We start from the raw sequence: 57671 nt of genomic DNA, 5'->3' as shown, positions 1-57671 counted from the left end.
TCGCCGGTCTTTTTCCCGAGGTTGTCTGCCCGAACTTTTTGCCGCAATAATTGGGGCGGCCGGAATCGCTCGCCAAGTTCCTCACGAAGGTACTTTAGGATGTCTAGGCGGACGTCAAGACCGACTACGTCAGTCAGCTCAAGTGGCCCCATTGGATGATTGTATCCAAGGCTCATCGCGTTATCAATGTCGCGGGGATCAGCGATTCCTTCCTCGACCATCCGGATAGCCTCTACGCCAAGTGCAACACCCAGGCGGGATGAGGCGAACCCGGCCGAATCACGCACGACAATTGGATTCTTATCGATATTGTCGACGAAATCCGTGGCAGACTTGACGGTTGATTGGTGAGTTTGCTCGGCGACGACAACCTCAACCAGTGGCATGATGTGTACTGGGTTGAAGAAATGGAGACCGATCGCTCGCTCTGGGTTATCGAGAACGCTTGCAATCTCCGTCACAGAAATTGAAGAGGTATTTGTCGCGATGATCGCGTCTGCCGGAGCACGTTTCGCTACATCATCAAACGTTTCTTGTTTAATTTCTACGTCCTCTGGCACCGCCTCAACGACTAAATCAGCGTCTGCTACGGCGTCTGCAAGCGATGTCGTTGTCTCTATTCTGTTTAACACAGCTACCTTCTCCCCTTCGGTGAGTTTGTCCCGTTCAATGGCGCCGTTGAGATTCGACTTAATCGACTCAACGCCATCGTTGAGTATCGACTCTTCGATATCCCTGAGCACAATATCGTTGCCCGCCGTGGCGAACACTTGAGCAATTCCGTGACCCATCGTTCCAGCACCAAGTATGGTAACACGCATCGTTTTTCAGTGTATAACCATTCCACATTAAGATTGCTTTCTCGAAGGACTAGGGATCGAACGAAAGAAAAACCGAGTGCCGTCTCGTGGGGTTACCTCCCTTGGATAGGCGTAATTACACACGTAAGAATTGAATTCTAGTAAGATCATTCCAGTGCGCGATAACTAATCTGAGTCAACGGAATTCTGTGATGGATGGCGAGGGTAAAGAGCCAGTCAGTCCGTTCTGCTGGCAACACTGGCCGATGACCTATTATTGAATACCAGTGAGAATCAGAAATAAGTATGTCCGCTCTACTTGGTCGCAGAATCGAATCGTACGAAGAGACAATTTATTCCATGTTTCGCGTACTTGTTGGGCTTTTATTCGCACAACATGGCGTCCAGAAGCTATTCGGCTTCTTCGGGGGTGTCGATGGTAGCGGTAACACTGCATCCCTTTTTAGTATATACGGAGCTGCTGGTGTCATCGAGTTTTTTGGTGGTCTTCTCATTGCCATTGGAATACTAACTCGGCTTGTTGCATTCCTTACGACTGGAGAGATGGTTGCTGCCCAGTTCATTGCTCACATTCCAGAAGGACTAATTCCGATTCTGAATGGTGGGGAGCTCGGCCTACTTTATGTTGCAGCATTTCTCGTTCTTATTGTATACGGGAACGGAAGGTACAGCCTCGAACACCAGGTTCTCAATCGAGAAATTATATAATTAGTATATAATTTCTGTATAAGGTGATTAGACACGGTCAATGCAATCATTTTACCTGTCTTGATTACCACTGGGAATAATTCACAACGAAAGTATTAAAGGAGAGCATGCAAAACACCATGGTATAATGCAGCACTCCGAGTCCGCACAGTCACGTGAACACGATTTAGAAGAGAGTGAGGCGATCGAGGTACTCTCGGAACTGCCGCCAAGCGCCAAATTGGTCGCTAAAGCACTCGAATACGACAACCCGCTCACTCAAACGCAACTTGAGGTAGAAACTATGCTGCCGCCTCGAACTATCCGGTATGCGCTTACCCGACTAGAGGAGAACGACCTTGTTGAGTCGCGTTTTTCCTTTGCCGATGCACGCAAGCGCTATTACTCACTTACCTTCGAATAGTTGGTGAACTATCTCACAAAACTGAGTCTGACTGCTTCGCTGAGGATCTAGCTTCCTGTTTCGATGACGCGTTTCGAGAAGGTAATATACAAATTACCTGTCTCACTTTCCCTTATGTGCTGGACGCCACGATCGGGCGAAGGAGTCCACCATAGACGCACTGCGGTATAATTACGCACATTGATGCCAGCGCGGTGCTGCAACAAGCTTTGGGAATATCGAATCTAAATTTGATTGCGTAACTTTGTAGAATTGTTTTCTACGGACAGGTGTGGAGATGAAAATGACGACAATTGGCCTTGTGAGTTGGAAAATCGACAGCGTCCACGATGTACTCTTTTGCTCCCACTTACTGTGAAGGGTTGAGTTAGCATCCTTGATAAGACGTTCCCCTACTTCCCAGTGGATTCGGGATACACTCGGTAAATCGAACGGTACAACACTTGGGAACCCCGAAGTATGTTTGCCTTCATCTTGATCGCTATGGGCAGTCATACCACACATCTTCTAATCCATGGCTAAAAATTTAGCTATTCTGCGTAGCCATATTATCGATAGAATTTGTATTTCGCTGATTCGGAAGTACACAGGCTGGATATAGGCCGTTCCAATTGAGTCAAACGTAGATGAATTCTGAAGCAATGCGTACGTTCATGTATTGAGTGTCCAGTTATTCCTTGAGAAAGGCTACTGCCCAGAGGAATTCACTGTATATCACTGAATTTCATTCGATTTTATTATCAAAATGATGGTGTGTGATTGAGGCAATGCGTACCGCTACCATGGTTGGTTTAACTTTTTCCTCCATAGTCAATGCCACAGTGAGATTGCAAGTGAGACCCGTCGAACCAACCGAAATGCCAGCAGATGCCACTGTCCGTCACTATGACGAACTTGACGAAAGCATCCAATTTGACCTTGCATCGTTAGAAGGAAATAAGTCTGAGTGCGTCAATTATGTCGACGATTTTCCAGAGTTTGTGAAATTCACTCGGTACTACCGTTTCGTTGAGTGCACTCCCGCATAACCTATCAGTCTCTAAATATTCGATGGACGTAAACCATCTTCCACGTTCATCCAATCAATTGAAGACTTCGTCAATATAGGGTTTTATATCCGATTTCATGGTGTGCACTCCGTCTTTCTCGGTCAAGACACCACTGTTAACGAATATCGGTTGTGGACACGGGTTTTAAATAGTCAGAGCATTCATTTCCCCAGAGAACTAAGCATTCGGTAATGACTCTGATTGGACGGATTGAGGTCGGACCCCCACCCGGACAAGAGGCACTGAAAACTGTTCCTGACATGGTGCTCCATTTAGAGGATATCCGTTCGAAAGAGGATGAACCATGGAAATTCATCTTTTGGGCTTCAGGCGACGATTTTGAGACCTATGAGACTGCTCTTGAAGCTGATCCGGCAGTCGCGTCCTACAAATGTCTCACTCAACTAACCGACCGACACTTGTATCGTATAGTTCTCTCAGAGGGGGCACAACAAAAAACGCCACATCCGATCATCGTAGAGCAGGACATAACGATTATCAATCTTTTGATGACTTCTAACCGAGAGGAACTTCTGGCTCGGTTTCCGTCACGAGAAGCGTTGACCAGCCTTCGAGATGCCTGTCGTGAACGAGACCGGAAATTCAAATTATTAAATCTGTATGAGGAAAACATGGTTGAGAATGACGGTGGGGGGAGCGGTCGATATGGCGTGACAAACGCTCAGCGCGAGGCTCTTCTTACTGCATTAGAAAAAGGATATTTCAGTATTCCGCGTGAAATAAAGATGGAAATAATTGCGGACGATCTAGGTATCTCGACCGCTGCCTTATCCAATAGGCTCCGGCGCGGACAAGAAACACTACTTCGTCATACCCTCGCTCAAGACTCTCCTATTTAAATAGCTAACCGCGTAAACCCGAAGTGATACGGATAGCAGAAGATTAGTACTGGATGATGACGACTGCCAGTGACTGCAAAGATAATTGGCTACCTGAAGATGCGTATACCTACCACGCAGCAGAGAACGAATCCTTGTCCGCAGCAATTATTCAAGCTGTTGCAGCGTTCGCTGACGTAAGCCCAGTTGTGACAGACAGAAATGAAGGACACGCTGTACTTGAGCCGCTCTACAAGACGATTGATCCTGACGCTTTAGACGCTCTCTTTCACACTATGAAGGATGAAGCAACAACACCAGGGGTTGTTGAATTCATGTATTGTGGTTATGAAGTAACCGTTACGAGCAGTGGTGTCGTAACAGTTGCCGACCAATAATATAGAAGAATTCGATCGTTCTGGCTGTTATCATCGTCAGCTGGATTCCTGAACGATAATTTAGCACTAATGGAAACGCGTACACTAATTCCAGGATTTTAGAAATTCTCTCGCTGATAGGAATGACACGCTTGAGTTCCTCTTCGCTCGAAACTGGAACAGCATCTGGACGGGAACTTTCTACTCCCATGTCGATCACTTCTGCTCCTGCCTTATCGGTTTCACGAGCACATGCAATGGCGTTTTCAATCATCGTATACAGTCCTATCAGCGAAGGAGTCTGGTGTGACATTCGGAATACCCATTGTTTTTGTATAGTCTGCTTTCCCTAGCGTCTGCGTAGTGATCATGTCTCTCCGCCTGTGAGGTCCGGACGACCCTTGAACTCGATGCAAATGTGGTTCGCGACCTGCTCCGTGATCTTAATCTGCTGGACTTGATAGTGTCGCAGATGGCCACCTAGAACGAAAGAACCGTCACGCCCGATGAAGTCCGCGAACGAATTCGATCCGCGACGACCCCCCTAAGCGTTTGTTCAATACCGACACTCTCCTCGAAGTATCTGGTCAAAGATGTCGCCGAACAACTATGTATTTCACACTCACCTCTGGACATAACCCTATATGTGCGTGGTCGATGGGGCCAGAACTCTCTGTGCTTGACTACTGGTCTCACGTTTTATTCTCGACGGTCTCTCGTAAGTGTATCCACTCGTAGCCGTTGTCGGGGGTGGGTTCATTAAGATCTGAAGGATCGATGACGGCCTTATCGACGATAGATATAGAAGTGGAAATATTCCGTGAGTTTCTGTAACAATATATGCCGTGGTCGCTTACTACATATGGTCATACGCAATTGTAGATAACAATGAGTGGGTCACTGCAACGAGAGAAATCGGCAGAAGAACAACAACTTGTACACGTTTCGACCCGTATTTTGATAACATCGAGAACAACACCCTGTGATAATTGTGGCTCAGAGATCAAGCTTGCTCAACGTCATAAATACGTCTCAATAACTCATATGGAAGCGAATACTGATAAGTCACTTGAAGAAGCAGTATTGTGCGATGCTGACTGTTTGTCTGATTTCCTTTAGCTGTCTCTCTGATAGAGATATAAGTATTTACCTCGGTTTTTATACGGAGGTCAAGTGACATATGGTCTTATTTTCCACTGGAATCGTTTTGCTATAACCCTCTAGAGCCCACAGTACTACGTCAGCGGTGAGAGCCGTCTCGAGCTAGACACAGGTGGCCGATTACACAGCGTTGTCCGCATATCACTAAGAAAAGCCGGTGACAGGCTTTATTGTTCGAGCCACAACCTTACGAGGGAAAAATCGAAAATTCACCGGGTCTGTCACCGGTTCCTTACAAGTACGGATTGAATCCATAAAAGGTGCGACAGCTGAAATCCAGGTTCCACCCCATTCACGACGCGGAGGAAGTTGAAAGTCCAGAAACGGCTTTGGTGCGCTTTCGACCCATAACATCATCCGAACTTGAGGAAACGGAAAAAGCCGCGGAATCAAACCCCATGGTTGTTCACAAACCCCTACGTTGTATCTTACTCAAGCTCAACAGTGCCATCGATAGACACAGTGACCCAGTATCCCAGATAACGAAATGAGACCACACCATGGGGCCGAGACTTCTTATCAGCCCGTGGCGCAAACAGTTTATCAAACGCCTCTGGATCAATTGCATCGTATAAGGGCTTCAGATCATCTACCGACCGCCCCTCTGCGTCTGGGATGGCGATCAGAACACTCGTACTTAGTGAATGGTTTGTAAGTGATTCTGGGCGATTGTTCTTGGATAGATCAGTGGAGTACGGCATAGGTGAAGGTTGAGGTAATGTTGCTCAAAGGGGTTCAGAAACACCTGTGCATGGGTTCTCAGGTGCTTTTGGATTGCGTAGTATCATCTGCCTAACGTGAGGACTTCGTCTGTATCATCATTGGCGTGCGGTTCCATTAATTCTCCAAACCAAGAGATGACGACTGGATATCGGTTATCTACGAGGGTGTGAGCGAGACTAAACTGGACAACGTCTACGAAAACTTCGACGGAGAGTGTCAGTGCGACTGAACTCGTCCCGTTCGGCGTGATCGAATCAAATCAGTCCCGACTAGCGCGAATCGTGAGAGGGCATCTTCCCTGATTCGCTGGATAGCAAATTGGTAATAGCTGACAGTGCAGTTCGACAAAATCGAAGTTGGGTCGGATCTACGACCGTTCTCTTACCTTTCTCTCGGTTCGCGGGGCAGTCACCGCAGTCGGCTCGCAGCCCCTCCTATACGTTGGATGATGACAAATCACGTGTCGCCAGCCGGCATACTGAACCAGTCACCGAACAGTTCGGTATTCTCGAAACGTCTCCTCGTCGGCACAGAATTTCAGGAACAGCATGTTTTATTACTGCGCTAGATGGAGAAGTATACATGCGATTCGTTTGTTTCGACCAGGACCGCCTGGGACTGCTTACGGCCGACGGTATCGTAGACGTGACTGACCGCCTCGGTATCGACGCTAAGGATCCCCTCGTAGAGTATATTCAAGGTGACTACGACGCCAGCGAGTACGCCGACGCCGATCCGGATTACCAGCGTGAAGACGTTACCGTTGAATCGCCAGTGCAGCGCCCTGGCAAGGTCGTCGCCGCGCCCCTGAACTACGAGAAGCACATCGAGGAGGCTATCGCCGACAGGGACATCACCACCGACGAGTGGTTCTCCATCAAGGACAAGGGATACTTCCTGAAGGCACCGTCAAGCGTCGTCGGCCCGGATCACGGTATCGAACTTCCCTTTGACGACCGTCGGGTTGACCACGAAGTCGAACTCGCATTCGTGATGGGAGAGGACGTGAAAGACGTCAGCGCCGACGAAGCGTGGGACAGCATCTTTGGGTACACCATCCTGCTGGACATCTCCGTCCGCGGTGACCAGGATCGCTCGAACCGCAAGTCGTACGATACTTTCACTGTCATCGGCCCCTCGGTCGTCACGCCCGACGAGATAGACGACCCACAGAACCTCGATATGCGACTCGACCTCAACGGCGAGACGCGGCAGGAGGCGAATACCAGCGACATGGTGTACACGTGTGCCGACGTCGTCCAGTACGCCTCCATCGGCGCGACTCTTGAAGCCGGTGACGTCGTCACCACGGGGACGCCTGAAGGGGTCAGCGAACTGAACGACGGCGACGTCGTGGATGCCGAAATCGAGGCTGTGGGTTCGATGACTGTTGACGTCACCCAGCGTGACGTCTCCTTCGCAGACGTGAACGTCGAGAAAGGCGGCCAGTAGCAAGTGCGTCGGGACATCTTCTAGAGTTAATCACGACTGTGGTTCCCTGTTCTCGGGAATCCCATTGAAGCGGTACATTTTTCGTCACGTCGCTATAAGAAAGACTATGTCCGAATTCGAGAACCCATACTCCGAGGAGAGTCCGTTTGTTCGCGCACACTTCGACTGTCCAGAGTGCGGCGGGAAATTGTGGGAGTACGCTATCCAGCGACGGATGGTCTGCGAGGATTGTCGCGAGTTCGTCTCGTCCGACGAACTCTTCGAGGCTCACACCTAACGCCTCCGCATTGGGTCTCGAACTGCAATTCCGTACGCGAGGTACCGTTTTAACACTCTTCACACCCCTACACTTATGAGAATTCTGTGCCTACGAGAGGACATGGTACAGCAAGAGCCAGAGGAACTCCTTGAGATGAGTTCCGAAACGCGAAGTATCCTAGAGGAGCACCATCTTCGACCGCTCTGGGAAGTCGAGGACGACATGGGACGCGTCTACGGCGACCTAGAACCCAATGTCTGGAAGTGGGAGGATCTGCAGACAGCCATCGACGCGATCGAGGAAGACGTCCCGATTGCCGACCTTCCACCTGGGTTCCAACGTCGGGTCGCGGTTCCCATCAATACCAGCCTCGGCAATGCCATCTCGAACACGATATACGTGGGAGTGCAGACCGTTTCGCCAGGCGAGACAGCACCGGCGCATCGTCACGGAGCGAACGCGCTCCGATTCACCATCGACGGCAACGAGGAGATGAAGACGGTTGTGGCCGGCGAGGAGTTCCCGATGGAGAACAACGACCTCATCACCACGCCGCAGTGGGAGTGGCACGACCACGTCAACGACTCTGATGAGACGGCCGCGTGGTTGGACGTGCTCGACTTGCCACTCGTGCTCGACTCCCTGAACGCGAAGAATACCTTCGAGTATCACGAACTCGAACGCCAACCAGTCACGAAAACGCAAGGCTACTGGGACTCCCAGTACGGTCGCGGGCGACCCGCCGAGGAGGCGAAGCGTGACGACATCCCCGGCCCATTCGAGGGCATCCAGGATCCGACGCCGCCATACCGGTTCGGCTGGGACGAGATGGTCGAGTCACTCGAACAACGAGCCGAGAACGACGAACCCGATCCGAACGACGGCTACAGTCTCTCGTACGTTAACCCTGCGTCGGGGAAGCCACCTCTTTTCCCGACGATGTCGTTCCGGGCGCAACTTCTCAGAGAGGAGACCGATCCACACTTCCACAACGCGACGGAGGTGTACTTCGTCATCGAGGGCGAAGGCGCGACTCACGTCGGTGACGAAGCCCTTGAGTGGAGCCAGTGGGACCTCTTCGTCGTTCCGCCGGACCAGATTCACCACCACGAACCGGATGGCGAGGCAATGCTCCTCGGGATAACCGACCGCCCCGTCTTCGAGGCGTTCAACCTCTACGCCGAAGCTGAACCGTCGTCGTAATCGCCAAGCGAAGGCGAGTCACAGCGGGAGCGCGTGTGCGAGCAGTTCGATCGGTGTCGGTGGCTCGTCACGGTCGAGTGACGTTCCCGACAACGGACTGCCCGCGGGAACCGACCGGACTGCTCCGTCGCCGAGCTGCGTCCGGCAAGACGTTCCCGGCGCGGTGACAACGTCCGCATCGCTGTCTTCGACCTGGTCGAGCAGAATGTCGCCGATAGTCTTCGACATCGAGTAGTGTTCGGCCTCGTAGCCGAAGCTTCCAGCCATGCCGCAACAGCCCGAATCGAGCGGGTCGACGTTGTAGCCCGCGCGCCGGAGGACGCCGACGGCGTGGTGGTCCTTCTTAACGGCCTTCTGGTGGCAGTGGCCGTGGTACGCCAGCGACTCCGTCGGCGTGTCCCACGCGACGTGCTCGTCGAGGCGGAACGCGTCGAGATACTCACAGACACCGTATGTATTCGCGGCGACCGATTCGACCGCTTCGCCTGAGAGGAGGTCGAGTGCATCCGACTGGAACATCACTGCATCAGAAGGTTCTGCAAGGACAACGTCCCACCCATCCTTGACGCGTGAATAGAGTTCCCCGACGTTATTCTGGACAGTCTCACGGGCCTGATCTACGAACCCCTTCGAGAACGCCGGTCGTCCGCTGTCGGTCTGGTCGGCCAGTTCAACGTGGACACCGGCAGCTTCGAGAACCCGCACCGTCGCCTTCCCAACTTCAGGGTGACTGTAGTTGGTGTACGTGTCCACGAAGAAGACGGCTCGTCGTTCGGCATCCTCCTCTGCAACGCGCGGCCCGCCTCGGGCCCCGAACCACTCGTGGAGCGTCTCGCTGCGGAACGTCGGGAGCGAACGTTCCCGTGCGAGGCCGACTGTCTTCTCAGTGAGGTATCCGACACCGGGCACCGACTGGATGGCGTTCGAGAGAGGTGCGAGCGCGCTCCCGAGAGGGGCGAGTTTGTCGAAGTTGGCGAACAGTGTGTCGCGCAGGCTCGATCCGTGTTCCTGGTGGCGGGCATGCATGACTTCGGTCTTGAGCTTCGCCATATCGACTTCACTCGGACAGTCACGCGCACAGCCCTTACATCCGATACAGAGGTCGAGTACTTCTGTCGCGAACTCGTCGTCAGTCGGGTCATCCGGCAGGTCACCGCTCATGGCCTGCCTGAGGAGATTCGCACGACCACGGGTACTCGTCACCTCCTCGTTGGCAGCGCGGTACGTCGGACACATTACGCCGCCGGTGATTTCTTGTTCACCACGACAGCCGCCGCAGCCGTGACAGAGTTCGACCATTCCCTGCATGCCGTTTTCGTTGTCCCAGTTCAGGGCGGGGTCGAAGCCAGCGTCGTGACTATAGTCGCTGTCGTACCGCAGGTGCTCTGTCATATCGTGGTCGCCACAGACGTTCCCGGGATTGAGTAACCAGTCTGGGTCGAATGCCGACTTCAGATCGCGGAATATCTGCCAGAGTTCGTCACCGTAGAGCTTGCGGTTCCACTGCGTCCGGGCGCGGCCGTCGCCATGTTCCCCGGAAACGCTGCCGCCAAATTCGACGACCATGTCGGTCACCCTGTCGGCGATTTCGACCATGTCCTCGCGATCCCCGGCGTCCTTCGTGTTGATTAGCGGACGGACGTGTAATACTCCCGGTCCGGCGTGCGCGTAGAAAGCCGCGTCGACGTCACGATCAAGATCGACGAGTAACGACTGGAACTGGTCGACGAACTCCGGTAAGTTCTCAGGTGGGATCGCACAGTCCTCCATGAACGAGATGTGCTTCTCGTCAGATGTCCGCGAGAGCAGGATCGGGAGGCCCGCCTTGCGCAGCTTCCAAAATTGCTCGCGGTCGGCCTTGGCGTGAGCCTCAAGGCCTTCAACCGCGAGCGTCTCCTCGACATCGGGGTAGTCGTCTGGCGCCGCAACCGTACTATCGCTTTCCGGGACGCGGTCGGCGAGGAGGCCGGCAGTCTGTTCGCGACCGTGCTCATCGCTGTCTGCGTAGAATTCGACCAGCAAGGCTGCCTGGGCGCCGTCAGGGACGAGTGCGGCGATATCCTCGAATTCGGCGGTTTGGCGGGCCAATCCGAGGAGCACGTCGTCGACGAGTTCAACTGCCGCGGGGTCGTGTTCAAGGACGTATTGGACGTCTGTCACGGCCTCGAGGACACTTTCGTAGAACAGCAGAGAAACAGCCTTTGTTTCTGGAACTGGTTCGAGAGAGACCTCGGCCTCGGTGACGATGGCCAGTGTCCCTTCGCTACCCGCGAGCAGTCGGCCGAGGTTAACGGTGCCGGACTCGGCTTCTTCGACGAGCACGTCAAGATTGTAGCCGGAGACGTTACGCTTGAGGTCGGGGAACTGGTCACGGATCTCGTCATCCTCCTCGTCGAGGATGCGGACGACCTCAGCTGAGATGCGGTCGAGAATATCGCCGTCGGGATCGGCCCGATCGCGTACCTCCTCGACATCGACCTCACCGAACGTGGCGACAGTCCCGTCGGCCAGGACGACCTCGCACTCCTCGACGTAGGCATCGGTCTTCCCGTAGACCAGTGAGTGCGCGCCTGTCGAATTGTTGCCGATGGCGCCGCCGATGGTGCTACGGTCGCCTGCCGCCGGATCTGGCGCGAATTTTAGTCCGTTGGACGCGAGTGCAGAGTTGAGTTCCTCGAGGACGACTCCCGACTGAACGAGCGCACGTCGCTCGTTAGCATCGATTGAGATGATATCCTTCATGTGCTGCGTGAAGTCGAGAACAACCGCCTCGTTGACCGCCTGTCCCGCGAGACTTGTCCCACCACCGCGTGGGAGAACCGGAATATCGCGTTCGGCGCAGTAGGAGACGACCGTGGCGGCGTCCTCCGTTGACGTCGGGAAGACGACCCCGACCGGCGTTTGTTCGTACGCCGATGCATCGGTTGCGTACATCTGTCGGGTGTAGGTGTCAAACCGCACGTCGCCGTCGATACGACTGCGGAGGTCTGCGACGAGCGCCGGACGTTCGACGTCACTGGAAGCGTGGTCATAGTTAGCCCGTTCGTCGGCGACGGAGTCGTCGCCGTCGTCACGGGCGGTGGGCGTGCGTGTCGTCATCGCTCGCTCCGACGGGCAGTGGCAGGCGTCTCTCGATTCATTCCGCGAGGCCGCATTCGATTTCGTCCTGAAGTGACCCCCTGGCGGTTCGGCCGAGATGGTGCGACGCGACACACGATGGCTGTGACTCGCTCACAGTCGATACGTATCATACATACCTGTGGGAAAGGGAGTCACAAAAAGGACCCTGAATCGGTATCGTTCGCCGGTCTATTCTACGGCAACGTATCGTCGGCCGTCTCCGTGAACGGTGGTAGCGGGAAGACGTGACAAGGCATATGGTGGTCGCCGTCGTCATATCCAGTGGAACCGAACGGGGTAGCGACGGGTTCTCGTTCGGACTGCGTGACAAACCATGGCGACGATACTACTCGCGATCGACACAGACGTCGAACGGGCGGAGGTACAGGCAGAATCGATACTCGAACTCCCACTCGTGAGAGACGACACGCAACTTGTCCTCTTTCACGTTTTCCGGGGCGACGACGAGGGAGCCGACGCGCGGAAGCTCAACTCGGTTGCAACGGCCCTCGAACGCCTCGAAGCGGCAGGGTTCGATGTCGAAGTCGAACAGTCGAGCGGTGACGCGGTGCGGGAAATACTCGCCGAGGCAGCGCGAGTCAACGCCGACGTCGTCAGCCTCGCCGGGCAGAAGCGGTCGCCGACGGGCAAAGCACTGTTCGGGAGTGTCTCGCAGGACGTTGTTCTGGAGTCGGATCGGACGGTTCTGCTCGAAACGACCGACGACTGAGAGCTGCCGACGGTTCTTTCGGGTGCGAGTCTGAACCACTGAATTCTACTAGCGGAGGGTCGCGCTGGATCAGAGCAATCCGGCCGCCGCCGCCGCATGCGTTAGAACCGCGGCGATAGGAACGAGGAGGACGGTTCGTATGATCAAAAGGAGGAACAGGTCGCGGAACCGCATCGGGACGTCGTCGAACATGTCGACCATCATCGGCGCCGGCGCGGAGAAGAATATCGCCTGTGCACTCGTAACGACGAGGACGAACACCTGCGTGACCAGGTCAGCTTTCACGACGAACGTGCCGCCGATGAAGAACTCGGCACCACCGAGGATGATACCGATGGTTGCTAGTTTCGGATCCGGAATCCCGAGCAACGACATGACGGGGACGAACGGATCGGCGATGTACTGGAAGACAGGGGTATACGCCTCGAGAAGGAGGACAACCATCGACATCGTCAGCACGGAGCCAACGACTGTCCCGGCCAGCTTCAATCCGTCGACAAAGCCGTTGAGCGAGGCACGTCCGATCGTGTCGCCCTCCTCCGCCGCCGCCACGCCCTGGTTGAACGCGAACCGGAGGTAGTCGCCGACCGTCCCCGTGAACCGCGGTTCTGGGTCGGGTTCTGCGATATATTCCTCGGGTACTGTCGAGAGCGGCGGAATCCGAACAAGGATGGCCGCGACGATGAGCGTCGAGATGACGTATAGGAGGACAATGACCGGGAAGATATGGAGGAGGCCGAGAATCGCCGCGACCGCCCCGACTGTTCCGAGATTCGCGGTCGCGAAGCAAGTGCAGATGACGAATACCTCGCGTTTGTTGTACCCTCCCCGGTCGAAGACGTTCCGGGTGAGATAGTAGCCGATGCTGAACGACCCGAGCCACGACGCCGCACTATCGAGGGCAGACCGGCCGGGCAGTTTGAACGCGGGGCGCATGAGTGGTTGCGCCAGCGTCCCGATGAACTGGAGCCCGCCGAGTTCCGCGAGCAGATTGACGAAGATGGCACCGATGGGGATCACGAGTGCGACCGTGATGACGAGCGCACCCCACGCGATGTTGACAATGGGGTCGGCCAGCATCCACGTTGGACCGACGTCGAACAGAATCGCGAACGCGAAGAAGACGGCGGCGAGTCGGAACATCACGAACACTGTCGCCGTGTGCCAGTACTCCAGTTCGAGTAGGTCTTCTGTCTGCTCACTGAGCGTCGGTGATCCGCGGTAGTGAAGTTCGGCGACAGTCGTGAGGACACCGCCCGCGATGATGATACCCAGTGCGAATAGTTCGACGGCAGTCATCGACGCATTCTGAATAAGCGTCATGATGACGTCGAGGGGAATTGTCGTCTGCCCTTCCCATTGGACGGGGAACAGGAAGACGAACCCACCAATCAAGAACGCGATGACAAACCGAACCGTCGGTCGCCACCCGTTCTGCCCGAACTCCACGTCGGAGATGGTCTTCTTCTCCGCCGTTACCGAAGAATCGGATATGTGCTCTTCGCTCTCCCAAGCCTGGCTGCCGAACATAGTCGGCAATCATCGGCGTCCGAGATAAAACTTTCTAAAATAATAATTACAACCTATGCAATGGTTATCGGGCCAGAAACCAGATCCTGAACCCTCAGCTCACGCCATCGAGAAGACTCCCTGCTCCAGGAACCTGCGTACTGAGTTGGAGTTGGTGGAGTATTTCGTAGGTCGTCGCGGTCGCTGCCGAAAAGACGGGGAGCCCGAACCGATCCTCCGCCGCCTGAATCGATGCGAGCGACGGCATCTGGACGCACGAGGAGAGGACAAGTGCGTCAGACTCGTCGGTCTCCAGGTCGTCCGCGATGTTGAGGAGGTTCCTCTGGTCGAGTCGAGCGACTTCGAGGTTGTCTGGGCATTCGAGCGTCTCGTAGTCAACGACGTCAACGCCGCTGCTCTCAAAGTAGTTGATGACCGTCTGCGTGAGTTCCTCCATGTAGGGAGCAATGAGTGTCACTCGCTCCGCATCCAACCGGTCCATTGCCCGAACGAGTGCCCCGGCGCTCGTCACGACCGGCGCCTCGGCGTCGTTCTCTACTGTCCGTTCGTATAGTTTCGCCTCGCTCTCCTCATGGTATCCGGCCCCTTGCGCCATGATGCCGATAAGACACGCGTAAGCCAGCACATCGCAATGGGCATCAGACAGCAGGGTCGCGCTTCGTTCGGACTGGTCGTCCATTCGTTCGAGTTCCTCCTGCGTGACGTTCCGCATACGCATGCGGCTGGCATGGAACGTGAACTCCTCGCCGAAATGGTCGGGGCGAGCGTTCAGCATCGCCGGAATCTCTGTCTCCATGGTGACGTTCGAACTGGGTACTATCAACCCGACGCGGAAGGTGTCAGTCATTGCCTGAGTGAATCAAGAGCCTATCACACACTTAGGCATTTCTCAGCCTCGTTGACAGTAGAGGATCGGCGAATCTCCTATGTCAGCCAGTGTCCCGTTCATTCTCGTTTTGGAGATAGAATTACCTCAAAGTAAATTATTTATGTGGGTCTATCACAGTTAGTCAGTATGGGTTCGCCAGTTAGCCAAATAGACGCTCAAGCTGAGGTACCCGAACAGGCGTACGAGGACAGAATCATCGACCTTGACTTCCACGTCAATCCGCTGGAAGAGGATCTGCTGCCGTACGTGGAAGATGACGTCGTGAGAGACAAACTCACGACCGAGTTCGGCCCAACTCCTATTGCGGGCAAATGGGACGCTGCATACGCCATTAAGGAAGGGAACGAAGGGCTGTTCACGCAGGGTCGCGCGGAGTATGCCGACGACGTCCGCGAAGCCTGCGAGAAGTTCGCCATCGACGATCCCGTAGTCAATGCGGGAATCAACAATCTGCCGCTTCAACACCACCCGATCCTGAAGAACGGTGTCGTACAGGCGGCGAACGACTACATGCTCGATAACTTCGCCGACGAAGGGATCTACACGTCGATGCTCATCCCGAAGTGGGATCCTGAGTACGCAATTGAGGAGATAGAACGAGTCGCGGCGGAAGATAACATCGTCGCAGCCTACTCGTGGTTCGGACCGAAAACGCCCTGGGGCAGCGAACAGTTCGACCCAGTGTTCGAAGCGTTGGTCGAGAACGACCTTCCACTATTCCTGCACGGTTCGCTAGCGTACTGGCCGCAGCATTCCTACATTGGCGACGAGATGCTGACGTGGACCGAAGTGCTCGGCTTCGACTGGCCGATCCACACGATGGTGAACGTTGTCAACATGATTATGCGTGGGGTGTTCGACCGGTTCCCAGATCTGAACGTGGTGTTCCAGGAAGGCGGACACTGGTGGGTTCCGTTCGTCCGCTACCGGATGGACGAGTTCTACGAGATGCACCCCGACGACGTGAAGATCACTCCCCGGAAACACACGAGCGGCGAAGAGTATCTCGAACAGCGGCCCAGTGAGTACCTCCGCGACAACATCTACCTGACAACGCAACCGCTCGCGCTCCCGCGTGGCTCCGGTCAGGCGAGGAACCTCCTCGATCTGAGCATGGCAGACGACATGTTCACCTATTCGAGCGACTGGCCGCACCAGACTTTGGATCCACCGACGTGGTTCTACACGTCGCGAGCGTTCGACGACGACCTGCGTCGATCCATCCTGCATGAGAACGCCGAGGAGATACTCGGGCTCTGATTACCAATGAGCGTAGAACCAGAAATCGAAGACGCGTATACCAGGGTCGCATCGGTCGAAGACGTTCCCCGAGGACGGGGAATTGCTGTCGACGTCAACGGCATCGAGATCGCGGTGTTCAACGTAAAGGGCGAGTTCCACGCGCTGTCGAACCGCTGTCCGCACCAGGGCGCGCCATTGTACAAGGCCGGCGAAGAGAAGATTAATGCGGAGGACACATGGACGGAGTCACGCGGCGGCGTCAACGAGGATGACCTCACCGTGAGTTGCCCTTGGCATCTCTGGGAACTCGACATCGAGTCAGGTGAACACGAAGTATCCGGGAAGTGCATCGGTACGTTCGATGTTGAGCTGGTAGACGGCGACGTGTTCGTCCGAATCTAATCGCACAGCGAACGAGTGGCGCAGTCGAAGCGACTATTCACCCTTCTCTTCGCGCTTGCCACCCCTATCGGTCGTGTCTCAACTCACTTTGCTTCGATGATCTCGAAGTCAACTTCGGTTTTCTGGAACGACAGAGGGGACGCTGTACGTTGGTTCAAAACTGTATCGTGAGTTCTTCGATATTATCGAACTAAGTTTTAGCTCCCGACCGTGGGACGCTACTATAAGTACCGTTGCCATCTACTCGGTTCGTATTTGACCAGCGTACTAGGCCAATACTAAACGTAATAACCATATTGTCCTAATGGTTAGGAGACGAACGTTCAGTTCGGATCTCAGAGTGTGAACGTGGTACTCTATAACACAACTCTTATACAGGGAATTCCCATCATTTATCATATGACCGACGCAGACTCGCCGAATCGGCCAATCAAAACGGCGGTTAGAGTGTTCAAGTTAATCAACGTGATTCAGGGGCTAGAGGAGGCGACGTTCACGGAAATATCGAAGGAGGTCGATATGGCCGAGAGTACATTACACGACTACCTGACGACGCTCGTCCACATTGGCTACCTTTCGCGGAGAGACGGAAGGTACAACCTCTCACTCCAGTTTCTCGACCATGGAATCGCCGCCCGGGATTCGATTTCGGTATACTCGAAATCACAGCCGACGCTCGAGGGATTGGCCGAGGAGAGTGGCGCAGCGGTGTGGTTGATGGTCGAAGAAAATGGAAAGGCGGTGTATCTAGCACAGCAGCTAGGTGAGGACTCCATCGAGACGCACGAGCGGATAGGAAAACACGAGTACATGCACTGTCTCGCGTCAGGAAAGGTGATGTTGGCCTTCTCACCCGAGGAGCATGTCAAGGAAGTTGCCGACACGCACGGTCTCCCGCAGAAGACACCCGAGTCTATCTCGACCGTCGAAGAACTCCGGACAGAACTCTCGGAGATTCGAGAACAGGGGTACGCTGTGAACCACAACGAGGCAGCAGAGGGCACATCGGCAGTGGCAGCACCCATCATCGTCGAAGACCGCGTCGTCGGCGCAATCGCGATTTCTGCACCTGTCAGGCGTGTCGAGAACGAGACGTTCCGAGAGCAGTTGATCGAACTGGTCTTGACCGGGTCGAACGAGATCGAACTCAAAATGACGTACAATTGAGGCGACTCCACGCGACCTATTGTTCTACCAGGAATATAGATGCATTCTACGTTAATTTAGTATGAAAATCACATACCGAGCCTTTTCCAGTAAGTACATAGATGTCTTTGCTCGCCGTTCCGTTACAAACCTATAGCCGTAATGCACATCACCGTTCCAGTATAACCGATGATTACATACTGATGGTGTTACTTGAATCGACGCGGATCAAGCAGGCGGCGGGACTGCCATACCTTCGTTCCTAAAGGCCTGTATCGATGGAGAACTGCGGGGTGAGATGATAGAACTCGGAACGAACTGCATTATTGGTCCCACGGAAAACGTCAGGATCACACTCTAATGGCTTTTCGAGGTAATAGATGGTGACGGTCAGCACCATTTCACGGAATTCGTGGTACCAAGTGCTCGGCTCGACAGCGGAGCCATATCGGTGTTTAATGGCTGAGAATGCGCTCTCAGCCATCCAGCGCTGCCTATACAGATTGCTGCCCAACCGTGTGTTGTGGGCGTGATCGTAATGTGCGAACAGGCGGTGTTTGTACAGTAGACGGACACCCTCGGAACGTAGTACGTCCCATAGTGATCACTTGTCGTATCCTTTGTCAACGGCGAGACTTTTGATCTCGTCGGCGTTGCGAGTGCTCCCCGACGGATCATCTGTGTATCGTGGGGCCAGTGTGCCGAACAGTGGAGGGCGAGGACAGCACACGAGTCTATGTCGGCGAGAGCCGTCGTTTTGAGTATCTCTATGTGGCGATCCGAGTGACCCATGTAGTGACTGGATGCCGCTTCGTTGTCGGAGAACGTTACATTCAGCGCTCCATGGTTGCCGGGATCGTACCTGGCTGTCGACCGGTGAAGCAATTGGCGCCAGACATAGATGGGTACCTGCTAGAACGACCGCCACAGCGTCGAAGGTGCCGAGAACTCGGTTCGTGCTAGCTGCACGAGTGCGCGAATCCGATCCATCTCGCTTGACCAATCGACGATTTCGCGGTAGGTCGCGTCCATCTAAATCCGCAGAAAATATAACGCCAGATTCTTCCTGCCGGCAGCTCCGTTGCCAGCCGGGGCGTTCACCACCGTCATGGGGCTGACAGAACAACGCTTTTGAGCCAGCGATGCTGCTTGTTTAACGAAGCAGAAGAGGGTTTTCTACGCTCTCTCTTCGCTTTCTCCTTCAGAGTGATGCTATCCCGCCGTCTCCGGATTCAACAGAGCACTGTTGAGGAAATTTGCGAAGAGAAGCAGAGACACGTGGAGAAGATCGACGAGTTATGTCAAAAGCACCAAGACCTCGAATACATCACGACGAGTCATTACGATACTATATCTGTAATGGCATGAATGCTGTCAACACAACCGCCTATGAATACAGTTGATTGAGTCTTATCTCGTTCACTGCGCTCATAACCTGATTCGGCAATTCATCTTCGAATCGTTCACCACGGAGTCGGTGTGCAGGCCCTCCAACGCTAATTGCTCCGAGTACTTCGTCATCGATGACGATTGCCGCACTCACTGCTCTCGTCTCTTCTAACTGTTCGCTTTGGTTTTGAGCATAGTTCTGTTCGCGAATCTGCTCCAGTTCTTGGAAGAGGGCTTCCCGAGAGGTGATCGTATTTTCCGTTATTTCCGGAAGGCCGTGTTTATCGATGATTTCGTTAACACGATCTTCAGGGAACTGTGCGAGAATTGCCTTCCCACCTGCATGACAATGCAGGTACGAACGACCACCGATAAAATGTTCCGTCTTGATTCCTTGTTCCCCTTCTGCGTGCCTGAGGTACACCGCGAGGCCGCATTCTTCAACGAGGAACCACACTGTTTCCCCAGTCTCATTGGCTAACCGCTCTAGATACGGTGTGATGACATTCGATAGCGGAACAGTCTCTCTGGCGTTCGTTCCAAGTCTTGTGAACTTTAATCCGAGCTGATACGCTCCATCGTTCTTGACAAGGTATTCGAGATCAAGCAAGGTCGTGAGATAATCGTGCACAGTACTTCTTGCGACACCCATTCTGTCGGCCACTTCGGTGAGAGTCGCAGATTCCTCCTTTTCGACGATTTCGATTATCTGAAAACCCTTTTCTAACGTCCCAATCCTGCTTGAACCTCCATTTTCGCTCGCCATATTCGTTGGTCAGTCTCTAATTATTTATAAGGGTGTGTTCCGGCAATTCCGGAATCATATGGATATCTCCGGTATAGACGGAATAATCTATAATCGCAGTTGATCCGTCAATTTGAAAGCTTTAAATAGCCCTACGAGGATTTTGGGATATGAAACTCGGCCTGATAAGCGACGTACATGGAAATCAACCAGCACTTGAGGCGGTCCTCGCCGATATGCCGGACGTGGATCAGATCTATCATTGCGGGGACGCAATAGGTTACAATCCATTTCCGCACCGAGTCTTGGAAACCTTCGCCAACGAAGGGATCATCAGTATCCAAGGAAACCACGACCGCAAAATCAGTACGAATATCGACTCGATGGGCACGGCTACGGAACCCGAAGCCAGAAACGACGCAGGGGTTCGGCCGAGCGACCTCGCGCGTGCAGCGGGCGTCTGGACCCACGAGCTACTCAATGCCGAGGAGATAGAGTATTTAGCTAACCTCCCAGCGGAACTAACTATTGAGGACGGAATCGTCAAACTGGTTCACGGAAAGCCCGGAGACCAGGACGCTCGACTCTACCCTGAGGACTATGGACCCCACTTGTTCGGTGATGAATCGATTCTTGTTCACGGACACACGCACGTTCAACACGCGGAATACTTCGACGGGCGACTGCTCGTAAATCCTGGTAGCGTCGGACAGCCACGCGACGGAGACCCACGTGCAGCCTATGCTATCATTGATCTCGAAACAAACACAGCCACCCTCCGCCGTGTAACATATCCAATCGAAGAGGTCGTCCGAAAAATCCAGCAGACGTCGCTTCCAGATCCGCTCTGTCTGTGGCTGGAGAAAGGCGAGATCGTCGCTGAAGGGTGAGGGAGTTCGCAGACACAGTATGAGCAACCTCGGGTGGGCCGGGGCTGAACGCGGTCCAAGATACCCCACACTTTAGTCACCACCGGTAAAAGGAACAGACAGGTAGATCCACTACGTATGACACGCATCACTGCAGCAGTTTTGGAAGAGCCACGAAACTTATCAATCGAATCGCTCGAACTTGCCGAACCAAAGGCAAACGAAATTCGGGTTGACATCCGGGCGACCGGCGTCTGTCACACTGACCACCATCGTTACGTCGGTGCTTCAGAGGTGCCGTATCCTGTTGTATTGGGACACGAGGGAGCTGGCGTCGTTGACGCCGTCGGAAACAGCGTCTCTTCACTCGCAGAGGGGGATCGTGTCGTACTCTGGGTCCTTCCGTTCTGTCGAGAGTGCGAGTTCTGCGAGCGCGGTGATCCCCACCTCTGTTCGCGGCGATCAGTAGTCAAGCAGGGAACGCTATTAGATGGTACCCGACGACTCTCCCGCGACGGTGAGGACGTGAACCACTTCTATGGACAGTCGTCGTTTGCCACCCACTGTGTCGTCGCCGCACAGACTGCCGTCAAAATCCCCGATGGACTGCCGTTTTCCGAGGCTTCGCTACTCGGATGTGGCGCGACGACTGGACTAGGAGCAGTGACGAACACTGCCGAGGTTTCAGCAGGTGAACCTATCGCTGTATTCGGCTGTGGCGGAGTTGGATCGAGCGCAATTCTCGGTGCTACACTGGTCGGGGCCGATCCCATCGTTGCAGTCGACGTCGTCGACGAGAAACTATCGTTCATAGAGGAACTTGGGGCCACGCACACTGTCAACTCTCGCGATACCGATCCTGTAGAGGCGATTCAGAACGTCACCGGTGGCGGGGTCAAGTACGCTTTCGAGTGCACCAGCCATCCAGACGTGGTCAAGCAGGCAATCGATGCTGTACGTCCCGGAGGAACGGTCGTCTCGACAGCGACGAGTTCTGCCGATCCCTTTGAGATCCCTCCAGCAGCCCTAACCCACGGAAAACGAATCGTCGGCAACGTTGGCGGCTCGCTTCGCCCCTCGATCGACATTCCCCGTTTCGCGAGGCTCGCGGAATCTGGACGACTTCCCCTGAGGGAACTCGTTAGCAACATATACTCGCTTGACCGACTGGACAGGGCGTTCGAGGCGATAGACGAAGGAACCGGTGTCCGAAGCGTCATCACCCAAGAGTGAGCCATCAAACTCACGCTGTTGGCCGCGTACCCCAGCTATCGTACTATAGCTGAACTTTTATATCGGAAGCCCTCAAACACCTACTAACCGATGAGAGAATACGATTTACTCATCGATGGGAAAACTCTGTCACGTGCAGAGACGGTAACCGTGAACGACCCATCGTCGAATCAGCCGGTGTCCAGTATCGCACTCGCAAACGAGTCAGACGTTGCCTCCGCGGTCGACGCGGCCGAGTCGGCCTTCGAGAACTGGCGTACGGTCGATGCAGTCACTCGGGGACACTACCTTCGAGATATCGCCGCCGAACTCCGTGTCTGTAAGACGGAAATCGCGCAGCGACACACCCAAGAGACTGGTCGGTCGTTGTCGGATTCGAAGCGAAGCGTCGAATCCGCGGCGGAGTACTTCGAGTACTATGCGGGATTGACTAACCATATCAACGGCGAAACTATTCCGCTTTCACACGAGGAATTCGACTATACGCGACGAGAACCGCTAGGCGTGACTGGGCACATCATCCCGTGGAACTCGCCGCTGCTATTGGGTTCGCGAAGCATCGCTCCCGCACTGGCCTGCGGGAATACCGTCGTGGCGAAACCCGCTCAGCTGGCGCCGATGTCAATTCACGAATTAGGACGAGCAGCCAGCGAGGCAGGACTGCCTGACGGAGTTCTGAACGTCGTTTCTGGGTCAGGGTCGACGGCCGGCGAAGCGCTGGTCACGAACGAAAACGTACGAGAATTGACGTTCACGGGATCGAAAAAAGTTGGCCTCCACATTCGGGAATTGGTATCAGATCGGTTGATCCCACTGAATCTCGAACTTGGAGGGAAGAGTCCAAACATCGTCTTCGCCGACGCGGACCAAGAAGCAGCCGCGGACGGGGCAATTAAACTGTTCAATAACGCCGGCCAGAGCTGTTATGCCGGCACTCGACTGTTCGTCGAAGACGATATCTACGACGAGTTTATCGACCGCGTTGTGTCACGAATTGAAGCGATGGACGTGAAGAAAGACCCGAACGAGACCGACGTGTCGGCGCTCATCTCGCCTTCGGCGCAGTCAGAGGTTACGTCTTACATTGAGTCGGCCGTTGAAGCAGGGGGGTCTGTCACCACGGGCGGCCGTATTCCCTTTGAAGAGGGGAACTTCTACGAACCGACACTCGTCGAGAACGTACCCGACGACGCGGCAGTCTCATGCGAAGAGATATTCGGTCCCGTCCTGACTGCCTATCGATTCGATTCCGAGCAGGAAGTCGTCGAACGCGCAAACGACACGGAGTACGGCCTGTATGCGGGCGTCTGGACGACTGATCTCGACAGAGCGAACCGCATCACGGAGCAAATCGAAGCTGGAACAGTTACGGTAAATAACTATGCCTCGCCGACTCCACAGGTACCGTTTCCCGCGTACAAACAAAGTGGAATCGGATCAGAGTATGCGACAGCTGCCCTAAACCACTACACCAAAATTAAGAACGTCCGGATGACAGTCGACAGGACGCTCCGCTGAGGAATCGGTAGGAGAGGTGTTGAGTGAAGGGATTCACTCTCCCGGTTTGATAGACCACAATGAATAAATAGGCAAAGGCTGACATGGGAATGTATGCCATCAACCGATAGCAAAGTGTCATCTAATGACTATAAATCGGGGGATCACGAGGATCTCCTAGCAGAGATTGAAGCGTCACTTGGGGAGGGCAAGCTTCCTCTGAAGACGTTCAACAGTGAGACAATTCATAAACTGGAGCTTGATCGACTGTTCGGCCGTGAATGGATATTCGTCGGTCACGAATCCGAGGTACCTGAGGAGGGTGACTATGCACGCCGTTACATTGCAGGTGATCCATTCATCTTTGTGCGGGATATGAGCGGCGAAATTCAGGTGCTCTTCGACAGCTGCCGTCATCGCGGTACGAAGCTGTGCCGCGCTGAGCAAGGCAACACTTCCCATTTCCGGTGCCCGTACCACGGGTGGACGTACAAGAATACTGGTGAACTCGTGGGAGTGCCACAAAAGGAAGTAGCGTTCAAGAACTTGGATCAGTCAGAATACGGTCTACACAGTGCGCCTCGAGTGGACAGCTACGCTGGTCTGGTGTTCGCTTCGCTTTCGGAGTCTGGCGAGAGTCTAGAAGAACACTTGGGAGAGTTCACCTGGTACCTCGATATCCAGTTCAAACTCCCAGATGGCGGAATGGAAGTTATCGGCGAACCGCACCGCTGGGTAGTAGAGACAAACTGGAAGACTGGTGCGGACAACTTTGCTGGTGACAGCTATCACACTGGCTTTGCGCACCACTCGATCAAGCAACTCGGACTCGGCGGCGATGACACTGTTGGCGTCGCCGGTGCAGGGGAGACGAAAGACCGGCACATCCACTGCAACGGCCACACAACCAGTACTCGGATGGTCGAGGGTGAAGATGTGTTCATGACGTATCCCGACGAGATCGTGGAGCTGTTCAATCCGGATAATGTGACGCCCGATCAGTACGAGGCTGCCAAGGAGGCACTCTCGTTCACCGGGAGTATTTTTCCAAATTTAGCATTTCTCAACTTTGGAGACATCACTGACGATCCGAACAAGGACGTCATTGGCTTCCTCGGCCTCCGAAAGTGGCGGCCACTCGGGCCGAATAAAACCGAAATATGGAGTTGGGCTTTTGCACCGAAGCGAGCATCAGAAGAGGTCAAAGACCGCATCTACAAGGTGTATATGTCCAACTTCGGCCCATCAGGGAACTTCGAACAGGACGACGTCTCCATCTGGAATGGCATCACTGACGTCGCCAACTCGACGTTCGCTAAACAGCACGAGTTGGAATTGAACTACCAGATGGGAACGGAAGAGATGAGCGAAGTAGCCTTTGACGAGCAGTGGCCCGGACCAGGCACCGTCTACGCTATCAACCTGGAAGAGGTTGGTATGCAGAAGTTCCATGATCAATGGTTCGATCACCTCTCGACACCACGCGATGTGAATGAACAGTCGAGGGACTGTGAGCAGGCAAGCGAATGCGAATTAGCAAATGAGTGTGAACGGGCGGAGGATGGTGAATAGCATGGCTACGAACATTGATCGAGAGTCAGAACTGGATCAGTTCCTATTGGACCGGCGTGTCGAACAGTTCCTCTACGAGGAGGCGGCCCTGCTGGATCAGCGCGAACAGAAAGAATGGCTCTCGCTGCTCGATAAAGATATCGAGTATAAGGCACCGCTACGGATTACACGCGAGCACGTGAACGACAGTTTTAGTCGCTCATCGTATTACTTTGATGAGGACTATGGATCCCTGGAAGCACGGGTTCAACGGTTCGAGTCGGAGTACGCGTGGTCTGAACGACCGCCGTCCCGGACACGTCGTTTTGTAACCAACGTACGCACCAGCGAGAGAGACGATGGCACTGTCGAAGCGAAGAGTTACTTACTCCTGTACTATGGGCAGGGAGACTCGGAGTCGTACACGTTCCTCGCAGGCCGCCGAGAGGACGTTCTCCACCCCGACAGCAATACGTTCACCATAGCGAAGCGCCACGTGTTCCTCGATCATGCAGTTCCGAAAATTGACAAAATCTCAGTCTTTCTATGAGCTCACAAACTACTGTCACGGAAGAGTACGATGTAGTCGTCGGGTCTGACTCAGCTACCGTCCGGAAGCTACTGACACCCCGAGGTCAACTCGTCGAGATCGAATCAGATAGTGGCGTACAGGAGTCATCGTCTCAAATCCGAGTCGATGCACTCGGTCTCGAAAGCCTCTCATGGCAAACGAAGGCGGACTTGGTGGATCGGCTCGGCTGTAGTCCGCCTCCTGAGTGGGATGATGGAAGCGAATCGAAATCTACTGTTGGATCGTTCAAGATCAGCAACGAGTACGCCGACGTCGTGGTCTCGAAGATAACGACATCGAACGGCGATGCACTCGTCGTACGTGCACCCGTGAAAAGAACCGAGCTTCGGTTACAACCAGCAATGCTCTGCGAACTCACAGCGTGTGAAACCGACCTCTTTTCGGAGTTCTTGGAGACACCTCATGGGCCGCACGACCATTGAATAGAATGCCTCCTACTCTATAACGGACTGGATGACATCCTTCGAGAACGTCCTTTCGTTGGCATCATAGATTGCATGTGATACGTATGGTGAGCGCAACTCTAATTCGTTAAGACGTTGCTGGTCAACCCACTCCACAGCTTCAACGGTGTCGGTTGCAACCGCTCGTGGATCCCCAGATAACTGTCCTAAGTACGTTATCGATAGAAACGGGCCATCGACGAACGCGTCCTGTCCAAGATATACGCCAACAAGTCCGACCAATTCTACCCCAACGCCCACTTCCTCTTTGATCTCCCGTACTGCTGTTTCGGTTGGGTCTTCACCCTCTTCCACTCGTCCGCCCGGTAGATTCCAAGTACCCTGTACGTCTTCTTTCCCCTCCTTGACGAGGAGGACACCGTCGGTGGTTCGTGCCACGGTCGAGGCAACCAGAGTGTACATACTGGCTATTCGGAAATCTCCTACTAAGTAGTGGCGCTAACTGGCAGCTCTTGCTCTACGCAAACCCCAAGATATAATACGATATAGAGAGGGTACATATGTAGGGTGTTAGAGTCCACCATGATAGAGGAGAGCAATTCAAATTCAGTAGACAGATTTCCATGGCCAGACGAGATCGAGGTACCTGAAGAATGTGAAGGTTGGCAGGAGATGTACCCCCGATACTTTCGATTCGGAGAATCATCAGAACGAACAGGATTAGAAAAGGATCGATTCTGGTTTTGGGATCAGAAGGATAGTCCAGCGCCACTCCGTCCATGGGATATCACACTTTGTGTTGAATCGATTGTGATGCAACTCTCCCAAGCACAGAGTCGTGTATTTGCGGTTCCACCCGCGATGGGTATTGATTTGCGAATCATCGCTGGTTACTCGTATGCTTCACCCGTCCCATGTACAGATCCAGAGTTACTCGAAGAACGCAAATCTATATTTAGCGACCGAAGCGAATACATCTATGAGAACTTTGAGAAACTCTACGAAAACGAGTGGCTCCCCGCAGTCAAAGAAATCGGTCAAGAGATTCGCGATCTCGATGTCCCGGAGCAACTTCCTGAATACGCTCCCGACGAAGTAGTCTTCGAAGCGAAGGGGCTCTATCCCAAGTCGGTCGATGTTCAGAGCGCTTACAATCGGTTACAGGAACTGACGCTCCGGGGATGGCAACGCCACTTCGAGTACCTCAATCTGGTTTATCTGGCGTATCTCTCCTTCAAGGGGACTTGCGATGAGCTTTTCCCCAATATTAGCGACAATGCCATCGGCGAGATGGTTACGGGCCTTGAAACGGATCTGTTCCTTGCTGACAAGGTTCTAAACGATCTCGCTCACCAGACAATGGAGTTGGGTGACGAGGTTCCGGAAATCCTGACTTCAGAGGAAACCCCCGACCAAAAAATGGCTCGCCTTGAGAAATCTGAAGCAGGCCGCGAGTTCCTCGAAGCCTTCGAGGAGATGAAAGACCCGTGGTTCCACATCACCGTCAGCCGAGGCTACCACAGTGCGGACGGATCGTGGCTCGATACACTCGAACAGCCCTTTGAACACCTCCACGAAAAAGTGATCGCACTACAGGAGGGTAAAGAGATCCGGCGTGATATCGAGACGCTTCAGGAAAAACGTAAGGAAGTCGTCGACGAATATCGAAGCTATCTTACCGATAACGAACGAGCTCAGTTCGATCAGGCCCATCAACTTGTATTAAAGGTCTACAGCCACGCCGAGGATCACCAGTTCTGGATCGAGAACTGGCTTCATACGATCATCTTCCAAAAACTCGACGAGTTCGGCGAACTCTTAGTCAATCACGGCCTCCTCGATACGCCTCGAGATATTACGCTGTTTGGTCGAAATGAAGTGCCGGAACTCCTTGCAGACCTTGCGCGCGTCTGGTCCCAGGGGAAAGGCGCACACGTTCCAAACTACTGGAAAGAGGACGCCGATAAACGAAAACGTATCCTCGATGCGGCCGAAGAGTGGTCGCCACCTCCGGCGATCGGTGAGCCGCCTGAGGAGGTTACAGATCCGATGGTGATTATGCTTTGGGGCATTACGACTGAAACGGTTCAGAACTGGCTCGGCTCTACACAGGAGGAAGACAGCAATGAGATGAGTGGTTTTGCATCCTCGTCTGGCACAGTCGAAGGGCAGGCACGAGTGGTCACATCGGGGAGTGACCTGAATGAGGTGGAGCGCGATGAGATACTCGTCTCTCCCCTCACGAATCCGGATTGGACGCCAGTGTTTTCTAAAGTGGCCGGGGCCGTTACGGACAATGGCGGTGCGACGAGTCACACAGCTATCGTTTGTCGCGAGTACGGTTTGCCGGCTGTCACAGGGGTCGGGACGGCGACATCTCGCATTCAGACCGGTGATCGAATCCGCCTCAATGGGAACAAGGGGAAAGTTGAGATCCTTGAGAAGACAGAGTAATCATTATAACGAGTCAGGATTAACAAATCATAATGACTGATCAAACATGCACCTTGGATTTCGTATCCGAAAAGTGCACGAAAGCGAACATCGGACTCGTCGGTGGAAAGAATGCCTCACTTGGCGAACTGATGGAAGCCGGTGATGATGTCCAAGTTCCGCCAGGATTTGCTGTCACCACGGACTTCTACGAAGCCTTCCTCGAAACGCAGTCACTCGACGAATACATTATTGACCGGATATCCGAAGTTGATATCGACGACGACAACGCTGTTGTAGCCGCAAGCCGCGATATCCGCGAGCGCATCGAAAACGCATCATTCCCTCCGTTTCTCGCTGAAGAGCTCAAATCATCGTGGGAACAACTACAGGCAAAGACAGAAGGAGATGACTTGAAAGTCGCTGTCCGATCATCAGCAACGGCTGAAGACTTACCTGACGCGAGTTTTGCCGGGCAACAGGACACCTACCTCAATGTGACTGATTTCGAGGCGGTTGTACAGCGAACAAAAGAATGTATGGCGAGTCTGTTCACTGCGCGAGCGATCGCCTACCGTGAGAAGCACGGGTTCGACCATGATGAAGTGCTCATTAGCGTCGGGATTCAGAAAATGGTCGAAGCCCGATCATCAGGGGTGATGTTCACCGTCAATCCCTCGAACGGTGATCAATCGAAAGTTCGGATCGAATCAAATTGGGGCCTGGGCGAAGCCGTCGTGAGCGGAATCGTTACTCCGGACAGTTTCCTCGTCGATAAACCTGTTTACAAGATCGTTGATCGGAACGTTCCGGATAAAGACGTAATGACGATCCCCACGGATGCCGGCACTGAAGAAGTCGAAATTGCTGATGACAAGCGCGATGTCCCATCTGTGACCGCTGATGAACTGATTAAACTGACCGACTTAGCGAAGGCAATCGAGCAGCATTACGACGAACCGCAGGATATCGAGTGGGCCATCGAAGAGCAGGGCGATACCAAGCAGTTCTTCATATTGCAGAGTCGTCCGGAGACCACATGGAACAAAGAAGACGAACAACAGAGTGCTGATAACAAGGGCGACTCGGGCAATCCAACCGACCAGATTCTTGACCACCTGTAGTCTGTTAATTCATCACGTTCTTTGGAAGCGGGTGGCGGTTGGGTAATTTAATTGTCATATTTTCACAAACCAAAACTAAAAGCGCTCAAAAAGCTCCGTCAGACCGTCTTCTCATTCACCACCAATATGCGTGTCGAGCGCTTTTTATGTGGAATTGGAGGAGTTCCCTATAGCAAGGCAGGCGACTATAATTTCGATGTGTGGTTCCATGATATTTAGCGAACGAAGGAGACCGAACGTTTGAGTGGTCTGTTCAATGCCCTGCTTTGACAGGGCGCAGAACTTCTGCAGCCAAGGCTTCCGAGCGAAAAGAGATACTCAACTTAGTCGATGTGGACTCCGTCTGGGGAATTCCCTCTTTTGGTTCTATTCCCAGACAAATGCTTGAAATGGGAGTTGGAGGATCCTTCACTGTTCAAAATTATTTACACGACACATACACACATCGTATTTCATGATAGTCCACTTGGAAAGCATCTCAACTTTTGATCTCTGGAATGCACTCGACATGTGAACAACGTCCAATTGATGAAGGGCTCATGGTCGTGACTGCCTACAAGGATGACGTCTCATAAACAGACATAGCCAAGTGGTACGAGCTCTTCTGGAAGACCGTTCACAACTGGCTCACCCGATTTGAAGGTGACTCCTCCTATACTGCAGCTCGTGAAAATCATCCCGTGTCGACCGACAAAATTCAATCGTGAGGGATAATCCGATGCCGCACAATTACTATATAAGCCACTTGTAAACGCTGGCTACGGCACTGAAGGATAGAATACTCCATTTGTACAACGCCTTTTGGACGACCAGTTCGATGTTACCGATTCACGTACGAGTGCATACCAATCACTTTCAATGATCGCGTAACTAATTTTGATATGGAGTCGCAATCTCACTCATAAAACCTCACCAATACACTTTACATTAAATACTCAACTAGGAATAAAATACTGCCGATTATTCACTCATCATTTACACCCAGCGACTGATTTTCTGCCGAGATTGGCACCTCGAGGTAGACATCATTGGTCAAACGTTGAGCAAAAGTTCCAGAAGTGGTGTCAGAGGCTTGGAAACAAGCTGATTGGTTTCACAATAAAACTTAGTTGCGCGTTGTCTTCAGCCAGTATCCACTTATAATCTCCAGACCGCTAATCACGATATGGGAATTTCACAGCAGGATCAGCACCACATTGAGTTGAGCGCAAGTAATATCGGCGGAATCGACAACACTGACGTGGAGTTTTCCCCCGAAGTGACGGTCCTCACGGGCCGGAACGCAACGAATCGAACGTCATTTCTTCAAGCGATTATGGCGGCGCTTGGGAGTAACCAGGCAACACTCAAGGGTGACGCGGATGAAGGATCGGTCGAACTTACGATCGACGACGAGACGTATACACGCACACTCACCCGCACAGATGGCGTAATCAAGATGAGTGGCGATCCGTATCTCGACGATACAGAACTCGCCGACCTGTTTGCCTTTTTGCTCGAATCGAACGAGGCCCGTCGCGCCGTCGCTCGCGATGATGATCTGCGTGACTTAATCATGCGTCCCGTCGACACCGATGCGATCCAAGCTGAAATCGATCGGTGCGAAACCGAAAAACAGCAGATCGATACCGAACTTGAGACACTGGATTCGCTCAAACAGCAGCGCCCTGATCTCGAGCAGAAGCGGACGCGTCTCGAAACGGAAATCGAAGAAAAACAGGCAGAGCTCGAAGCAAAAGAAACCGAGCTCGACGAGGCTGATACGGATGTCAGCGAGACACGAGATGAAAAAGCGGAGCTCGATGAGAAGCTCGAAGAGCTCCGCGAAACCCGCTCTTCGCTCGAAGACGTTCGCTTCAAAATCAGTACTGAAGAGGATAGTATTGAGGCACTCAAGGACGAGCTTGCTGAATTAGAGACAGAACAGGAACAACTCCCAGACGATGCAGGTGAAACGGCTGAAATCGAGCAGGAAATCCAAACGCTTCGCGAGCGCAAACAACAGCTTAGTTCAACGCTCAGCGAACTACAAACGATCATCCAATTCAACGAAGAAATGCTCGAAGGGACGAGCCCCGATGTCCGAAGTGCCCTCGAGCCGACGACCACCACTGATGAGGGCTCTGACGGGTCGATTACTGATCAGCTTGTCGCTGATTCTGAAACGGTTGTGTGCTGGACGTGTGGAACGGAAGTCGACAAACAAGAAATCGAAGCAACCGTCGAGCGACTTCGTACGCTTCGGCAAGATAAGCTTGGCGAGCGTTCCGAATTAGATTCCGAAATCAGCGAACTCGAACGTGAGAAATCTGCCCTCGAGACGAAACAGCGTGAACGCGAGCAAACCGAGCGCCGACTCTCCCAAATTACCAATGAACTTGAGGATCGTGAAGACCGTCTTGAGGGTCTCAGATCCGAACGAGCGGACCTAACCGACGATATCGAGAAGTTTGAGGATGAAGTCGAAGCACTCAAACAGGAAGATTACAGTGAAGTCCTCGATCTTCACAAGGAAGCAAATCAACTTGAATTCGAACTTGAACGGCTCGAATCCGATCTGGACGATGTTGAAGCGAAAATTGAGGAGATTGATGCGAAGCTCGCGGACCGAGAGCAACTCGAAGCACAACGCGAGGAAATTCAGGTTGAGTTGGCTGATCTCCGCACTCGCATCGACCAAATTGAGCAGAATGCAGTCGACGAGTTCAACACCCATATGGAGACAGTGCTTGAGTTACTTGACTATGCGAATCTCGAGCGTATTTGGATCGAACGGACACAGCAAGATGTTCGTGAGGGGCGCCGAAAAGTAACGAAAAGTGTCTTCTCCCTTCACGTGATTCGGAGTACAGAGTCGGGAACTGCCTATGAGGACACAATTGAGCATCTAAGTGAGAGTGAAAGAGAAGTGACCGGACTGGTGTTCGCGCTTGCCGGATACCTGGCGCACGAGGTCTATCAGGACGTGCCGTTCATTCTGCTTGACTCGTTGGAGGCGATCGACTCAGATCGGATTGCAACGCTCGTCGAGTACTTTAGCGAGTATGCCGGGTATCTTGTCGCTGCCCTGTTGCCTGAAGACGCAGCCGCACTCAACGATGCATATGAGCGAGTGACCGAGATCTAACTAACGCCACCATTCCGATCGAGAACCACTCATCAACTCCAAACTGGCGTTATCTCCAATCAGTTCCACGAATTACGACTATTCCGATAGAGTATCATCCGACTTGCTGAAACGCTCGTGTTGTGGCAGAACGAGGGTTCAGTTGATGGCATAGGGGTTGCCGAACGAAATAGGTCCGAAACAGGGTTCTCAGGCTGTTGCAACGTCTTGCCCGAGATACTCTTCTTCCCAGTCTCGTCTCGCTTGGATTTCTCGCTGGCCACGCTGAGTCAGTGTGTAGCTGTTCGTCCGACGATCTTTTTCGCTCTTCTCGATCAGCCCTTTGTCGACGAGGGTATCTAGATTTGGATAGAGTCGCCCGTGATGGACTTCCGTGTCGTAGTAGTCTTCGAGGTCATCCTTGATGGCGAGCCCATGTGGTTCGTCTAATCCAGTGACGACGTACAGGAGGTCGCGTTGAAAGCCAGTCAGATCGTGCATTATTCTCCTACTAGCCATTGTCACGCATTTATGAAATCCTTTACGGTATATGAGAGTTCGCAGGGTTGACTAGTTATATACAGATGATTTGAAATGATGATATTTTATTATGAACTATAATATAAAAGCTATCGAAATCGCTATTACTTCTGGTTAAATTAAGTGGGAGTGGACACCGTCCGGTACCCTCGAATGGATCTCTGCGCAAAGGGTTGGAAACGTTCCCAATGCTTTCATAGGTTAGTATATTGTAGTAACTAAGATATCCCCAGGATTCATGGCACTCCAGCCCACACTGCCCACCGTGGGGAGGCTACAGCTCGGTCATCGAACTCGTACTGCAACTCAATTTCACCCCCCTCCCCCACGACCCGGCTGCCAACGCTGTTGCTCACGAGAAGAATCGTCACAAAGCGCCCTCGGGTAGGTTAGTACAGCATACTAACTTCGTCGAACGCTCGCCCAAACCCATGTGCAGACGGTATTTTCCTGGGTCGGGTGTCTGATAGTTCTAGCTGATTTTCAGTACACTCAAGGTATGTGTATTCGTGTGTATTCGCGTTTATTTTTACAGCCGTTGGAAACAGGGGTATTAATTCAACGTCTCTTCTCGGTGGCTTAGTATAATGTGCTAAGCATGGATGTCCTCGTGGACATTTAATGTCTCTTTGACTTTCTTATAGAGGAGACGAAAACCATCGATTCTATTTGCCGCTTCCCAAATAACCATGTCAAACCATATCATTCTCTTTACTGTCGGGTATCAGTGAGAACAATGGACTGTGCCACTGACGTCCGATGAACGTGGGCTACGATGGAGCAGCACCTACCTCTATCACCCACGTTTCAAAGACTGCCATTTAGTCAAAACTATATTATTTGTACGCTTCTGCAACCAGAGTCATTAAGTCATTATCGTCCATGTTAGTAGTTATTGTGCGGTAGACGAAGACAATGGGTGGGAGAAACGAACGCCATCATCGCATGACAAACGCTACCTGTTTGTCGCTCCATCGTCACGGCGGCTATGGTGGTCACCAGAGAAACGTGTCCTCCATCGTTTCCTGACACACATTTCTCGATCAACCACCGTTCTGACGCTGTCGTCACAAGGGTATCGTGTACCACTGTCCCCTAGAAAGGAGACAGATAATGAGGACTATCGACGGGTATCTACGTACGACTTGTGCCGCTGTTGGGCGAATCACCTGCTGGTCGAGGAGAACGTCTCACCGCGAATTGTAATGGCACTGGGTGGCGGTCGAGTTATGATGCGATTGACCCGTATCTCGTTGCGCCCACTAAAGCGAATATCATTGAGTCGATGAGCGCCGTTGAGCTATGAGTGGCCAATTCAGGGCCGGGAATCACTACTCCAGAATGCTCTAAGCGGAAGTGGGAACTCCACGGTACTCCCGAATTGATCTGTGCACAATTCGTGACTGAACAATAGAAGCACTCTATTTAACCCGAGGCCACTCTACGCCGAAGCAAGCGATCTATTTTGGGAGGTAGTGAAGTAACCCGCCGTCACTTCTCTCTTTTTTCACTCTCATTATCGAGTTCGCTCTGTACTTACGTCATCGACTCGGAGCGTGAATCCCCACGTAAACTGCTCATCATACCCCTTTTCGTCGCTGATATTGTACGGGGTTTCAAATCTGTACTCCCCAGTCGGAATACAACCGCGAACGGTGGGATCGTCAACAACAATCAGTTCTTCGCTTGATGAATCGCCCGGTTCGAGGGTTTCTGTCCCAGGATACTCATTTGACCAATGTAGCTTTCCCTGTGATTTGCCGTCCGACCCAATGCAGTCAGGAGCATAATCAGCTGGTGGGCTATCTGGGGCACGGAGAGAATACAGGAGAATGCCTGAATTACTTGCCCGTGAGCTTGCACCTTTATAGTAGGCTGGCTCGAATTCTCTCGTCACTTCGTCTGTGTTCTTCGCTGTCGCTTTCAGATGAGCAGTTTGTGTTTTGGTGATCTCCGCCTGCACAACTTCAATAGTTAAGTCAACAGGGTAGTATTCTGGAATCGCGTCGGTTTGTTTCACTGAAACCCGTTTTCGGAACGGTAGGTCACCTGACGATGCGTTCCCAAGACAGCCAGCAAAGACTGAGAACAGAGAGAGGAGGCTGAGTAGTGTGGTTCGGCGTTTCATGTACAGAGATGTCTCTATTAGACAATAAGCTTCGTGTACAGTGAAATATCTCTTTTACACTTCTCCACAAAATCGTAAGCGGAAGTGAAATTACCCCGGCACCCCCGAATTAATCTGTGCGCAGTCCGTGTGTGTAGCTCTCAATCCACCGTTGCAGAGTGTTCCTTGCCCGAACAGCTACCTTTCTGAACAGTGAGTTGTGGTTATGAGTATCATTGTAGAGTTCACCATCGACAAGGAGGATCTGGCATTGGGACGGGCCTTGGCCGGAGTTGGCGATGTCCACATTGAACTTGAGAAGATTATCCCCGCCGGAGACACCATCTTCCCATTTCTCTGGGTTAGTGATCCGGATGAAAAGGGGTTGGATGCGAGTGCCACTGAGAGCAGGTACGTCAAAAATCTCGTGCAGCTCGACACCCTGGGCAGCCACGCTCTCTACAAAGTCGAGTGGACGGGTGAGTACGAAGATCTCATGGCTGGTATCGTTGAAACAGAAGGGACGATTCTTGAAGCAGCAGGGACCAAAACGTGGCACTTCGTCCTTCGGTTTCTTGATCACGATCACGTCGGACAGTTCTACAACTACTGTACCGACCATGGGATCCCGATCCATATCGATCGCGTATACACATTGACCGAGGAAGCACTGCGCGGGCGGATGTTCAAGTTGACGAACGAACAGCGCGAGGCGATTGTCCTGGCACTCGATCGCGGGTATTTCAGTATTCCACGGGAGGTACAGATGCAGGCATTGGCCGATGAGCTTGGTATCAGCCAACAAGCGTTTTCAGAACGTCTCTGGCGCGGTCTCGAGAAGGTGCTCGTAAATCTCTTTCAGTGATGCCAGCTTCGTTTCCTAGATGGAGTAATAAATCGCCTGTGCACACAGCCAGTATTTCTTTACTCCTTGTTTCCACAACCTAACTCATGATGAGGGAGACGATGTTAGAGACGCAACTCAGGAGACTAGCGAATAAGGGTCTTCGCTACGAATGAAGTATACGATCAGTTTACAGGATGGCGCGGAGCTGGAACTCACCGAGATCGGAGTGGCGACCGAAGGTGATACAATCGCGTTTTCAGTCGAGGGCCGCATCGAAGAGATTAATGACGACCTCATAGAGGTCTTCGAGGGCCAGACACTCCAGCCGGTCGCGATCACGTTCGAAGCCGAAGAACCTGAGGAAGAATGAGCAACCCTGAGCGTTATTCGTTGTCGTCGAGGGAAGTCTGGTGCTTTCGAGACGACTCCACAGTAAGCAGTCGACTTTGCTGCAACTGTCCGTTTGTCGTTAGGGTAAGTACTTCTCTAATCATCTGATACAACAGGCGTCAAGATCACGATCAAGTGTCTGATAAACAGCCGTTTCTTTTTAAAGAAGTGGCCGTAAGACGGTGACTCACTACCCTTTTCAATTCTATGCAGTAGTGAATATCACCTGGGATTTCCGATTAACCCGATTAGCATGTGCTCCGGTAGCCGAGAATGTTGAATTTCCGATTCAGAAGTCAGATGTAAATCTCTTGTTACCCATATTCTCACAGAATGTTTTTGATAATCGCTCCCAAAGTGCTCACGCATGAGTGATGAGGATTCGCCGAGCTCTGATGCTGGAGTGCCACGCGAAGCAATTCAAAACCAGTATGAGTGGTTAGCAATCGAGCCGAGCACCGCTGTCGTCGAAACCGTTGCCCAGGCAGCAAACTGCGACCATCTGGAGCTCAGTCCACTCTACGAGTGGATTGATCCCGACGCCTTAGATGCGATTATTGCACCACCACTGGCACGGACCACCGATACGACTGCATCGATCTCCTTCACCTACACTGGCTACTCCGTTACTGTCCACAGCACTGGCGCTGTTCACGTTGCTCCCGCCTAAGAACTCTCGATGCTGTCGCACCGAGGACTAATCGTCCGCAGTCGGATCAGGATCGTGTCGCGGTGGTAATCCCGTCGCCATCAGTCGTCGGGCAATCACGACAATCCCATTGTCGAACCCTCTCCCAAATATGGCCTTTTCCGTCTCAATCCCACCAGTGGCTGTCTCGTGGACCGAGCTCACGAGAATTGTGTTCTTATCGATTAACAGTAACCGACTGATCGTCGTATCGTCGTTGGCCTCGAGTGGCGAGCTATGCAACCACTCTAACCCGGAGACGAATACTTCTGCATCGGGCAGTGCATTTGCAATTTGCTCGCGGAGTTCCTCGGTTTGTGTGCCAATCAGCACATCGAGACCGGTGTCCAGCGCCTCGTGGAACTGTTCGAGCAACTCGTCAGTAATCACCTCTTCACGTCCGACGATGAGTACGATCTCTCGTCCGGCGGCCTCAATGAGTTGTTGAGTACGATTCGTAATCGGGGTTGTTCCCGACAGCGCCCAGACTTCGTGTGTGAGTTCCTCATCACCGCCGTTCGATTCTGCAGGCTCGATCGCAGTAAGAGCCTCGACGAGTGTGTCCGTCCGTGATTCATACTCTTGACGCAACGTCTCTGCAGCCTCCTCGATTGGCACGGCGCGGAATTGCTGGGGGTTCGAATGCTCGATTTCGACAAGCCCTTTGGATTCTAACACTCGGATTGCATCATAGACGCGTGTTCGCGGTACGTCGGAGGTTTCGCTGATCTCTTTGGCCGTCCCTTTTGGAAGGCGTGCCAACGCCACGAAACACCCTGCTTCGTATTCTTTTAACCCGAGTTGTTGGAGCAGTTCGATCGCTTGTTGTTGATTAGATAAGTCCTTCATGGGTCCCAACCATTGGTCTGGTAGTACCGGAGTCGTCCATACCGTTCTGTCGTCGCCCGTACGTCAGTTGTTGTCTCACCCACCGAGCGTGGTCGACAGACCGATTCACCATCGGTTCATCTTGTTTCTCAAGACGTATCAAAGACACTCATCCCTCCGCCGTCATTTTGCTGATTCGCCAGCTAACGCGATATTCACCCAGATAATCACAGAAGATTGATTCTGAAACCGCAATTTATTGCGATATTCTTGCTGATTTCACAGCAAGTGGATAGCTTCTCGATTGGTATGCTTTCGATGGAATCAGACGGTGGCTATGTAAATTCCCTCCAGTTATAAATCAGATATGTACTCAGTCACCCAAATAATCACAGTAGGATTATACAGGACTAGCGCAAAGGACGAAGTGGTACGGAGTTCGAATGGGTCCCAACCAATCGTCACTCCGTACCTGAGCTACCACCTTTGTGGTAGTTTTTGAAGATAAGCATTAGTCGGGTGGCTCACCATTGGTGGGGGTGTATCGCCATTTCAAAGAGGACTTGCGACTCCCATGTCTATTCATCCTCACATGTTCTGAAAAGTATTACCAGGGCTTTGAAACCCAAGGAATGTGGCCAGTCGATTTTTCTAACTGGCACCGTCAATACTTAGCAGATGCGTTTGGTGTATCGACTCACATTTCCCGCCGAGCAAATCAATCTCGTTAGTCCATACCTTCGTGAGTTGAATTCCTTTCTCGAATTCGCCACCCTTGGCGATCCCACCACGGAACTCTTTCCTCACTTCTGGGCATATGGCCCCGAGCGCGAGCTGCTCGCAAGTCGCCTCGCTAACGACCGAGCAGTGACTGACCTCTCCCAACGCGCTCGATGTTCTGACCGAGTGTCCTACCGTGTTCAATGGAATGTGAGCGCCGATGCAGTCACGCCGCTTGCCACGCTTGCGACTACACTCCACGAGCAGGAGGCAACTGTGCTGTTCGGGCGTGTTACACTCTCTGAGTGGCTGTGTCTCCTTCAATTTCCATCCCGAGACGCAGTGATTCACTTCTATATCGAGTCTGGGCTTTCACAGCCCAAACTTGATCACCACACTACTCTCGAATTGAAGAACCACTATCCCTAATTACTGAAAGAGGAGTGACGTCAGACTCTTATACGCCTATTATTCCGGTGGGCACAGTGAACAGGAAGGCCTGCGATTGTCTGGTCTCGGGTTCCACCGTCCGTCGCTAACCCTCGGGATGGAGCGAGACGATCGGGGTGGGGGAGTCCGTTGTGCTACGGCAATAAGGAGTTGTCGTCGGTGGTGATTCGAGAGGACTGAGAGCTGCTCATCGAGCATCAGTGGTTCTTGCATCTAAACACAGTACACATGGTTAAGCAACCCATATTTTTCAGATTAGGAGTCGTTTGAGGAAGTGTGTAAATCACTTAAACGAGGGCTGGTGAAGTTCACTCAGTTTCTCACAGACTATTTACGCCCATCTCCCTATTCTTGCGTATGGGTCGAGGACTTGACAACGTTGATCAAGGCATCCTGTATCATCTCCAGCGAGACGCACGGAATACAACCACGGAAGAGATTGCTGAAACAGTCGGTGTCTCCGCGAGCACAGTCCGGAACCGGATTGCGCAACTTGAAGAAGACGGCATTATCAAGGGCTATCATCCCGAGATCGACTATGAAGCCGCCAACCTTCCGCTCCGCGTACTGTTCGTGTGTACCGCGCCAGCAACCGAACAAGCCGAATTTGTCCAGAAGATGCTTGCTGTGCAGGGCGTGGTCGATGTGCGCGAGATGCTTGTCGGCAAACGGAATATCTACGTGGAAGCGATTGGGACGAGTAGCCAAGATATCACCCGCATCACGGACACGCTGCACGACTCAGGCGTTACGATTGAGAGTTCCGAGATCATGCGCGAGCGGCATATCCAGCCCTTCGATCATTTCCACTTCAGTGAGGAAACGGCAGAGGAGCGACGTGAGAGCTGATTTTTTCACCCCTTTTAATTGCGCATTTCGCACTTTTAAAGGCGTACAGTGCTGGAATCACACAGTGAATCTGTTGTAAAACGATATTCCACGCCTCTCCATGCGCATTCCACAATCTAACAATATAATTACTAAAAATGATTATATGTATGGCCACTCGAAGTGCGAGTATGCACGAGGAGAGACACGCGATTGGCGATCGTAGCACCACAAAGGGGCAGCTTACCCTATTATTCAAGCTACTTGCTGATCACCGGCGGCGGGTTCTCCTCCAGTATCTTCGCGACAACGAGGCACCCATGCCGATCTCTGCGTTAGTGACGGCGCTGACACAGCGTGTCGAGCAAATCTCGCCAGATGAGAACACGGACATAGAGATTACGGTGCATCATATCCACCTCCCGAAACTCGCTGATGCAGGGGTGATCGAGTATGACCAATCCGCTCAGCAAGCCGCCTATACAGCCCCACCGCAGGTGGACGCACTGCTCGAGGAAATGCTGGTGACGGTTTCGGCTGTGGAATAGGAATCCGCACGACAGGAGTAGTGCGGTTCGGCTACTCGTTTATCGGTTCTCTCCACTCCGTCCCAACTGCATCCGCCTCCAGGCGGATACACGACCGTCTGGAAAATTAGTTGCGTGAGGAAGTGAGTGATACCTCCTGTAAACCATGTGCTGAAGAGACCCGTCGACCGTCTCGACCAAAGCGTTACAGACGACTAATCGTCGTTCCACACGGCGAGAACAGCTGGCAGAGTCTTCCGTGGGGATCTAGTCAACTAGCCAGACTCATAGTCACCCGTATGAGCCGTCCGCTTGACAACGTGGATCGCGGTATCCTCTATCTTCTTCAGCAAGATGCGCGCAACACGACAGCCCAAGACATTGTGAGACCGTCGGTGTCTCACCGAGTACCGTTCGCAACCGCATCGAACAGCTCGAAACTGACGAAATCAACTATGAAGCAGTGAACCTCCCACTCCGCGTGTTGTTTGTGTGCGCCGCCCCGGCAGTTGAACGGACTGAATTCGTCGAAAAAGCACTTGGCGTCCAGGGAGTCGTCGATGTGCACGAGATGCTCACCGGCCACCGGAATATCCATGTGGAAGTTGTTGGGACGAGCACGGCAGATATCACGCGCATCACGGACGCGCTGCACGAACTCGGGTTGACGATCGACAGTTCGGAGATCATGCGTCAGCGGCGCGTCCAACCATTCAATCACTTTTTGTTCACGGATGCGCTCGACGACGACGCCGAGAACGACGACTAATCACGACTCGCTTTCGATGGGGACATACAACTCCCTGTTATTGTCATGAACTGCAGTGACTGTGTTGGGGAATCATCTGGACGATGTGTTCGTTGCAGATGACCGAGGCGGGAGTTAGGATGGGGGACTACAGCTCCGAACGCTGTTCACTCATATCCTCACACTAGATTTATGCTCATTGCAAACATACGGCAGAGCAACTATGAGCGGCGAGGATTCTCCAATCGCCCGGGACAATCACCGAGACGACTCGCACCAGCCACCGACCTATCACTCCACGTCACTCACTGAGCGAGTTGTGACCGCAGTCACCGACGCCGCCGATACTTCGCCTGATGAACTTGGTCCGCTCTATGCGGTCGTCGATCCAGAGGCGTTGGATCGGCTCTTTGCACCGACCACTCAGGGAGACACACGAACGGACGGCCACGTCACGTTCGCCTATGCGGGGTACCAGGTGACGGTTACCAGTGATTGCATGATCGAACTGGATCCACTCGACGAAGAACGTGAGTAGCTCTGTCGACGCAGCTACTCCGCGTCGGTATCGTCGGCCTCAAACGTGATTGCCACCGGTCGCAGCGTTGTGTCACGAAATACAGCCATGAGTTCGTCATCGATATTGCCGATCCGGCCATCGATTGAGAACGCGATTCGATTATCATCGGTTGATACTCCCACGTCTGTCAATTCAAGATCAGCACCATCCTGTAGTCGTACCGTATACTCAATGATCTATGATGAACATCTCAGATCCTTTCCTCTGTCGGCGGCTGTCTCTGAAGCACTGGCGCTGGCCGATTTGGTTAAGTTGTCAGGTCACTCCGAACGAGTGCTGGTCACTGTATTTTTCCCAGCTCTCAGTAAACGTGGAAAACACCCCCCCCGATACACGACATCCGAGACTCCCACCGTTGAGGTTGCCCATCTGAAGACCACTTCCTGTTACTCACCGCTACTCAAACGCGACTGCAGAGACGGAAATCCAGCCATCACTGGCGATCTCGATGCGATCGGTGTCGTAGCGAAACGCGACGCTCCCAACGCCATCACGAATCTGACCACTGACCCTGGGCCCGAAGAAGGAATCTTCGAGCGCGTCGACGTCCACGCACTCGTACAAAACAGGGTCTTTCACCTCGGCTGGATCGACACCTTTGGCCGCGGCAATCGCGCAGATGATCGCTGTGCCAAGGCTGTTTTTACCAGTGACTTTTTGTAGTATTATACCGTCTGGACGCCTGTATGACTGATTTGATTGTCAAAGCCGCAGTAAAAAACCAACTCGACGACAAGAACGTGGCGAGTGACTTCTATGATGCACTCGACGACGAAGTCGCGACTGTCCTCGACAATGCCGCCCGGCGAGCCGAGGAAAACGACCGCAAAACAGTCCAACCTCGCGATCTTTAGGCACTCATAGCCCGCTGGGTTTAGCATACTGATCACCCACACCAAAAACGAGGAAAGAGTAAGGATAGGCAGTGAGTGCCATCGTAAAAGTGGGTCAAGAAAAAGACTGATAAAGACGGATGTAATCTCAATTGAGTGATATCCACTGCCGCTTAGACCATAAGCGGAAGTAGAACACCCCCGGTACTTCCAATTCAATCTATGCGCGTCGAGTCACGGTCGCTTGTCTTCAGGCGGCTCGAGGGCTACGCGATCGATATCCAGATCGTCGTAGATGTGATCGGACGCGAGTATCCCGAGTCGCTTTGTCTCGACTGTCGCTGCATGGACGGCATCGAACGCGGTCGCACCCCCCTCGTCTTGATACTTCGCGGCTTTCAACGCGATTTGCTTTTCCTCCTCGGTGACCGTGACGATATCGAGCAAGTCAGCCATTGCTCGCGTGCGATCGAACTCGTAGCGGTCGCTCACAGCGAGAAACTCCGCCAACGCAACGAGTGATGTTTCGAGCGTCTCGTACTCCTCGACGGCAGCGACGGCGCGCTCTTGTAACCAATCGTCGTCTTTCGCGAGCGCGAGCAGAAAATCAGTCTCGACGAACATCATTCTCCGCGTCTTCGACGGCTTGATCACGCGCCTCCTGTCGGAGTTCGTCAACGGATTTGTCCTCAAAAGCATCACCGACCGCTTCACGAAGCCCCTCGAGTGGATCCTCGTCAACGGGGATGAGTTCGATTCGGTCCTGATACTCGACGACATGGAATCGTTCGCCGTATCGTGCTCGGAGATCCTTCGAGAGATATAATCGTCCCCGCTCGTCGGTCTTCGTGGTCATAGATCATCGTAGGCCGTGGGACGATAAGAGTTTTTCCCACTATCTTCCCTCTCGTGGGACTGAACAGAGTTAGTAGATAATACTAGCCCCAGTCCCTATGAGGGGTCGAAACGCGTGGATAGCTCAATTTCGTGTTTATCCATAAACGTGCAACTCAATTGTTTCTCAACCCGTGAAACGCCCGAAATCACGCGATTTAACTTCTCGATTGCGCCGTCTCAAACCAATATATTGCATGAAAGTTAAGAATAACACGCAATGAGGACGGAACGGAACAAAGACGGGACGTTCAATGTCTGGCTCAGTCGGGAGGAGTATCGCGCCATTCCGCGCGCCGCGGACTCGTTCGAACACGAGATTGCCATTCGGTTGATGGGTGACTGTGGCTTGCGCGTCACCGAAGTTCTCGGCGTCACACCTTCGGACATCTCACGAATGGACGACGGTCGCCACTACGAACTCGAAGTCACGAACGGCAAGGACATCTGGGAGAGTGTCACCGCTTCTGCTAACCCTTCTTGTCGTCGGAGAGCGCACGCAACTCGGGAGTAGAACGAGCCGTCAGCGATTGGGCGACTGTTCAGAGAAGCATTGTAGGGGAGATTCTTGATCTTCCATGTCGGCGAGAGTCGTCTCTGCCGACTTCTTCTCTGAGGTAAAACACCAGCGCAATCGCTCAGACGATGTTTCTTGTTGTCAATTTTGGCCCCTTAATCTCCTTCGTGAAGAGTGACTTGGATGTAGTTACTTCGACTACGACAATCGAAACATACTGAAGAATCTATTCCGAATGTTATAATTTATGAAGTTTATCATCTAATAAATGGGCCTTAGTAAGTTAAGCTATTTAGATATCCAATAATACTTATATGGATATATAACTACCTATATTCCGATATATCAAAACTATAAATTCTTATTTTAAACTCTTGGAATGAGTCAATCGCATGGATTTAGAAAATCCAGAAATCCCAGATCCAAGCGCACATAGTCGACGACGATTCCTCCAGCGAACTGGCGGAGCGGCAACATTGGCAGCTGTTGGGACAGCGGGTCACGCGACAGCAGCGATGGACGACCAAGGGCGTTTCACGAGCGATCCCTTCTCATTGGGAGTTGCTTCAGGCGACCCGCTCCCTGATTCAGTCATCCTGTGGACTCGCCTCGTCCCAGAGCCGTTCAAGCGAGGCGGTGGAATGCCTGATCGACGAGTTCCCGTCCAGTGGACCGTGGCGGCCGATGAGGATATGCGTGAAATCGTGCAGACTGGGGAGGTATTCGCTCAACCGGAACACGCCCATTCGGTTCACGTTGATGTGACGGGACTCGAATCCAATACGGAGTACTACTATCAATTCAGAACTGGCGGTAGACAGAGCTCAGTCGGCCGGACAAAGACTGCACCAGCCCCTAATGCCAGACTTGACGAGTTTTCATTCGCGTTCGCCTCGTGCCAGGCATGGTATAATGGCTTCTACACGGCCTATAAGTATATGGCTGATGACGAGCTGGATTTGATTATCCATCTTGGAGATTATATCTACGAGTACGGCATCGGTCCGAACGGCGGTGAACGCAACACCTCTGTCCCCCAGGTATATCGAACCGAACCGAAAACGTTGGATCGGTACCGACTCCAATACGGTCTCTATAAATCAGATCCCAATCTGCAAGCTGCTCACGCGAGCGCACCGTGGATCGTTACATTTGATGATCATGAAGTAGATAATAATTGGGCTGATGAGGATCCGCAGGATCCAGATAAACAATCCGTCAGAGAATTCTTACAACGGCGTGCCAACGGATTGCAGGCTTATTTCGAGCATATGCCGTTGCGTCCTTCGCGTATGCCCGATGGGCCAGACATGCCGGTGTATCGAAACTTCACCTTCGGCGACCTCGCCGAATTCAATATCCTCGACACGCGGCAGTACCGGAGCGATCAAGCATGTGGAGGTGGAGCCAAAAAGGATTGCAAGGAACGTCTCGATCCATCCCGCACCATACTTGGGGATGCACAGGAAGAGTGGCTATTGGATAACCTTGGAAATTCCACTGCCACGTGGGATATCATTGCCAATCAGGTGCTCATGGCCGAGATGGACTTTGAACGGGGACCTGAAGAAGCGTTGAGCATGGATAAGTGGGATGGCTACATCGCGGATCGTGATCGTGTCCTGACGACCTTCGAGCAAGAGGTTCGAAATCCAGTCGTCATCACTGGCGACTTCCACCGCAACTTTGCGAATAATCTCAAAAAAGACTTCGACGATCCAGATTCCGCCACGATCGGCACCGAATTTATTGGAACGTCTATCAGTTCCGGCAAGAACGGTACTGAGATGGATGATTTCGGCAGGCGGATTCTAGCTGAAAATGAGCACATCAAGTACCACAACGCCCAACGCGGCTACGTCCGCTGTACACTCACACCTGATCAGTGGCAGACTGACTACCAGGTCGTCCCCTACGTAACTGATCCTGGAGCACCAATCCATACGGACGCGAGTTTCGTCGTCAAAGACGGGAACCCTGGTCTACAGGAGCGTTAATCATACTTCCTTGAATCTCTTTTATTGTCATCTCCACTCACTTCGACAGTATGTACGAACGGCTCTGCTGGTGCGAGAAGTGATGAAGCAATAAGGGCAAGAAGCTAACCAAAGTTTTTCTCTCCTAGTCGTCCTCAATCCGACGTCAACAGTCGCCACATATACACGTAGGCGGACTGTGACCTCGATACCAGTTGGACAATTAAAGAGCACTCATAAACAATCATTCTCACCGCTTTCGGCGAACGCCTCAGAAATCAACAATTAAATACAAAGTTATCACAACCATCGCTACTACGTAACGTGAGCCAGGCACTCAGCTGTCACCACTGCAACTACGTTTGGGAATACAGCGGAGAGTTGCAGAAGGCAACATGTCCTAGCTGTTCGGCCAAAGTTGTCGTCTCCCAGCGATCACTGACCGAACCATTAGCTGATATTGCCACTGACTATGACCTGACTGTCCATGGAACTGAAAGAACTCTTTCTCCGGGTTCGAGCGACAGATAGTTTGACTTCCGACAAGTGAAGGTTTACGGAAAGAGAACTCAAATCGATCGCAAGCTAATGTCGGGACTGTCAGTTCAGCAGGACTGGAAATCCACTTTCTTGGAAGAATAATCATCTGTCAAGATAGCTCTCCAAGGGATTTCGGTGAGGACACGGTAGTTTACAGCGTCTATCCTTTGATGTCTGAAACTGGCAACGTATCCACGATCGCGATACGGAATGTTCCTGCTTACTGATTACTTCCTTCTATTTGGAGTGTTTTGAGCCCCATATCGGTGAGTCGTCAATACGCTTCTCGATTGTCAATTTATCCCCTCTCAAGAGCAAACGACTTGCGTCTCATAGAACTAGAGACGTTATGGCGACGGCATGGCAGCGGTGGACTCACGTGACGAAAGTGGATCCGGAGAAACCACTTCATCGCGAGGACTCGTATGCAGCAATCGCTGACACAGGCACAGACGCGATCATTATTGGCGGTACCACGAATGTCACGGAGAAGCGCGTCCAGCAGCTCGTTACTGCACTCGCTTCTGTCGAGATCCCCATCTTTGTCGAACCGACCTACCAACCCACAGAGTTCTACAGGCATGGCCTCTCTGGGTACCTCATTCCCATCGTACTGAACACCGGCGACCGTATGTGGATGGTGGGGGCCCATCAGGAGTGGGTGCGCTCGATGGACATTAATTGGGAATACATTCAGACTGAAGCATATATTGTCCTCAATCCAGCATCGTCAGTAGCGACGTACACGCAGGCCAACTGTGATCTCGACAGGGATGACGTCGTTGCCTATGCTGAACTCGCAGAACACATCCTTGGCCAGGAGATCGTCTACCTCGAGTATTCCGGCACTCTCGGCGATCCAACTATCGTGGCTGCGGCACGAGATACGCTCTCATCAGCGCGGCTCTTCTATGGAGGTGGGATTCACGACTATGACTCGGCCTACGAGATGGCAAGTGTCGCAGATACAGTTATTGTCGGCGATGTACTTCACGAGGCCGGCATCGAGGCGGTCGCGGAAACCGTTCGCGGAGTAACGGATGCGCAGCATAAGTCATAATCGTGCCCTCTACGATCACTGCGGGGATTGAGGAAATCGAGAGTGTGAGTCTGCAATTAGTCGCTCGTCGGTTAGTATGAGCTGCTAACAACTATCGTCCACCGATTTAACCCGTTCAAGCACAACCAGTAAGTATGAGCGAAAATGCTGCAATCATCGCCCGAATTATCGAGCATAATACGAACGGGCAAAACCGAGCGACAATTGATCGCCCCCACATTGGTGTGATTGCAAGCCACTATAGCCGCTTTGACGGCGATCTCGATGACGCGATAGCCGAGGCTCTTGCCGAAGAGTACATCGAAGAGCAGGACGGTGAGTACGTTGCGACAGAGAGAGTCTGGGATACGGTACTCGGCATGTCTCGGACATAACCTGCGGTAGTGGAACTTCTCGAAAGCCTTCTCGGCCGTTTCGGTTCTCTTCTCGTGCATCGGCCAGAAGCTCATGCCTGGCGCATAGCCACCGGAGTCACTCAGCTCGGTCACCTTTTCTGCCAGCTTGACGAGGTCCGTAACTAGCAACGCAAGATTCTGCGTCCTTTAATCACCGGGTGTGCCGCCTCTACTTCCGCTCTCAGATCGCGTCTAACCGCTCAGCGAACGACGACGAGTCCTTTTCCGCACGGTGCAACTCAACCAACAGTATGTCCTCACCTTCACGACGGACGAGGATATCCTGCGGCGTCTCGGCGTCTTCGGGAATGATAAGGATCTCGTAGTCGTCGCTCGACCACTCGCCGGGAATCACAGGCTTCGTGATACAGCCTGTTCCATCCCCGTCTAATCGCCGTTCGGGGTAGGGGTTTGCGTCTGTAAAGATGGCGTCGCGCGAATCAAAGCGGGCATAGACACGTCCATCCTGGTCTTCGAGGACGTACTGATCGCCCTGTTTGCGCCAGACCGTCTCGGTCATCTCATCCGGGCGGGGGAACGTGGTGCCGTTGATTCGCACTGGGTGACCGCTATGGTTGTAGAACGACCCATCTTTCGCCTTGAATGGCGGATCGGTGAGTGTTCCCTCTACAGTATTTGCTGTCTTCTCCCGACACAAGAACATGCACTTTTGGCCGTTCCCGATGGCTTTGCCGAGGTTGACGAGTGTCTGTGAGGGTTGCGTTTTGCCAGTCGATGACTCGGATTCGAGGGCGATGTCCTCCCCGTCGGTGAGTTCGAACAAGATAGGATACTCGTCTTCGAGCTGTGCACGCACTTCGTCGGCGTTCCGAAGTGAGACGGTCGTCTTGAACGGTACCTTTGCGATGCCATCGGCGGCTTCCTCTCCCGTCTGGATAGGGAGACGAACATCCAATCCAGCACGGGTGAGCGGGTCGTAGGCGTCTTTCAGGAGTTCGCGATGGTTGCCCTTGCCCGAGGTCGAGGACACGCCCGTTGCGAGGAAGAACGCCCGGCCTTCCGGCGTACATTTGAGGTACATGTTCCCGTCGCGTTCGCTTCGGTCTAATCGCGTGTCTGGGATGTAGTCGACCATGCCCCAGAACTGTGTGCCGCGGAGCGTGTCGAATCCCATCCAGTCTTTCGCCTGTTCCCAGATGAGTTCGTCGAGGACGTAACCATCCGTGTTCTCGTCGTCAGTGAGTGCAATGTCGTAGGCTGCTTTGAGGATTAGCGTCTCGCGTTCTTCCGTAAGTTCGTAGTCGTCGTCAGTTCCATCGTAGTCATAGAACTTCGAATCACGCTTCTGTTCCTCGCTCGTCCGGCGGTCACCACCGTACTGTTCGAGCGACCGTTCGATGAGTGCCTCTCTGTCTTCGTCTGTCCGGGCGACGTCCTCGACCTCATCGATCGGAGGGAACGTGCCGACCTTGTAGGTCTTCGTCGGCTCACCGTGCTCGTTGCTCGTCCGCATATAGAGTTGGTACTTGCCGAGGTTGGCCAAGTCCTGTTGGCCGATATCCTCACTGTGGCGTTTCGCCATGAGACGTGCCTCTCCCGGTCGCTGTGGATTGAAATTGAGAATCGTCCCACACTGACCGAGAATAGCGTTCTGGATCTGCTCTTTGCCGTCCAACTGATTCGACAGGTCCTGGCAAGCCCCGATGATGGAGAGATTCTTCGATCGTGCCAACGACAGAATGCGGGCGATATTCGAGTTAGACGAGATGATCTTGTCAAACTCGTCGAGAATGGAGTAGAACATCGGCGGCTTCTCACCCATCCGTGACTGTTCGCGAACGGCCACCCAGATACGCCGAATCAACGCAGTTGCGACCATCGTCCCCACCGTCTCGGAGGTTGTGTTGTCCTCGACGACGATGATTTTCCCCTCTCGGATGGCGTCCTCGACGGAGAACGTCGACTTTGGATAGGACACAAGTTCGCGAGTGATCGGGTTCTCGATCCACTGTTGGAGCCGTCCAACCAGGGGTTCGAGGTCCGAATCCTCCATGTCCGCCAGTTGCTCACGGGCGTATTCGACAATCCAGTCAATTCGTTCGTCCTCGAGCATCTGTGCATACTGCTCGCGGCGTTCCTGACTGACGAGCGCGAAGTACATATCGAGCAGCGTGCAATCGTAGCCCGCTTTTGCCATCCCGCGCACCATGTTCCGGACGACTCGTTTCATCCGTGGTCCCCAGTAGTCCTCTTCACCACCAGCGAGGGATATGAGCGCCTCTAGGTCGTCGGCCAGTGCTTCGACCGCCTCTTTGTACGCTGGCGTGTCCGGGTCGGCACTCGACGGGACTTCGAGGAAGTTGAAACCGACCTGTTTGTCGCGGTTCCCTCCAAGTTCGATGTAGATCACGTCGTCCTCGCGTCCCTCGGGAATGAGTGAAACGACGTCTTCGGCATCGTCACCCTTCGGATCGTAGAACATCCCACCGACACCGCGGTCCATCATCTGCCGGAAAAGATTCTTTAGCAGCGTTGTCTTCCCGTATCCTGTCGACCCGGGGACGAATACGTGGCGCTTGAACACATCCTCGTGAATCCCCGCTTCGGTACCTTTCCGTGCACCGGTACCGATCCAGTACGGTTTTCCGGCGGCGCTCGCGTTGAACATCGCGACTTGCCGCTCTAATGGCGTGGCCGTCTCGTCTAACCCTGCACGGGCGAAGTCAAAGCGTGGCGTCCCGATCGGGACGGGAATCCCCGCCCGCGACTCGGAGTAATCGATGTGTGGGTTGTTGACGTCGCCGGAGAGATGGACGACACCCGCCAGTTCTGATGCTGTGCATTTCATCGATGTGTAGTCCTCGAACGACCGACTCGCCGACGCCGACAGGAACGAATGCATGTCGCTCCGAGCGGACTTGAACGTGGTATCTCCGACCGGCGTCCCGTAGAATCCCTGTCGATTGTGACTCTCGTAGAACTCGTCGAGCGCGTGCACGACTGAGTGAACCCGGCCTTCAGCCGCCTCTTTCGTGCTTGAAGCCGCGACAACGCGAATCTCAATCTCATACATCGACTCATTCTGCTGGTTCTCGATGATATCCGCAGCTTGTTTCTCGACGTCCGTCGCGGGGTAATCGGTCAAGAGACGTGTGTTCGGCGCTCGCATTCGGTCAGCGACTTTGGCCATCTTCCCGCGGTACCGGAACCCCTGTTGGGAAGGTCGAAAGACGACCTGCAGCATCACGTCAGTACTCCCGCCGGTGACCTTCGTCAGAATGTTCTTGAACGGGTCCCGGACGTTCCTCCGACCACCATCTTCGTCACCGAACCCGTCGATATCGATGTGCCGGATCGGGTACTCGGTGCTTTTGAAGAAATGCATCCGGGCTCCGGCGACGTACTCGTCTTCGTCCCACGCCGGAAACGCCTCGGGGAGTTGTTCAACAGTCGAGTCAGGGTAGTCCTCGAACAACTGGTCGCGAAGGTTCTTCCCGATGATACCGCTCCCGGGAACGAACCGGAAGTCGAGGATCTCCTCATCATACACGATCTCGAACGCGTGTGTCTCAGGGCTCCCAGCCGTCTCGTGCATCCCATTCAACAGGGTAATCGCCTCGCGAACCCCTCCTTCACCGCGATACGGACGGACCTTGTAGACGGGTTTATCGAGTTGCTCGCTCTCTCGGTCGATGATACCGCGTTCTTTCTCCCCGAGTTCGAACGCTTCAACGTCGCTAATCTTCTTTCGCTTGCGGTTCTGCCGGAGTCGTTCGGTGAGTTCGCTGATTTCGGTCGTCATTAGTCGGCCTCCATTGGTTTCGGGGCGAATGACTGTGGTTCGTCGCTGCTCTCTTCCTCGTCGGTCTCGTCGGTGCGTTCCGTGTCGTCCGTCTCACTGTCCTCCCGATCACTGGTATCGTCGGCCAACTCACGGGCAAGGTAGTCGTCAAAGTCGCCGTCGTCGGACTCACGGTAATCGAGAATCGCCTTCGCGTAGTCACTCACGCGCTTGCGAACCCGATACACGTCGCCGTCCACGTCGACGAGACATTCGCTGTAGGATGTCCGTTTATCGTCCCCTGCGGCCAACCCACCGGCGAGTTGCCCGGCCTGCATATCTGTGAGCCCAAACGGTTCGGGGTCAGACAGGCCCATCTTCCCGAAGTTCTGCCACCCTGAGATGGCACACTGTTTGGCAATTCGCTTCGCTGCGTCCTCGTTGAAGTCATCGTCCGCTTGGCTGACGAAGTCGAACATCAACCCGGCATTCCGACCGGCGCGAACCATTGATTCAAGACGGCCAGCCTGTGCCGCTTCACGGAACAAGTCGTGGGCTTCGTCGATGACGACGTCCACGTAATTGTTCGTCTGTTTCGCCACTTCCGGAGCAATGGAGAGGATGTAGGCCATCGCCATCCCCTTCTCGACCGCGGGTTTCCCCTCGAATTTCTGCATGTCGAAGTAGAGCACGCGTGAGGAGAGGTCAACGTCCGACTCACCGCTCATCCATTCGAACGCGGCGTCCGGTTCGTCCTCCGGCGTCGGCTTGAACGGCCGGAGCGCCGTGAGGAGCGTCCCCGCGTGCTCGATCATGTCCTCGACCTCGACGTCTGTACCTTCCGTCGTATAGTCCTCGGGGTTGTTCGCCGCGTCTCCAAGGACACTGAAGAAGTCAACCATCGTCGGCGACTTTTCCTTTGAATGCGTCTGTGGATCGTCGGTGATGCCCGCCTGTGAGTACGTTTTCCGAATCAAGTCGACGAGTGTCGCACGGAGTTCTTCGGGATCCGTCGCGTTCTCCTGCAGGTAGAGGTAGAACATATCGGCGATGAGGTTGATCTTTGAGGAGAGGTCAGCCGTGAAACCCTCTCCGTGTTCGTCGGGAGCACGGACTTCGAACGGGTTAATCTTCGTCTCTCCAACCGTGACCTTCCCACCATCGAACGTCTCAACCACGCCATCGAACCCGCGGGCGATATCGACGATAATCGTTCGAAGGTTGCGCTTGCGGAGCATATCGGCGATGAGCAAATCCTTAATGTTGAACGACTTCCCCGACCCAGAGCGACCAACCCAGAACCGATGGGGAACGGACAGCGTCCGGCGGTCGACCTGCAGCAAGCCGAGTGGCGCCCCAGAGCGCGCGAGTGCCATCCCGTAGATGGTTCCCGATTTATGCGTCTGATAGCCGCCCGCCATCGGGAACATGGCTCCCAGCGTGTCCGAGGGCATCTCGAACCGCGTGTCGTTCTGTGAGGCATCATCGAATACGTCCCCGGGCGTCGGGCTTGTGGTCTTCATCGCGGCGAGCTGGCGGTCGTCCGCCTCGGTCGCTACGATATCGTTTGGCCCAAGGAACTCGGTCTTGACGTGCTTGCGGACCTTGAGTACTTTCTCCCGACTATCAGCCCGCACCGTGACGACCATCGACACCTCGGAGCACTCGACGCCGTTGTCGCGCATGTGATCTCGGAGAATGATCTTCTGTGTGGCGGCGACATCCGCGTCGTCTGCCTTTGCTTGCTTCCCTCCTTTTTCGATTCCCATTGCGCTTAGCCACTCTTGGTCAGTGGCGAGTTCGTCCATCTTGTCGCGGTAATCGGTTGCATGGACGTAGAGAGACGCGTCCAAACGGACACCGGGAACGGTGAGGGCATCGGTCAGGAAGCCGGGAGAGGGCGACGACGGCCAGCCGACAATCCACAGACTCGTCGTGTAAAAGTCGTCGTTGACACCCACACTATTGACCTGCTCGTCGACGTTCGCCGGGCCATAGATAGCACGCTCACGCGCGCTCGAGGACGTCTGTTGGGCGAACCAGTCGCGTACTGGCTGGAGTTTCTCTTGCCATCCGTCCTGGTGGTCGTCAGCGTCCGTCTCGTCGCTTTCATCGCGTTCGTCACTCACGTATGCAGTATCCGGTATCGGCGCGTCAGATGTGACCTCGGAGTAGTTGAACGGCGTCTGTTCGTCCAACCAGAATTCTCGGAGGTAGGCTACGCTCTCATCGGCAGAGAAGCGCGTCCCGTTGGAGACGCTCGCGATAGCTTTCTGTACCGTCTCAACCCGGCGATCGAGGGCGACGGCTTGGTTATCCTTCGTCACATCGCCCGCCGAGAAGACACCCGAGCCAAAGAGATCGGCAAGTTGTGCGATGTAGCCCGAATCGGCGGTCGGTGTCTCTACTTCGTGCGGGGCTATCCAGACGACGATGGTACACGTCCGTTCCATCATCCCCGACGTCGCCAGCCACTCGACGTAGTGATCCGCTTGTGCGCTCGCGTACTCACGTGCTGTCTGGGGGAGCGTCTCATCGAAGGCCGCTTCATCGAGAGCGTCCGTTTGTGAGATGTCCCGTGGGGGCGTCTGTGGGAGGTGGATCTTCACGTCGAACCCGTCCGACTCGGCTTGCGCGATATGTTTGTTGATGCCGTTCGCGAGGCTTGCAGCGTCGAGAATCCATTCTGCCCGGTCGTGTTCCGAGACGTTCTGGAGATCGACCGAGACATGGGTGAAGAGCGTCCCGTCATCCGTTTCGAGTGCATCATACTCGTCATGGACGCCCGTCACACCGGGAACGGCCGCCGCGTCCGGCCCAACCAACGGCATGCGGAAGCGCAAGCGAAGGTAATCGAACTTCTTCGAGATGGTTTCGATCGGCGTCGCGTACCACGGCGTCTGTTTGACGGCGAAGTACAACCCGCCCGCCAGACCTCCCACCGAGATGAAGAACCACATCACCGGAACCGAGACGTACGTCAGCTCGATGTACGCCAACAGCGCCGTCGGAAGGACGACAAGGGCCAACTCCCCGATGGAAAGCCCGAACACCGTCGTGAAGACGCTCCCTGTCGTTTCCTGTGGAATAATCGTTTCAAGGGCGATACGGCCGCCGGAATCACTGTTGTCGTCACTCATGATTCGTCCTGTAATCTGTTGCGAATGTCGTTCAGTCGGTCCTGCCGGAGTTGTTCTAACTCATCGTTCTCCGGGAAATGGCGCTCAAGTCCGTGCTGGATTTCGCCACCCGTTTCAGGGTCAATGCTACTCCTGCCACGAATGTTCTGAATCCGTTGGTTGATCGGCTGGGTGTACGTCTGGAAGGTCTGGCGTCCGGCCTGTCCCGTCGCATAACCAGTACCACCATCACCAACGGGGTCGGCACCGCGCAATCCGCGATGGGTGTCACGCGCACCATTTACGGTCTGTCGTGTCGATTCCTTGACTTCGGCTGCACGTTCGCGTTGGTTCTGATAGGACTGGCGCATCCCTTCGGCGGTCGGTGCCGATCCAACCACGCCTACAGAGGCGAGTGCCTGACCGCCCTTTTGATACATCACGTACGGCATCACGAGACACGCGACGGCCGTCCCGAGCTGCATCGCAATGAGCTGGAGCCCGCCGATGCCGTAGGTCTTGAAGATGTCTGTCGTCATCGGACTGAAACCCACAGACAGGGCGATCGAGACAGGAAGCGTGACCAGCGAGAGCATAAACCACAACTTCGTGAGGCCATCCCCGACCATTCCTAACCCGCGAATGGGCAGCGCCTTTAACGCGAAGAAGAACGGTATCCACGGGGAGAGTGCCGTCAGCCCGATGAACCGCAGGCTCACTAACGAGATGATGACGAGGAATATCCAGATATTCCAGATCGCGACAAAGAATAACCCGATGAGCAACACACCTTTCAGCCCGTTTGACGCGATCGACGTCTGGGTGAGGTCGGCGGTTATCCCATGGCCGAGTGCGTTGGAGATGTTCAGCCAGAATCCGACAAGTTGCCAGCCCCAGAAGGCCATCACCCATGCGAGGATGAGGTGTTTTGATCCTTGTCGTTCATACCGGGCGGGAAGGATGCCGAAGCCACGCTGTCCGAGCGCGAGGTAAATCCCCGTTGCCATGATACAAATGAAGAACGTCCATGGCTGGGCGTTGCTCTTCCAGTCGTGGTACTTCTCGGGCCAAATCGTGTTACTGGGGTTCTGATACCAGCCACTTCCCCAATGCGGGGCGGGCGTGAACGTTATCATCTTCACGGCGAGCCCCAGAAAGGCGTCAATCAGCCAGAACAGGCCCTTCACGAAGTAACTCAAAATGGTGAGGAAGCCATCCAATATTGAGTTATAAATGAATCCGCCACCTTTCTGCATCCCCGTCGAGTTATTATACACGCCGAGAGTGCTGTTATTCGAGTTGTATTTCCCCGTCTTGTTCAGATACCCTTGTCCGTATGGGTTGACCGTGGGTCGTTGCGTCATCGTCTGATTCGTCGCGTTCCCAGTGCTCGCATTCGTCGAGTTATCCGTAGGCGTGGCAGTCGGTGCTGACTGGCCCACAGAAAGCCCGACAGTAAACGTACTCACGAGAAGTAGACACGAGAGCACTCGAAACACAGTGTGATTGGTCATGGCGTGATCGAAGGAGGAGGATGGTCAGTAGGCCGTTCGTCGGTGATTAAAACATGCAGCCAAGGCCAACGTCGGAAAGCGAACTCCCGAACATCCCGAGTACCCACCCGGCGAGTTGTGGGAGTGCCGCGCCAGCGAACAACAAGCCGACAGCAACCCCGAGGGTTTTTCGCGAGCCTGCCTTGCCGTGACTTCCCCCACCGCGCGAGGAGATCATGGATTTTCCACCGACGAAAATTCCGGCGAGAACGAGGATACTTCGGAGCAGTTGCCCGCCCTGATTGATCCCGTTCGACGCATTCGGGACGTCGCATGCTCCCGCTGCCACTACAGGGTCAATGGCGATGAGCGCGACACCAACGGTGATCGCCAGTGCTTTCGGAGTCATGAATCGGTGCAAGAATTCGTCGAGACGGTCGATTGTAGGTTTCATTCGGGGCGACCTCAGCTTCAAAGATAACCTGAGGGTACTAATAGCTAACCCACGGTAGTCTATCAAAACATTAGCTATCATATGGTAATGATTGCTAACCTTTGATAAGCTATCAATAGTGGAGGTAACCACGAAGATACTTATGGCTAACTAGGGAACACCTGACAAACGAATGATCACGTACCCGCTCGAAATACCCGACGACGAGGAAGACACGTGGCAGGATTGGAAACAAACCGTCCCCCGAAGTTACCCTAAAGTCGGCGATCGGCTTCAAGAATTCATCAAGAAAGACCTCGAATCGCGATCAGAACACGGCGAAGGACTTTTAGAGCGGTTCGACGAATATGAATCCAACGAGACTGACTAACGAGATGAGCTCCTCGAACCTCACGTTC

At 53.6% G+C, this 57671-nt stretch carries 51 protein-coding genes and 3 pseudogenes (2 of these 54 only partly in view); 36 read left to right on the top strand and 18 right to left on the bottom strand.

Going from position 1 to position 57671, the window contains the following annotated elements:
• On the bottom strand, positions 1-821 hold the 5' portion of the coding sequence (locus LIX00_RS23745; RefSeq protein ID WP_227357184.1) for a 3-hydroxyacyl-CoA dehydrogenase family protein. The gene continues 64 nt to the left of window position 1, outside the view; 821 of the gene's 885 nt are visible here — the first part of the coding sequence; the start codon lies at positions 819-821; its stop codon lies off the left edge, out of view.
• 339 nt (positions 822-1160) lie between these two features.
• Here LIX00_RS23745 and LIX00_RS23740 point away from each other — a divergent pair, with 339 nt between their 5' ends.
• From LIX00_RS23740 to LIX00_RS23725, 4 genes are all read left to right on the top strand, one after another.
• Positions 1161-1529: a DoxX family protein gene (locus tag LIX00_RS23740; protein WP_227357183.1), complete on the top strand. Its 369-nt coding sequence runs from the start codon at positions 1161-1163 to the stop codon at positions 1527-1529.
• Positions 1530-1656: 127 nt separating this feature from the next.
• Positions 1657-1932: a MarR family transcriptional regulator gene (locus tag LIX00_RS23735; protein WP_227357182.1), complete on the top strand. Its 276-nt coding sequence runs from the start codon at positions 1657-1659 to the stop codon at positions 1930-1932.
• A 1240-nt stretch (positions 1933-3172) separates the two neighbouring features.
• Positions 3173-3841, top strand: coding sequence for a helix-turn-helix domain-containing protein (locus LIX00_RS23730; RefSeq protein ID WP_227357181.1), 669 nt, complete (start codon positions 3173-3175; stop codon positions 3839-3841).
• A 53-nt stretch (positions 3842-3894) separates the two neighbouring features.
• Entirely contained in the window at positions 3895-4218 is a 324-nt protein-coding gene (locus LIX00_RS23725; RefSeq protein ID WP_227357180.1) for a HalOD1 output domain-containing protein, read from the top strand.
• Here the strand turns inward: LIX00_RS23725 and LIX00_RS23720 are convergent.
• Positions 4181-4471 (bottom strand): dihydropteroate synthase, encoded by a 291-nt coding sequence (locus tag LIX00_RS23720; protein WP_227357179.1) that lies wholly within the window; start codon positions 4469-4471, stop codon positions 4181-4183. The genes LIX00_RS23725 and LIX00_RS23720 overlap by 38 nt on opposite strands.
• A gap of 123 nt (positions 4472-4594) precedes the next feature.
• Here LIX00_RS23720 and LIX00_RS26565 point away from each other — a divergent pair.
• Together LIX00_RS26565 and LIX00_RS26405 are read left to right on the top strand one after the other, a co-directional pair.
• Positions 4595-4681 (top strand): annotated as a pseudogene (locus LIX00_RS26565) (hypothetical protein); the annotation flags it as partial.
• A gap of 404 nt (positions 4682-5085) precedes the next feature.
• Positions 5086-5316 (top strand): DUF7576 family protein, encoded by a 231-nt coding sequence (locus LIX00_RS26405; RefSeq protein WP_438267117.1) that lies wholly within the window; start codon positions 5086-5088, stop codon positions 5314-5316.
• 470 nt (positions 5317-5786) lie between these two features.
• Here LIX00_RS26405 and ddfA (LIX00_RS23715) read toward each other — a convergent pair whose 3' ends face one another.
• The gene (gene ddfA, locus LIX00_RS23715; RefSeq protein ID WP_227357178.1) at positions 5787-6059 is read right to left on the bottom strand and encodes a DdfA family disk-determining factor; all 273 of its coding nucleotides are present in this window, start codon (positions 6057-6059) and stop codon (positions 5787-5789) included.
• Positions 6060-6663: 604 nt separating this feature from the next.
• Here ddfA (LIX00_RS23715) and LIX00_RS23710 point away from each other — a divergent pair.
• From LIX00_RS23710 to LIX00_RS23700, 3 genes are all read left to right on the top strand, one after another.
• Entirely contained in the window at positions 6664-7533 is an 870-nt protein-coding gene (locus LIX00_RS23710; RefSeq protein ID WP_227357366.1) for a fumarylacetoacetate hydrolase family protein, read from the top strand.
• 106 nt (positions 7534-7639) lie between these two features.
• Positions 7640-7810, top strand: coding sequence for a hypothetical protein (locus LIX00_RS23705; RefSeq protein ID WP_227357365.1), 171 nt, complete (start codon positions 7640-7642; stop codon positions 7808-7810).
• Between the two features lie 102 nt (positions 7811-7912).
• Complete coding sequence (locus tag LIX00_RS23700; RefSeq protein WP_227357364.1) at positions 7913-8995, top strand: cupin domain-containing protein; 1083 nt, start codon at positions 7913-7915, stop codon at positions 8993-8995.
• 18 nt (positions 8996-9013) lie between these two features.
• On the opposite strand, the gene LIX00_RS23695 is transcribed toward LIX00_RS23700, so the two are convergent.
• Complete coding sequence (locus LIX00_RS23695; RefSeq protein WP_227357363.1) at positions 9014-12094, bottom strand: FAD-binding and (Fe-S)-binding domain-containing protein; 3081 nt, start codon at positions 12092-12094, stop codon at positions 9014-9016.
• Between the two features lie 355 nt (positions 12095-12449).
• On the opposite strand from LIX00_RS23695, the gene LIX00_RS23690 reads away from it, so the two are divergent.
• Complete coding sequence (locus LIX00_RS23690) at positions 12450-12845, top strand: universal stress protein (protein WP_227357362.1); 396 nt, start codon at positions 12450-12452, stop codon at positions 12843-12845.
• Positions 12846-12914: 69 nt separating this feature from the next.
• Here LIX00_RS23690 and LIX00_RS23685 read toward each other — a convergent pair whose 3' ends face one another.
• Both LIX00_RS23685 and LIX00_RS23680 read right to left on the bottom strand, forming a co-directional pair.
• A complete protein-coding gene (locus LIX00_RS23685) occupies positions 12915-14375 on the bottom strand; it encodes a YjiH family protein (RefSeq protein WP_227357361.1) in 1461 nt (486 codons plus the stop codon).
• A 94-nt stretch (positions 14376-14469) separates the two neighbouring features.
• Entirely contained in the window at positions 14470-15222 is a 753-nt protein-coding gene (locus tag LIX00_RS23680; protein ID WP_303659905.1) for a maleate cis-trans isomerase family protein, read from the bottom strand.
• Positions 15223-15390: 168 nt separating this feature from the next.
• Here LIX00_RS23680 and LIX00_RS23675 point away from each other — a divergent pair, with 168 nt between their 5' ends.
• From LIX00_RS23675 to LIX00_RS23665, 3 genes are all read left to right on the top strand, one after another.
• On the top strand, positions 15391-16524 hold the full coding sequence (locus LIX00_RS23675) for an amidohydrolase family protein (protein WP_227357360.1): 1134 nt from the start codon (positions 15391-15393) through the stop codon (positions 16522-16524).
• A gap of 6 nt (positions 16525-16530) precedes the next feature.
• Positions 16531-16908, top strand: a complete 378-nt coding sequence (locus LIX00_RS23670; protein WP_227357359.1) for a Rieske (2Fe-2S) protein — start codon at positions 16531-16533, stop codon at positions 16906-16908.
• A gap of 399 nt (positions 16909-17307) precedes the next feature.
• Complete coding sequence (locus tag LIX00_RS23665) at positions 17308-18075, top strand: IclR family transcriptional regulator (protein ID WP_227357358.1); 768 nt, start codon at positions 17308-17310, stop codon at positions 18073-18075.
• 1366 nt (positions 18076-19441) lie between these two features.
• On the opposite strand, the gene LIX00_RS23660 is transcribed toward LIX00_RS23665, so the two are convergent.
• Entirely contained in the window at positions 19442-20209 is a 768-nt protein-coding gene (locus LIX00_RS23660; RefSeq protein WP_227357357.1) for an IclR family transcriptional regulator, read from the bottom strand.
• Positions 20210-20358: 149 nt separating this feature from the next.
• Between LIX00_RS23660 and LIX00_RS23655 the strand changes: the two genes are divergently transcribed.
• The 5 genes from LIX00_RS23655 to LIX00_RS23635 all read left to right on the top strand — a co-directional run bounded on the left by LIX00_RS23655 (position 20359) and on the right by LIX00_RS23635 (position 25888).
• Positions 20359-21078 carry a metallophosphoesterase family protein gene (locus LIX00_RS23655; RefSeq protein WP_227357356.1) on the top strand — a complete coding sequence of 240 codons (720 nt, stop codon included), beginning with the start codon at positions 20359-20361 and terminating at the stop codon, positions 21076-21078.
• A 117-nt stretch (positions 21079-21195) separates the two neighbouring features.
• Positions 21196-22290 (top strand): zinc-binding dehydrogenase, encoded by a 1095-nt coding sequence (locus LIX00_RS23650; RefSeq protein WP_227357355.1) that lies wholly within the window; start codon positions 21196-21198, stop codon positions 22288-22290.
• A 90-nt stretch (positions 22291-22380) separates the two neighbouring features.
• Entirely contained in the window at positions 22381-23808 is a 1428-nt protein-coding gene (locus LIX00_RS23645; protein ID WP_227357354.1) for an aldehyde dehydrogenase family protein, read from the top strand.
• A 93-nt stretch (positions 23809-23901) separates the two neighbouring features.
• Positions 23902-25359, top strand: coding sequence for an aromatic ring-hydroxylating oxygenase subunit alpha (locus LIX00_RS23640; RefSeq protein ID WP_227357353.1), 1458 nt, complete (start codon positions 23902-23904; stop codon positions 25357-25359).
• A 1-nt stretch (position 25360) separates the two neighbouring features.
• A complete protein-coding gene (locus LIX00_RS23635; RefSeq protein WP_227357352.1) occupies positions 25361-25888 on the top strand; it encodes an aromatic-ring-hydroxylating dioxygenase subunit beta in 528 nt (175 codons plus the stop codon).
• 476 nt (positions 25889-26364) lie between these two features.
• Here LIX00_RS23635 and LIX00_RS23630 read toward each other — a convergent pair whose 3' ends face one another.
• Complete coding sequence (locus LIX00_RS23630) at positions 26365-26796, bottom strand: NUDIX hydrolase (protein ID WP_227357351.1); 432 nt, start codon at positions 26794-26796, stop codon at positions 26365-26367.
• Positions 26797-26916: 120 nt separating this feature from the next.
• Between LIX00_RS23630 and LIX00_RS23625 the strand changes: the two genes are divergently transcribed.
• The 3 genes from LIX00_RS23625 to LIX00_RS23615 all read left to right on the top strand — a co-directional run bounded on the left by LIX00_RS23625 (position 26917) and on the right by LIX00_RS23615 (position 33018).
• Positions 26917-28788 carry a PEP-utilizing enzyme gene (locus tag LIX00_RS23625; RefSeq protein WP_227357350.1) on the top strand — a complete coding sequence of 624 codons (1872 nt, stop codon included), beginning with the start codon at positions 26917-26919 and terminating at the stop codon, positions 28786-28788.
• A gap of 32 nt (positions 28789-28820) precedes the next feature.
• Entirely contained in the window at positions 28821-29891 is a 1071-nt protein-coding gene (locus LIX00_RS23620) for a PEP/pyruvate-binding domain-containing protein (protein ID WP_227357349.1), read from the top strand.
• Positions 29892-31056: 1165 nt separating this feature from the next.
• Positions 31057-33018, top strand: coding sequence for an archaea-specific SMC-related protein (locus LIX00_RS23615; RefSeq protein WP_227357348.1), 1962 nt, complete (start codon positions 31057-31059; stop codon positions 33016-33018).
• Positions 33019-33207: 189 nt separating this feature from the next.
• Here LIX00_RS23615 and LIX00_RS23610 read toward each other — a convergent pair whose 3' ends face one another.
• Positions 33208-33498: a PadR family transcriptional regulator gene (locus LIX00_RS23610; RefSeq protein ID WP_227357373.1), complete on the bottom strand. Its 291-nt coding sequence runs from the start codon at positions 33496-33498 to the stop codon at positions 33208-33210.
• A 1142-nt stretch (positions 33499-34640) separates the two neighbouring features.
• Here LIX00_RS23610 and LIX00_RS23605 point away from each other — a divergent pair.
• Positions 34641-34843, top strand: a pseudogene (locus LIX00_RS23605) (site-specific integrase); the annotation flags it as partial.
• Between the two features lie 210 nt (positions 34844-35053).
• Here LIX00_RS23605 and LIX00_RS23600 read toward each other — a convergent pair.
• The gene (locus LIX00_RS23600) at positions 35054-35665 is read right to left on the bottom strand and encodes a hypothetical protein (RefSeq protein ID WP_227357347.1); all 612 of its coding nucleotides are present in this window, start codon (positions 35663-35665) and stop codon (positions 35054-35056) included.
• Between the two features lie 205 nt (positions 35666-35870).
• Here LIX00_RS23600 and LIX00_RS23595 point away from each other — a divergent pair, with 205 nt between their 5' ends.
• The 3 genes from LIX00_RS23595 to ddfA (LIX00_RS23585) all read left to right on the top strand — a co-directional run bounded on the left by LIX00_RS23595 (position 35871) and on the right by ddfA (LIX00_RS23585) (position 37551).
• Positions 35871-36509 (top strand): helix-turn-helix domain-containing protein, encoded by a 639-nt coding sequence (locus LIX00_RS23595; protein ID WP_227357346.1) that lies wholly within the window; start codon positions 35871-35873, stop codon positions 36507-36509.
• A 151-nt stretch (positions 36510-36660) separates the two neighbouring features.
• A complete protein-coding gene (locus LIX00_RS23590; protein ID WP_227357345.1) occupies positions 36661-36861 on the top strand; it encodes a hypothetical protein in 201 nt (66 codons plus the stop codon).
• 387 nt (positions 36862-37248) lie between these two features.
• On the top strand, positions 37249-37551 hold the full coding sequence (ddfA, locus tag LIX00_RS23585) for a DdfA family disk-determining factor (protein ID WP_227357344.1): 303 nt from the start codon (positions 37249-37251) through the stop codon (positions 37549-37551).
• Positions 37552-37578: 27 nt separating this feature from the next.
• On the opposite strand, the gene LIX00_RS23580 is transcribed toward ddfA (LIX00_RS23585), so the two are convergent.
• Entirely contained in the window at positions 37579-38418 is an 840-nt protein-coding gene (locus LIX00_RS23580; RefSeq protein WP_227357343.1) for a TrmB family transcriptional regulator, read from the bottom strand.
• Positions 38419-39924: 1506 nt separating this feature from the next.
• On the opposite strand from LIX00_RS23580, the gene LIX00_RS23575 reads away from it, so the two are divergent.
• The 4 genes from LIX00_RS23575 to ddfA (LIX00_RS23560) all read left to right on the top strand — a co-directional run bounded on the left by LIX00_RS23575 (position 39925) and on the right by ddfA (LIX00_RS23560) (position 42208).
• Entirely contained in the window at positions 39925-40416 is a 492-nt protein-coding gene (locus tag LIX00_RS23575; protein ID WP_227357342.1) for an Lrp/AsnC family transcriptional regulator, read from the top strand.
• Between the two features lie 170 nt (positions 40417-40586).
• On the top strand, positions 40587-40943 hold the full coding sequence (locus tag LIX00_RS23570; RefSeq protein ID WP_227357341.1) for a DUF7344 domain-containing protein: 357 nt from the start codon (positions 40587-40589) through the stop codon (positions 40941-40943).
• A gap of 442 nt (positions 40944-41385) precedes the next feature.
• On the top strand, positions 41386-41691 hold the full coding sequence (locus LIX00_RS23565) for a hypothetical protein (RefSeq protein WP_227357340.1): 306 nt from the start codon (positions 41386-41388) through the stop codon (positions 41689-41691).
• Between the two features lie 202 nt (positions 41692-41893).
• Positions 41894-42208: a DdfA family disk-determining factor gene (gene ddfA, locus LIX00_RS23560; protein ID WP_227357339.1), complete on the top strand. Its 315-nt coding sequence runs from the start codon at positions 41894-41896 to the stop codon at positions 42206-42208.
• A gap of 438 nt (positions 42209-42646) precedes the next feature.
• On the opposite strand, the gene LIX00_RS26205 is transcribed toward ddfA (LIX00_RS23560), so the two are convergent.
• Complete coding sequence (locus LIX00_RS26205) at positions 42647-42862, bottom strand: HalOD1 output domain-containing protein (RefSeq protein WP_368410788.1); 216 nt, start codon at positions 42860-42862, stop codon at positions 42647-42649.
• A 74-nt stretch (positions 42863-42936) separates the two neighbouring features.
• On the opposite strand from LIX00_RS26205, the gene LIX00_RS23550 reads away from it, so the two are divergent.
• A complete protein-coding gene (locus LIX00_RS23550; RefSeq protein ID WP_227357338.1) occupies positions 42937-43104 on the top strand; it encodes a DUF1931 domain-containing protein in 168 nt (55 codons plus the stop codon).
• A 213-nt stretch (positions 43105-43317) separates the two neighbouring features.
• Here the strand turns inward: LIX00_RS23550 and LIX00_RS23545 are convergent, their stop codons facing one another.
• Positions 43318-43710, bottom strand: coding sequence for a PIN domain-containing protein (locus LIX00_RS23545; RefSeq protein ID WP_227357371.1), 393 nt, complete (start codon positions 43708-43710; stop codon positions 43318-43320).
• Positions 43691-43939 carry an AbrB/MazE/SpoVT family DNA-binding domain-containing protein gene (locus tag LIX00_RS23540; RefSeq protein WP_227357337.1) on the bottom strand — a complete coding sequence of 83 codons (249 nt, stop codon included), beginning with the start codon at positions 43937-43939 and terminating at the stop codon, positions 43691-43693. Before LIX00_RS23540 ends, LIX00_RS23545 begins: the two co-directional genes overlap by 20 nt.
• A gap of 258 nt (positions 43940-44197) precedes the next feature.
• Here LIX00_RS23540 and LIX00_RS23535 point away from each other — a divergent pair.
• The 4 genes and pseudogenes from LIX00_RS23535 to LIX00_RS23520 form a co-directional block, all read left to right on the top strand.
• Positions 44198-44422: pseudogene (locus tag LIX00_RS23535) on the top strand (site-specific integrase); the annotation flags it as partial.
• 464 nt (positions 44423-44886) lie between these two features.
• Complete coding sequence (locus tag LIX00_RS23530) at positions 44887-46491, top strand: alkaline phosphatase D family protein (RefSeq protein ID WP_227357336.1); 1605 nt, start codon at positions 44887-44889, stop codon at positions 46489-46491.
• Between the two features lie 868 nt (positions 46492-47359).
• A complete protein-coding gene (locus LIX00_RS23525; RefSeq protein ID WP_227357335.1) occupies positions 47360-48070 on the top strand; it encodes a phosphoglycerol geranylgeranyltransferase in 711 nt (236 codons plus the stop codon).
• A gap of 134 nt (positions 48071-48204) precedes the next feature.
• A complete protein-coding gene (locus LIX00_RS23520; RefSeq protein WP_227357334.1) occupies positions 48205-48444 on the top strand; it encodes a hypothetical protein in 240 nt (79 codons plus the stop codon).
• A 202-nt stretch (positions 48445-48646) separates the two neighbouring features.
• Here LIX00_RS23520 and LIX00_RS23515 read toward each other — a convergent pair whose 3' ends face one another.
• The 4 genes from LIX00_RS23515 to LIX00_RS23500 all read right to left on the bottom strand — a co-directional run bounded on the left by LIX00_RS23515 (position 48647) and on the right by LIX00_RS23500 (position 57273).
• Complete coding sequence (locus tag LIX00_RS23515) at positions 48647-52228, bottom strand: type IV secretory system conjugative DNA transfer family protein (protein ID WP_227357333.1); 3582 nt, start codon at positions 52226-52228, stop codon at positions 48647-48649.
• Positions 52228-55347 carry a VirB4 family type IV secretion system protein gene (locus LIX00_RS23510; RefSeq protein ID WP_227357332.1) on the bottom strand — a complete coding sequence of 1040 codons (3120 nt, stop codon included), beginning with the start codon at positions 55345-55347 and terminating at the stop codon, positions 52228-52230. Before LIX00_RS23510 ends, LIX00_RS23515 begins: the two co-directional genes overlap by 1 nt.
• The gene (locus LIX00_RS23505; protein WP_227357331.1) at positions 55344-56690 is read right to left on the bottom strand and encodes a TrbL/VirB6 family protein; all 1347 of its coding nucleotides are present in this window, start codon (positions 56688-56690) and stop codon (positions 55344-55346) included. Before LIX00_RS23505 ends, LIX00_RS23510 begins: the two co-directional genes overlap by 4 nt.
• 196 nt (positions 56691-56886) lie before the next feature.
• Positions 56887-57273: a hypothetical protein gene (locus tag LIX00_RS23500; RefSeq protein ID WP_227357330.1), complete on the bottom strand. Its 387-nt coding sequence runs from the start codon at positions 57271-57273 to the stop codon at positions 56887-56889.
• Between the two features lie 172 nt (positions 57274-57445).
• On the opposite strand from LIX00_RS23500, the gene LIX00_RS23495 reads away from it, so the two are divergent.
• Together LIX00_RS23495 and LIX00_RS23490 are read left to right on the top strand one after the other, a co-directional pair.
• Positions 57446-57643, top strand: coding sequence for a hypothetical protein (locus tag LIX00_RS23495; protein ID WP_227357329.1), 198 nt, complete (start codon positions 57446-57448; stop codon positions 57641-57643).
• 4 nt (positions 57644-57647) lie between these two features.
• Positions 57648-57671: the beginning of a hypothetical protein gene (locus LIX00_RS23490; RefSeq protein WP_227357328.1), read on the top strand. 174 nt of this gene lie beyond the right edge of the window; the window shows 24 of its 198 coding nt (coding positions 1-24); the start codon lies at positions 57648-57650; its stop codon lies off the right edge, out of view.

It is taken from the genome of Haladaptatus salinisoli (assembly GCF_020614375.1).
Lineage (GTDB): Archaea > Halobacteriota > Halobacteria > Halobacteriales > Haladaptataceae > Haladaptatus > Haladaptatus salinisoli.
Note: the sequence above shows the minus strand (reverse complement) of the source record. Positions and strands in the feature narration are given on the sequence as shown.

Excerpts from the sequence above, each read along its gene's own strand:
- LIX00_RS23740 (WP_227357183.1), top strand. The coding sequence starts at position 1,161 with ATGTTTCGCGTACTTGTTGGGCTTTTATTCGCACAACATGGCGTCCAG.
- LIX00_RS23735 (WP_227357182.1), top strand. The coding sequence starts at position 1,657 with ATGCAGCACTCCGAGTCCGCACAGTCACGTGAACACGATTTAGAAGAG.
- LIX00_RS23730 (WP_227357181.1), top strand. The coding sequence starts at position 3,173 with ATGACTCTGATTGGACGGATTGAGGTCGGACCCCCACCCGGACAAGAG.
- LIX00_RS23725 (WP_227357180.1), top strand. The coding sequence starts at position 3,895 with ATGATGACGACTGCCAGTGACTGCAAAGATAATTGGCTACCTGAAGAT.
- LIX00_RS23720 (WP_227357179.1), bottom strand. The coding sequence starts at position 4,471 with ATGATTGAAAACGCCATTGCATGTGCTCGTGAAACCGATAAGGCAGGA.
- LIX00_RS26405 (WP_438267117.1), top strand. The coding sequence starts at position 5,086 with ATGAGTGGGTCACTGCAACGAGAGAAATCGGCAGAAGAACAACAACTT.
- ddfA (WP_227357178.1), bottom strand. The coding sequence starts at position 6,059 with ATGCCGTACTCCACTGATCTATCCAAGAACAATCGCCCAGAATCACTT.
- LIX00_RS23710 (WP_227357366.1), top strand. The coding sequence starts at position 6,664 with ATGCGATTCGTTTGTTTCGACCAGGACCGCCTGGGACTGCTTACGGCC.
- LIX00_RS23705 (WP_227357365.1), top strand. The coding sequence starts at position 7,640 with ATGTCCGAATTCGAGAACCCATACTCCGAGGAGAGTCCGTTTGTTCGC.
- LIX00_RS23700 (WP_227357364.1), top strand. The coding sequence starts at position 7,913 with ATGGTACAGCAAGAGCCAGAGGAACTCCTTGAGATGAGTTCCGAAACG.
- LIX00_RS23695 (WP_227357363.1), bottom strand. The coding sequence starts at position 12,094 with ATGACGACACGCACGCCCACCGCCCGTGACGACGGCGACGACTCCGTC.
- LIX00_RS23690 (WP_227357362.1), top strand. The coding sequence starts at position 12,450 with ATGGCGACGATACTACTCGCGATCGACACAGACGTCGAACGGGCGGAG.
- LIX00_RS23685 (WP_227357361.1), bottom strand. The coding sequence starts at position 14,375 with ATGTTCGGCAGCCAGGCTTGGGAGAGCGAAGAGCACATATCCGATTCT.
- LIX00_RS23680 (WP_303659905.1), bottom strand. The coding sequence starts at position 15,222 with ATGACTGACACCTTCCGCGTCGGGTTGATAGTACCCAGTTCGAACGTC.
- LIX00_RS23675 (WP_227357360.1), top strand. The coding sequence starts at position 15,391 with ATGGGTTCGCCAGTTAGCCAAATAGACGCTCAAGCTGAGGTACCCGAA.
- LIX00_RS23670 (WP_227357359.1), top strand. The coding sequence starts at position 16,531 with ATGAGCGTAGAACCAGAAATCGAAGACGCGTATACCAGGGTCGCATCG.
- LIX00_RS23665 (WP_227357358.1), top strand. The coding sequence starts at position 17,308 with ATGACCGACGCAGACTCGCCGAATCGGCCAATCAAAACGGCGGTTAGA.
- LIX00_RS23660 (WP_227357357.1), bottom strand. The coding sequence starts at position 20,209 with ATGGCGAGCGAAAATGGAGGTTCAAGCAGGATTGGGACGTTAGAAAAG.
- LIX00_RS23655 (WP_227357356.1), top strand. The coding sequence starts at position 20,359 with ATGAAACTCGGCCTGATAAGCGACGTACATGGAAATCAACCAGCACTT.
- LIX00_RS23650 (WP_227357355.1), top strand. The coding sequence starts at position 21,196 with ATGACACGCATCACTGCAGCAGTTTTGGAAGAGCCACGAAACTTATCA.
- LIX00_RS23645 (WP_227357354.1), top strand. The coding sequence starts at position 22,381 with ATGAGAGAATACGATTTACTCATCGATGGGAAAACTCTGTCACGTGCA.
- LIX00_RS23640 (WP_227357353.1), top strand. The coding sequence starts at position 23,902 with ATGCCATCAACCGATAGCAAAGTGTCATCTAATGACTATAAATCGGGG.
- LIX00_RS23635 (WP_227357352.1), top strand. The coding sequence starts at position 25,361 with ATGGCTACGAACATTGATCGAGAGTCAGAACTGGATCAGTTCCTATTG.
- LIX00_RS23630 (WP_227357351.1), bottom strand. The coding sequence starts at position 26,796 with ATGTACACTCTGGTTGCCTCGACCGTGGCACGAACCACCGACGGTGTC.
- LIX00_RS23625 (WP_227357350.1), top strand. The coding sequence starts at position 26,917 with ATGATAGAGGAGAGCAATTCAAATTCAGTAGACAGATTTCCATGGCCA.
- LIX00_RS23620 (WP_227357349.1), top strand. The coding sequence starts at position 28,821 with ATGACTGATCAAACATGCACCTTGGATTTCGTATCCGAAAAGTGCACG.
- LIX00_RS23615 (WP_227357348.1), top strand. The coding sequence starts at position 31,057 with ATGGGAATTTCACAGCAGGATCAGCACCACATTGAGTTGAGCGCAAGT.
- LIX00_RS23610 (WP_227357373.1), bottom strand. The coding sequence starts at position 33,498 with ATGCACGATCTGACTGGCTTTCAACGCGACCTCCTGTACGTCGTCACT.
- LIX00_RS23600 (WP_227357347.1), bottom strand. The coding sequence starts at position 35,665 with ATGAAACGCCGAACCACACTACTCAGCCTCCTCTCTCTGTTCTCAGTC.
- LIX00_RS23595 (WP_227357346.1), top strand. The coding sequence starts at position 35,871 with ATGAGTATCATTGTAGAGTTCACCATCGACAAGGAGGATCTGGCATTG.
- LIX00_RS23590 (WP_227357345.1), top strand. The coding sequence starts at position 36,661 with ATGAAGTATACGATCAGTTTACAGGATGGCGCGGAGCTGGAACTCACC.
- ddfA (WP_227357344.1), top strand. The coding sequence starts at position 37,249 with ATGAGTGATGAGGATTCGCCGAGCTCTGATGCTGGAGTGCCACGCGAA.
- LIX00_RS23580 (WP_227357343.1), bottom strand. The coding sequence starts at position 38,418 with ATGAAGGACTTATCTAATCAACAACAAGCGATCGAACTGCTCCAACAA.
- LIX00_RS23575 (WP_227357342.1), top strand. The coding sequence starts at position 39,925 with ATGGGTCGAGGACTTGACAACGTTGATCAAGGCATCCTGTATCATCTC.
- LIX00_RS23570 (WP_227357341.1), top strand. The coding sequence starts at position 40,587 with ATGCACGAGGAGAGACACGCGATTGGCGATCGTAGCACCACAAAGGGG.
- ddfA (WP_227357339.1), top strand. The coding sequence starts at position 41,894 with ATGAGCGGCGAGGATTCTCCAATCGCCCGGGACAATCACCGAGACGAC.
- LIX00_RS23550 (WP_227357338.1), top strand. The coding sequence starts at position 42,937 with ATGACTGATTTGATTGTCAAAGCCGCAGTAAAAAACCAACTCGACGAC.
- LIX00_RS23545 (WP_227357371.1), bottom strand. The coding sequence starts at position 43,710 with ATGATGTTCGTCGAGACTGATTTTCTGCTCGCGCTCGCGAAAGACGAC.
- LIX00_RS23540 (WP_227357337.1), bottom strand. The coding sequence starts at position 43,939 with ATGACCACGAAGACCGACGAGCGGGGACGATTATATCTCTCGAAGGAT.
- LIX00_RS23530 (WP_227357336.1), top strand. The coding sequence starts at position 44,887 with ATGGATTTAGAAAATCCAGAAATCCCAGATCCAAGCGCACATAGTCGA.
- LIX00_RS23525 (WP_227357335.1), top strand. The coding sequence starts at position 47,360 with ATGGCGACGGCATGGCAGCGGTGGACTCACGTGACGAAAGTGGATCCG.
- LIX00_RS23520 (WP_227357334.1), top strand. The coding sequence starts at position 48,205 with ATGAGCGAAAATGCTGCAATCATCGCCCGAATTATCGAGCATAATACG.
- LIX00_RS23515 (WP_227357333.1), bottom strand. The coding sequence starts at position 52,228 with ATGACGACCGAAATCAGCGAACTCACCGAACGACTCCGGCAGAACCGC.
- LIX00_RS23510 (WP_227357332.1), bottom strand. The coding sequence starts at position 55,347 with ATGAGTGACGACAACAGTGATTCCGGCGGCCGTATCGCCCTTGAAACG.
- LIX00_RS23505 (WP_227357331.1), bottom strand. The coding sequence starts at position 56,690 with ATGACGCAACGACCCACGGTCAACCCATACGGACAAGGGTATCTGAAC.
- LIX00_RS23500 (WP_227357330.1), bottom strand. The coding sequence starts at position 57,273 with ATGAAACCTACAATCGACCGTCTCGACGAATTCTTGCACCGATTCATG.
- LIX00_RS23495 (WP_227357329.1), top strand. The coding sequence starts at position 57,446 with ATGATCACGTACCCGCTCGAAATACCCGACGACGAGGAAGACACGTGG.